This is a genomic window from Streptomyces sp. NPDC104309 (assembly GCF_055584025.1).
On record NZ_JBVJMV010000045.1, the window covers coordinates 1 to 57,671 of the forward strand.

The following is a 57,671-nucleotide window of genomic DNA, read 5'->3' on the forward strand; positions in this document are numbered from 1 at the left end:
AAGGGGCAGATCTTCGTGAAGGGCGAGGTCATCAAGACCGTGCCGGAGTCGAAGATCGTCGAGACGCTGATCGAAGAAGCCCTGAAGATCGCCGAACAGATGGAGAAGGACGGCGTCGCCTCGGGCGAGCCCGAGGTCTCCATCAGCTGAACCACGATGTGCCCCACCGCGCCCCGCCGGACGAACACCGTCCGGCGGGGCGCGGTCGTGAGCGACCTCACGGTGCCCCGCAAACGCTCTTCCCGGGCATGGGCGGCGCCACCGAGCCTCTTTGGGTACAGTGCGGAAATCAGCAGACCGCATGGTGAGGCCCCCTCGTGTTGACGCAGACCACCACCCGGGTCCTCGAACCCAGCGACCTCGGCGCCGCTCTCGCCATTCTGGAGAGCGAACCCGTCGCCAACGCGTTCGTGACGTCCCGGGTCCAGATCGCAGGTCTCGACCCATGGCGCCTCGGCGGCGAGATGTGGGGCTGGTACGCCGACGGCAGGCTGCGCTCACTGTGCTACTCCGGCGCCAACCTCGTACCGATCTGCGCCACCCCGGAGGCGGTCCGGGCCTTCGCCGACCGCGCCCGCCGGGCCGGCCGCCGCTGCTCCTCGATCGTCGGCCCCGCGGAGCCCACCGCCCAGCTGTGGCGGCTGCTCGAACCCGGCTGGGGCCCCGCTCGCGAGGTCCGGGCCCATCAGCCGCTCATGGTCACCGAGAGCCCGTCCGCCGACGTCACTCCCGACCCCCTGGTCCGCCGGATCCGCAAGGACGAGATGGACGTTCTGATGCCGGCCTGCGTGGCGATGTTCACCGAGGAGGTCGGCATCTCCCCGCTCGCGGGCGACGGCGGACTCCTCTACCAGGCACGCGTCGCCGAACTCGTCGGCGCCGGCCGCTCCTTCGCCCGGATCGAGGACGGCCGGGTCGTCTTCAAGGCGGAGATCGGCGCGGCCACTTCGCAGGCCTGCCAGATCCAGGGCGTCTGGGTCGCCCCCGAACACCGCGGCCGGGGGCTCTCCGAAACCGGTATGGCGGCCGTCCTGCGCTACGCACTGGCCGACGTCGCACCCGTCGTCAGCCTCTACGTGAACGACTACAACACCCCCGCGCGCAAGGCGTACGCCAGGGTCGGCTTCCGTGAGACCGGCGTGTTCATGAGCGTGCTGTTCTGACCGGTCGACGACCGGCTCCACCACCCCGTACCGCCCGCCCCGTCCGGGCCAGTAGGGTCGGCCCATGGCAGCACTTCCCGGGGGCGGTCCCCGCACTCCCAGCGTCCGGATCGGACCGATCGATCTCGCCGCACGCGTGGACGAGGCGCTCGCCGTGCAGGCCGTCGCCTTCGGCCTGGCCCCGGAGGAGATCGAGGTACGACGCCACATCGTTCTCAGACACCTCGAACACCCCCATGCCCGCGCGCTGGGCGCCACCACCCCCGGCGGCCGGCTCGTCGGCTTCGTCTACGGCATGCCGAACGAACGCCACCAGTGGTGGTCCACCGTCGTCGAGCCCTACCTCCGCGCCACCGGCTCCGCGCACTGGCTCGACGACTCGTTCGTCATCACCGAGCTGCACGTGCTCCCGGAATTCCAGAACCGGGGCATCGGCCGCGCGCTGATCACCACCATCACGGACGCCGCCGACCAGCCCCGGTCCATCCTCTCCGCCATCGACACGGAGAGCCCGGCACGGGGTCTGTATCGCAGTCTCGGATACCAGGACCTGGCCCGGCAGGTGCTCTTCCCCAGCGCTCCCAAGCCGTACGCGGTGATGGGAGCCCCGCTTCCGCTGCGCCGCCAGGGCTAGGCCCTGTCCTGCCGATCTTCGCGGGCCCGGGGCGTCGCCCCGAGCTCCCGGCAAACCTTTCCGGCCACAGCACCAGGTCTCTCGTCCGGCGAAAGAACCAGGGGGCCGGAACCAATCGATTTCCGCCCACCGGTGCCGCCCGGCTAACCTCACGCTCATCACCCTTCCGAGCAGGAGTTCATCATGGCCCAGGTCCAGCGCATGTCCCGATTGATGATCAAGACACTGCGCGACGACCCGGCGGACGCCGAGACGCTCAACCACAAGCTGCTCGTCCGGGCCGGTTACGTACGTCGCACGGCGGCCGGAATCTGGACCTGGCTGCCGCTGGGAAAGAAGGTCCTGGAGAACATCACCCGCGTCGTGCGCGAGGAGATGGACGCCATCGGTGGCCAGGAAGTACTGCTGCCCGCGCTGCTCCCGAAGGAGTCGTACGACGCCAGCGGTCGCTACGACGAGTACGGCGATCTGCTCTTCAAGCTCAAGGACCGCAAGGGCGCGGAGTACCTCCTCGGCCCGACCCACGAAGAGATCTTCACCCAGGTCGTCAAGGATCAGATCACGTCCTACAAGGACCTGCCCGTGATCCTGTACCAGATCCAGACCAAGTACCGGGACGAGGCCCGCCCGCGCGCCGGAGTGCTGCGCGGCCGTGAGTTCCAGATGAAGGACTCGTACTCCTTCGACACCACGGACGAGGGGCTCGTCGAGGCGTACCAGCTGCACCGCGCCGCCTACATCCGGATCTTCGAGCGGCTCGGCCTCGACCACCGCATCGTCTCCGCCGTCTCCGGCGCGATGGGCGGCTCGGCCTCCGAGGAGTTCCTGGCCCCCGCCCCGGCCGGTGAGGACACCTTCGTCGACTGCCCCGCCTGCGACTACGCCGCCAACACCGAGGCCGTGACCTTCAAGGCCACTGCCGTGGACGGCTCGGCCCACGGCTCCGTCGAGGAGCTGGACACCCCCGACACCCCGACCATCGAGACGCTCGCCGCGCACCTGGGCGTCCCCGCCTCCGCGACGCTGAAGAACCTGCTGGTCAAGGTCGACGGCGAGATCGTCGCCGTGGGCGTGCCCGGCGACCGTGAGGTCGACCTCGGCAAGCTGGGCGAGCACCTCGCGCCCGCCGTCGTCGAGCTGGTCACCGCGGAGGACTTCGAGGGCCGCCCCGACCTGGTCCGCGGCTACGTCGGCCCGCAGGGCCTGGAGAAGGTCCGTTACATCGCCGACCCGCGCATCGCCGTCGGCACCGCCTGGATCACCGGTGCGAACAAGCCCGGCACCCACGCGAAGAACGTCGTCGCCGGGCGTGACTTCGAGGTCGACGACTACCTCGACGTCGTCGTCGTCCAGGAGGGCGACCCGTGCCCCAAGTGCGGCACCGGCCTCAAGCTGGACCGCGCCATCGAGATCGGCCACATCTTCCAGCTGGGCCGCAAGTTCGCGGACGCCTTCCAGCTCGACGTGCTCGGCCAGAACGGCAAGCCGGTCCGGGTCACCATGGGCTCGTACGGCATCGGCGTCTCCCGCGCCGTCGCCGCGCTCGCCGAGCAGACCGCCGACGAGCAGGGGCTGTGCTGGCCCCGCGAGATCGCCCCGGCCGACGTCCATGTCGTCGCGGCGGGCAAGGCCCTCCAGACGGAGCTGGCGCTCGATGTCGCCGAGAAGCTCGCCGCCGCCGGTGTGCGGGTCATGGTCGACGACCGTGCGGGTGTCTCGCCCGGTGTGAAGTTCACCGACGCCGAGCTGATCGGCGTCCCGAAGATCCTGGTCGCGGGCCGCCGCTCGGCCGAAGGCGTCCTGGAGCTCAAGGACCGCCGTACGGGCGAGCGCGAGGAGATCACGGTCGACGAGGCGATCGCCCGCCTCGCCGTCCAGGGCTGACACCGGACGGACGAAGCCGCAGGCCCCCGCGCACCGCGCGGGGGCCTGCGGCTTGCCGTGCCCGCTACAGCCAGCTGGCGAACTCCAGCGTCAGCTCGCCCTCCTGGCGACGGCCGACCGCCAGCGCCCGGGTGCCCGACTCCACCGCACGGAACAGCGTCCAGCCGTGCAGCCGTTCCCGGTCCACGTCCAGCGAATCGGCGAGCTTCTTGATCCGGCGCCGTGCCGTCACTGCGCCGCCGGGGGAGGCGATCAGGTCCTCGACCCGGTCACGCACCAGGCGCGCCAGATCGTAGGCCCGCTCGCCGACCAGCGGCTCCGGCCCGACCGTCAGCCAGGGCGCCCGCTCGCCCGCGAGCACCTTGCTCTGGCGGAAGTTGCCGTGCAGCAGCAGGAGTTCGGAGGAGTCGGCGACCAGCTCCGCACGCGCCGCGAGCGCCGCGGAGACCAGTGGCTCCAGGCCCGGGTCCGCCGCGGCGAAGGCCCGCATCGGCTCCGTACGGCGCGCGGTCCGCTCGGTGACCGTCTCGAACCCGTGGCCGGCCGGGGGCTCGACCCACAGCCGGCGCACCGTCCCCGCCGCCTCCAGCAGCGCCTTCGCCTCCGGCAGTGAGCGCAGTGACACCTCGGGGTGCAGCCGTTCGAGCAGCAGCGCACCGGGGCCGGTGCCGACGAGCCGCACCGCGCCCCAGCCGTTCCAGTGCTCCAGCGCCGCCTGCTCCAGCTCGGGCGCGGCTCCGGACGGAGCGATCTTCAGCGCCGCCGGGGTGCCGTCGGAGCACGTCACCAACAGGACCAGACTGCTGCGGCCCCCGGGGGCGGCCACCCGGTCCACGGTCAGCTCCTGCCCGGTCGAGGCCAGCGCTTCCTCGGTCAGTGCGGGAAGGCGCGCGAGCCAGTCGGCGGCCGAATCCCCGTACGACTCGCCCAGCGCTCGCACCAGACGCTGCGGCGGTTCGAAACCCATACGTGCTTTGTTCCCTTTCAGAGCTTCTTCAGTGCGTCGCGCCGGTCCCGTTCCTCACACCGGCCCCGTCCTTCGTGCCGGACCCGGCCTTCGCGCCGGACCCGTCGGCGGTCCGCTCGGCGAGCCCGGGAAAGGGTACGCCGCTGCCCCGCCAGCGGACCGCGCGCACCGCGGCCTCCCGCAGCGCGTCCGCGGCCTCCCGCCGGAGCGGCCCTTCGGCGGCCCGTACGAGATCGGAGTAGACGTCCGACACCCGGTCCTCCAGCAGGGTGGCCAGCCGCACCGCCGCGGCCGGGTCCGGCACCGCGAACGGCAGAGCGTACGCGGCCTGCGCGGCCACCGGTTCACCGCCCAGGTCACGCACGGTCCGCTGCAGCGCGTCGCGCCGGGCGCGGTGCGCGTGGTAAGCCGCCGTGGCCTCGGCCCGGCGGCCGTCGGCGACCCGGCCGCCGACGACCCCGTACCCGTACACCGCCGCGTGTTCGGCGGCCAGGGCCGCCTGCGCCGCCTTCCGTGTCCCGGCGTTCATGACGAGGTCTCCTTGGCCAGTTCGGTCAGCAGATAGGCGTGTGCCGCGCCCGCCGCCGCGATCGACGCCAGCAGCCGGGCCAGCTCCGGCGGGGCCTTCAGCAGCGTCGCCGTGTGGGCGTCCGAGGCGCGGCGCTCCGCCCCGGCCAGCTCCTTGACGGCGGCCCTGGCGTCGGTGGCGGGGGTGCGCGAGAACACCGGCGTACCGTCGCCGTCGGGCGCCAGCGCCTGGGCGTGGGCCCGTACGGCGTCCCGCAGCGGCGAGAGCCCGGCGGCGGTGGCCGGGTGGGCCCTGACCACCTGCTCGTACCGGGCGAGCAGGTCCCTGCTGGTACGGGCGGCAGTCGCCCGGAGCGTCCGCTCCGCCCGTGCGGCCGAGGCCTGCTCGGCCGGGGTCGCCCCGTCGGGCCGGGCCGATCCCTCCCGCTGCCCGGACCCGTCACCGCAGCCGGCCAGCACCGCCCCCATGGCGATCGCCCCCGTCGCGGTGAACGCACCTCTGCGCGTCGTCCCCGTGCGCCGCACTTGTTCTCCTTCGGGCTTGGACCTGTCTTGACTGGATCTGTCCTGAAGTGATCACCGCAGGCGAGCGTACCCGCGGTCGCGGAGCACGCGGACGGCAACACCCCTCGGGACCGGATACCCTTTGACCTGACACGCGAGATCCCCACAACAGCACACGCGGCCGAGGAGTCACCCGGATGAGCACCACCCAGAGCGAGAGGCTGCGCGGACTGCTCGAACCGCTCGTCAGCGCCGAGCAGCTGGATCTCGAAGAGATCGAGGTGTCCCGGGCCGGCCGCCGCCGGGTGCTGCGGATCGTCGTGGACTCCGATGAGGGCGTGGAACTGGACGCCTGTGCCCGGCTGAGCCGCGCGCTCTCCGAGAAGCTGGACGAGACCGACGCGATGGGCGACGACGAGTACGTCCTCGAAGTCAGCTCGCCCGGTGCCGACCGTCCGCTGACGGAGCACCGCCACTACGTACGTGCCACGGGCCGCCTGGCCAAGCTGCAGCTGCGCGAGGGCGCTGAGCTGGTGGCCCGCATCCTCGCCGTGGACGAAGAGGGGCTCGACCTCGAAGTCCCGGGCGTCAAGGGCCGCAAGCCCACGTCCCGCCGGGTCGCCTTCGACGAGATCGCCAAGGCGCGCGTGGAGATCGAATTCAGCCGCAAGGACAAGAAGGAAGAGGAGGCGTAGCCGTGGACATCGATGTGAAGCTCTTGAAGGGCTTGGCACAGGACAAGGAGATCCCCTTCGACGTGCTCGTCGAGGCGATCGAGTCGGCCCTCCTCATCGCCTACCACCGTACGGACGGAAGCCACCGCCGCGCGCGCGTGAAGCTCGACGAGCGCGGCCATGTGACGGTGTGGGCGAAGGAGGACCCGGCCGACCTCGAACCGGGCCAGGAGCCCAAGGAGTTCGACGACACCCCGTCCGGCTTCGGCCGGATCGCCGCGACCACCGCCAAGCAGGTCATCCTGCAGCGGCTGCGCGACGCCGAGGACGACCGGACCTTCGGGGAGTACGCGGGCCACGAGGGCGATGTCGTCACCGGCGTCGTCCAGCAGGGCAAGGACCCGAAGAACGTCCTGGTCGACATCGGCAAGCTCGAAGCGATCCTGCCGGTGCAGGAGCAGGTGCCGGGCGAGGAGTACACCCACGGTCTGCGCCTGCGCACCTACGTCGTACGCGTGGCCAAGGGGGTCCGCGGTCCGTCCGTGACGCTGTCGCGGACCCACCCCAACCTGGTCAAGAAGCTCTTCGCGCTGGAGGTCCCGGAGATCGCGGACGGTTCCGTCGAGATCTGCGCGATCGCCCGCGAGGCCGGTCACCGCACCAAGATCGCGGTCCGTTCGACCCGTTCCGGGCTGAACGCCAAGGGTGCCTGCATCGGCCCGATGGGCGGCCGGGTGCGCAACGTCATGGCCGAACTGCACGGCGAGAAGATCGACATCGTGGACTGGTCGGACGACCCGGCCGAGATGGTCGCCAACGCCCTGTCGCCCGCGCGGGTGAGCCAGGTCGAGGTCGTGGACCTCGGCGCACGGTCCGCCCGGGTCACCGTCCCGGACTACCAGCTGTCGCTGGCGATCGGCAAGGAGGGGCAGAACGCCCGCCTAGCCGCCCGCCTCACCGGCTGGCGCATCGACATCCGTCCGGACACCGAGACCGACGCCGAGCGCGATGTCGCCGACCGTGAGCGGGCCGAGCGGGCCCGCGAGCGTTCCGAGCGCGGCTGACCCGGCGCGGGCCGGCCGGCCCGCGCCGGGACCACCGGACACCGTTGGGAACGGCCGTCCGGGGCGGTGGCGCGGGCCGCAGGGAATACATCTGAGCGGCACGCCGCTGAGAAAACGACAACATCCGTTCGATTTTTGCCCCAAAGGGGTGAGGTCGGTGCGGGGAGGTAGACTTAGCCGTGTCTGGCCGGACGCACGCCCGCGCTTGCCCTGAGCGAACCTGTGTGGGATGCCGGGAGCGGGCGGCCAAGAGCGAGCTGCTGCGCATCGTCGCGGACGGGGACGCCTGCGTTCCCGATCCTCGCGGTACGCTGCCCGGCCGGGGTGCCTATGTACACCCCGTCCCCGTCTGTCTGGACCTGGCGGTTCGCCGCCGGGCATTCCCTCGGGCCTTCAAGGCCAAGGGGCCGTTCGACCCCGCCGCAGTGCAGCGGTTCGTCGAGCGGGTGACACCGTAAGAAACGAACGGCACGGGACCCCGTGCGGTCAGGTACCTCGCGAGTTGGAAGTAGGTCGAGATTGCGATGAGCACTCGATGAGTACGCGATGAGTACGCCCATGAAGTAGCGACGGTCCGGCGGTAACCCGGACCTAAAAGGAGCGAAGTGGCTAAGGTCCGGGTATACGAACTCGCCAAGGAGTTCGGCGTCGAGAGCAAGGTCGTCATGGCCAAGCTCCAAGAGCTCGGTGAATTCGTCCGTTCGGCGTCCTCGACGATCGAGGCGCCGGTTGTACGCAAGTTGACTGACGCACTGCAGGGGCCCGGCGGCAACGCCGGCAAGTCCGCTGCGAAGCCTGGCGCGCCCCGCAAGGCGGCGCCCGTGAAGCCCGCAGCGCCCTCCCCGGCCGCTGCGGCACGTCCCGCTGCCCCGAAGCCCGGTGCCCCGGCCCCCAAGCCGGCCCCCGCCGCAGCGGCGAGCAGCACCCCCGAGGCGCCTTCCGCGCCGTCCGCCGGACCGCGGCCGGGCCCGAAGCCCGCGCCCAAGCCCGCTCCGGTGACTCCGGTCCCCGCTGCCGAGTTCTCGGCTCCGGCTCCGGCCCAGCCCGCTGCCCCGCAGCAGCAGGCCCCGCGTCCCACCGGTGCCACCCCCGGCCCGCGTCCCGCCCGTCCGGCTCCGTCCGGCGGTCAGCGTGACGGCGGTCGCGGTGGCGAGCGCGGCGAGCGTGGCGACCGTCCCGCGCGTCCCGCGGGTCAGGGCGCCCCGCGCCCCGGCGCCCGTCCGGCCGGTCCCCGTCCGGGCAACAACCCCTTCACCTCCGGTGGCTCGACGGGCATGGCCCGTCCGCAGGCGCCCCGTCCCGGCGGCGCCCCGCGTCCCGGTGGCGGTCAGGACCGTCCGGGCGCCCCGCGTCCGCAGGGCGGCCCCGGTGGCGCCCCGCGTCCCCAGGGTCAGGGCGGTGCCCGTCCCACTCCGGGCGGCATGCCCCGTCCGCAGGCTCCCCGTCCGGGCGGTGCCCCCAGTGGTAACCGTCCGAACCCGGGCATGATGCCGCAGCGTCCCGCCGCGGGTCCGCGTCCCGGTGGTGGCCCCGGCGGTGGCCGCGGTCCCGGCGGTGGCGGCGGCGGTCGTCCCGGTGGCGGCGCCGGTCGTCCCGGTGGTGGCGGCTTCGCAGGCCGTCCGGCCGGTCCCGGTGGCGGTGGCGGCGGTTTCGCCGGTCGTCCCGGTGGCGGTGGCGGCGGTGGCGGTGCGGGTCGTCCCGGCGGTGGCGGTGGCTTCGGCGGCCGTCCCGGCTTCGGTGGACGTCCCGGCGGCCCCGGTGGCCGTGGTGGCACACAGGGTGCGTTCGGTCGTCCCGGCGGTCCCGCGCGTCGTGGCCGCAAGTCGAAGCGGCAGAGGCGCCAGGAGTACGAGGCCATGCAGGCCCCGTCGGTGGGCGGCGTCATGCTGCCTCGCGGCAACGGACAGTCCGTCCGTCTGTCGCGCGGTGCCTCCCTCACCGACTTCGCGGAGAAGATCAACGCCAACCCGGCGTCGCTCGTCGCCGTGATGATGAACCTCGGCGAGATGGTCACGGCGACGCAGTCGGTCTCCGACGACACGCTGAAGCTGCTCGCCGATGAGATGAACTACGTCCTGGAGATCGTCAGCCCGGAGGAGGAGGACCGCGAGCTTCTGGAGTCCTTCGACATCGAGTTCGGCGAGGACGAGGGCGGCGAAGAGGCGCTCATCCCGCGTCCGCCGGTCGTGACCGTCATGGGTCACGTCGACCACGGCAAGACGCGTCTTCTGGACGCCATCCGCAAGACGAACGTCGTCGCGGGCGAGGCCGGCGGCATCACCCAGCACATCGGTGCCTACCAGGTCTCCTCCGAGGTCAACGGCGAGGACCGCCGGATCACCTTCATCGACACCCCGGGTCACGAGGCGTTCACCGCCATGCGTGCCCGTGGTGCGAAGTCCACCGACATCGCGATCCTCGTGGTGGCGGCGAACGACGGTGTGATGCCCCAGACGATCGAGGCGCTGAACCACGCCAAGGCGGCCGACGTGCCGATCGTGGTCGCGGTCAACAAGATCGACGTCGAGGGCGCGGACCCGACCAAGGTGCGCGGTCAGCTCACCGAGTTCGGTCTGGTGGCCGAGGAGTACGGCGGCGACACGATGTTCGTCGACATCTCCGCCAAGCAGGGCCTCAACATCGAGGCTCTCCTGGAGGCCGTCGTCCTCACCGCCGACGCCTCGCTCGACCTGCGGGCCAACCCGGAGCAGGACGCGCAGGGCATCGCGATCGAGTCCCACCTCGACCGCGGCCGCGGTGCCGTTTCGACCGTCCTGGTCCAGCGCGGCACGCTGCGCATCGGTGACACGATGGTGGTCGGCGACGCGTACGGCCGTGTCCGGGCGATGCTCGACGACAACGGCAACAACGTCGAGGAAGCGGGTCCGTCGACCCCCGTCCTCGTGCTGGGTCTCACCAACGTCCCGGGTGCCGGCGACAACTTCCTGGTGGTCGACGAGGACCGTACGGCCCGTCAGATCGCCGAGAAGCGTGCCGCCCGTGAGCGCAACGCCAACTTCGCCCGCAAGGGTGTCCGGTTCTCCCTGGAGAACCTGGACGAGGCGCTCAAGGCCGGTCTGGTCCAGGAGCTCAACCTCATCATCAAGGGCGACGCGTCCGGTTCGGTGGAGGCTCTCGAGTCCTCGCTGCTCCAGCTCGACGTCGGCGACGAGGTCGACATCCGGGTCCTGCACCGCGGTGTGGGTGCGGTCACCGAGTCGGACATCGACCTGGCGACCGGCTCCGACGCCATCGTCATCGGCTTCAACGTCCGGGCTGCCGGGCGTGCCCAGCAGATGGCGGAGCGCGAGGGTGTCGACGTCCGCTACTACTCGGTGATCTACCAGGCCATCGAGGAGATCGAGGCGGCCCTCAAGGGCATGCTCAAGCCGGAGTACGAAGAGGTCGAGCTCGGTACGGCGGAGATCCGCGAGATCTTCCGCTCGTCCAAGCTGGGCAACATCGCCGGTGTGCTGGTCCGCTCCGGCGAGGTCAAGCGCAACACCAAGGCGCGCCTGCTGCGCGATGGCAAGGTCATCGCGGAGAACCTCAACATCTCCGGTCTGCGCCGCTTCAAGGACGACGTCACCGAGATCCGCGAAGGCTTCGAGGGTGGTATCAACCTCGGAAACTTCAACGACATCAAGATCGACGACGTCATCGCGACGTACGAGATGCGCGAGAAGCCGCGAGGCTGATCCGCGGGGATTTCCGGGGGAGACCCCGGACCTCTCTTCAAGAGTCGGGGCCGGTCGGCGGGTCATATTTCCGTCGATCGGCCCCGGTCGTTCCGTGTACGGTTCTTGTGTCCCTGCCAAGCACTGGCAGGGCGCGAACCCGAACCGGCGGGACATCCGGACATACATGTATGTGGGGACACTGTCCTTCGATCTGCTTCTCGGCGACGTACGGTCGTTGAAGGAGAAACGCTCCGTCGTCCGCCCGATCGTCGCCGAGCTCCAGCGCAAATTCGCGGTGAGCGCGGCGGAGGTGGGCGATCAGGATCTCCATCGCAGGGCCGAGATCGGCCTTGCCATGGTCTCCGGGGACACCGGACACCTCACAGACGTTCTGGACCGGTGCGAGCGGTTGGTGGCCGCCCGGCCGGAAGTGGAGCTGCTGTCCGTACGACGGCGGCTGCACAGCGACGAAGACGATTGAGCAAGGCTGAGAAGGAGACGGACCAGTGGCCGACAACGCGCGGGCGAAAAAGCTGGCGGACCTCATCCAGGAGGTGGTCGCCGAGAAACTGCAGCGCGGTATCAAGGACCCGCGTCTGGGTACGCACGTGACGATCACGGACACCCGGGTCACCGGTGACCTGCGGGAGGCCACGGTCTTCTACACGGTCTACGGCGACGACGAGGAGCGGGCGAGCGCGGCGGCCGGCCTGGAGAGCGCCAAGGGCATCCTGCGTTCGGCGGTCGGAGCGGCGGCGGGGACGAAGTTCACCCCCACGCTGGCCTTCGTGGCCGACGCCCTTCCGGAGAACGCCAAGGCGATCGAGGACCTCCTCGACCGGGCGCGGGCCTCGGACGCGCGGGTGCGCGAGGCATCCTCGGGCGCCACGTACGCCGGTGGCGCGGACCCGTACCGCAAGGCGGATGACGAGAACGACGAGGACACCGCCTCCGAATGACAGCGCAGAACAGGACACCCGGTCAGGGGCGCGGGAGCGCGGCGACCTCTGACAAGGGTGGTGGTGGGCGCCGGGAGGACGGCCTGGTCATCGTCGACAAGCCGTCCGGCTTCACTTCGCACGACGTCGTCGCCAAGATGCGCGGCATCGCCAGGACCCGCCGCGTCGGCCACGCCGGCACGCTGGACCCGATGGCGACGGGCGTTCTGGTGCTCGGTGTCGAGAAGGCCACCAAGCTGCTGGGCCACCTCGCGCTGACCGAGAAGGAGTACCTCGGCACGATCCGGCTCGGCCAGAACACCGTCACCGATGACGCGGAGGGCGAGATCACCTCGTCCACCGACGCCTCCGGTGTGACCCGTGAGGGCATCGACGCCGGGGTCGCGGCCCTGACCGGACCGATCATGCAGGTGCCGTCCAAGGTCAGCGCCATCAAGATCGACGGCAAGCGGTCCTACGCGAGGGTGCGCGGCGGCGAGGAGTTCGAGATCCCGGCCAGGCCGGTGACGATCTCGTCCTTCCATGTCTACGACGTCCGCCAGGAGGTCGCCGAGGACGGCACGCCGGTCGTCGATCTGGTCGTCTCCGTCGTCTGCTCCTCCGGCACGTACATCCGCGCGATCGCCCGCGACCTCGGCGCCGGGCTCGGCGTCGGCGGCCATCTGACGGCGCTGCGGCGCACCCGGGTCGGGCCGTACGGTCTCGACATGGCGCGGACGCTCGACCAGCATCAGCAGGAGCTGACCGTGATGCCGGTGGCCGAGGCCGCCGCCTCGGCGTTCCCCCGCTGGGACGTGGACGAGAAGCGCGCCAAGCTGCTGCTGAACGGGGTGCGGCTGGACATGCCCGCCTTCCCGCCGGGACCGGTCGGGGTCTTCGGGCCGGACGGACGCTTCCTGGTTCTCGTCGAGGAGCAGAAGGGCAAGGCCAAGAGCCTCGCCGTCTTCGCCTGACGGGCGGCTCGGGGCCGGAAGACCCCATCGTGGAGCGGGCGGAGCCCCCGCGCCCGCTCCACGGTCCCCCCAACGATTCCTGTCCACCGGGCGCCATGAATTCACCCCGATGAGCAGGCGCTCGGAGTGAATCAGGGGAGCGTTCAGGGGCGCTTTTACTCCGAGTGGTACACGTGCCGATGGCCGCCGCCCTAACGTCGGACCATGGGAAGCGGGGACCGGGCAACGCTGGTACGTATCTGCGATCAGGCCGGCCGGCCACGGGGGACCGGGTTCGTCGCGGACGACCGGGGCACGGTGGTGACCAGTCATGAAGCGGTCGACGGGCTCACGCGGCTCGTCCTGCACGGAACGGGCGGCCGCGGCTGCACCGTCGGGGCCGCCGATGTCACCGCGCTGCCCGAACAGGACCTCGCCCTGCTGCGCACCGGGGAGCCCTTGGCGCTCGGCGTCGAGCCGACGCCGATCGCGTCGCGGGACCGGATCGACGCCGGTACGTATGTGACGATCGCCGCCCACGGCTGGCGCGAGGCGCGGGTGCTCGGCACCGCCCCGGTGACGTACACCGCGAACGGCCGTGCCCTCCGGATCGGTGCCGCGCTGGAGCTGGCGCTGGGCACGGACGGTTCGGACGCGCTGCGGCTCGGCGGCACCGCCGTGGGCGGGCCCGTCCTCGACCCGGACAGCGGCGCGGTCCTCGCCGTGCTGGGTGCCGCGCTGCGTGCCGGGCATCACGCCGCCGGTTTCGCGGTGCCGCTCGGGAGCGCGAACGCCGACGGCCCGCTGGGCGCGTTGCTGCGGCGCAACGCGACGTGCGTGCCCGGATACGGACGCGATCTGAATCTCGCGGGCGCTCTGCACCTCACCGCGACCTCGCTCGGCTCGGCGGGCGGTCCGGCCGCCTGTTCCGATCCGGTCGAACGCCCGGAAGTGATCGCGGAGTTGACGGCCTTCTCGACGCCCGGCCGCCCCTCGTCCGTGCCGCCCCCTCCCGCCGTGGTCCTCGGTCTCGTCGGAGCGCCGGGCACCGGCCGCACCACCGAACTGGCCGCGCTCGCCGCCCGCCGGGCCCGCGGCTCCGTGCCCGCGCCCACGCTCTGGCTCCGCGGTGCCGATCTGCTGGCCGACGACTCCTCGGTCGCCGACGCGATCGCCCGCACGCTCCGGCGGTCCTGCCGGATCGTCACCGCCGCCGGGGCGAGGGGCGACATGACGACCGTCACCCCCGAGGGGGTGGCCCGGTTGGCCGCGGAGTCCGGGAGCACGTTGCTCGTCCTGCTGGACGGCCCCGAGGAGATGCCGCCCGTACTGGCCCAGGGGGCGGCCCGGTGGACCGCGGGCACCGTCGACTGGCTGCGGGGCAACGGGGCGCGGCTCGTGATGGCCTGCACGCCCGAGCACTGGGAGACGGCCGGTGCGCTCTGCCCGGCCGGTGCGCTGCACCGCCCCGCCAGGCCGGCCGGACGACTGCCGTCCGCGGTCCGGCTCGGCGAGCTCACCGCGCGCCAGGCCGAACGGGCCCGGGAGCGGTACGCCATTCCGTCCGGTGCGCTCGCCCCCGGCCATGACCGGCACCCGCTCACCCTGCGCCTGCTCGCGGAGGTCCGCGAGGCGCTGCCCGCGGACGTCGCGGGGCGGCCCGACGCCGAGGACGTCTTCGGTGCTCACCTGGATCTGATGTGTCTGCGGGTCGCGGTCCGCATCGCGGCGCTGTCGGGCCCGGTGCCCGGGGGCACCGCGGTCCGCCGGCTCGCCGCGCGAGTGGCCGGGCAGGTACACGAGGCGGCTCGGCGCTGCCTGGGCCCCGGACAGGGGGAGCTGGACCGGGTGGCGTTCGAGGCGGTGTTCCCCTGGCGTACGGGCTGGGCGTCGGCCGTCCTCGCCGAAGGCCTGCTCGTGCCGGCGGGCGCGGGTTACCGCTTCGCGCACGAGGAGCTGGGGGACTGGGTGCAGGGAGCCCACCTGGACCTGGACGCGGCACTGTACGCGCTGGTCCACCGGTGGCAGGCGGCGGAGGGCGGGGCAGGGGCGGTGGAGGCCCGTGTTCCGCAGCCGCGGAGGCCGCGTACCGGGCGCGGCCGGGGGCCTGGGCAGGACGTCGTGGCGGCGCTTCGGGGGCCGAAGGGGCCCCCGGCGGAGCTCAGCCGCGTCCCCGCGCCGGACACCGCCGGGGAGGCCGCACCGGCGACCGTACCGCGCGCCCTGCCCGTACCGCGCCATCGGACCGGCCCGGTCATCCAGGCCCTGCTGCTCCTGGGCCGCAGGCAGGGGCCCGCTGCGCTGGCACACCGGCTGACCGGCCTCGTCGACGCCCTCGACCGGCCGGCGCCGGGATCGCCCGCCGGGGCCCGCGACGACGCCCGCTGGTGGGCGGTCCACCTGCTCTCGGAGACCCTGCTCCGGGTGCCCGACCTCCGGACCCAGCTCGGGGTGCTGCGGCTGCTGGCCGACCGCGTCGTCGCAAGCGCCGCGGCGGGAAAGCCGGTGGGCGCGGGGCCGTACGCGGAGTTCGGTCCGTGGTTCTGGCGCCGCCTGAGGCTGCCTGAAGCGGACCGGATCGATCTGTTCCGGCGTCTCGTCCCCGCCGACGGCCCGCACCGGGGCGGCCCGCGCGATGACGAGGACCACAGCTGTGACCCGCATCCCGACGGCGACGGCGGCGAGCGCTTCCTGGATGCCGTCGCGCGGCGGCTCGCCGCCCAGCCCCGGACCGTGCAGCCGCTGCTCTGCGACTGGTTCACCGACGAGCGACCGCTGCCCGCCGAGGAGGGGGAGGGGGCCGCGATGCGCCCGACCGTGGCCGCGGCCGCTCAGGCGCTGCTCTACGCCCGTCGGGACCTGGCCGTCGACGACCTGACCGAAGCACTCGTCTCGACCGCCCACCCCCGCGCGGAGGAGCTGCTGGCCGCGCTGGCCGAGGACGAGCCCGCCGCGCTGTGCCGCGCCGTCGACCGCTGGGCCCGCGACGAGGACAGGCCCGGCCGCCGGGCCGCCGCCGCCTCGTACGCCCCGCTCACCGCCGTGCATGCGACGCGCGACACCGACCGCGAGCTGCTGCGCGGGGCCGCCCTCGCCCTGCTGGCCCGCCCGGCCGACGCCCCCCTGCACGGGACCGCGCTCACCCTCCTCGTACAGGATCCACGGACTCGGGACCGCCATCTCCCGCAGGCGCTGCGGGCCTTCGTCGCGGGCGAGCCGCAGCTGTCCGCGCAGGCGCTGGCCGTCGCGCTGCCCTCCCATCCGGAGCCGGTGCTCGCCGCGTTGCGGGAGCGGCTGACCCGGCCCGGCGACGGGGCGGGCGAGGCACTGTGCGCGCTCGCCGGGATCGACGCGCCCGCGCTGGCCCTGCACGCCGCCGGGCTCGTGCGGGCGTACATCGACAGCCACCCGGACGACGCCGTGCACGCCGCCTCGTACATCGACCGGAGGCTGGAGCACGGACCCGCCGCCCGCGCCCTGCTGCTGCCCCTGGTGACCGGACTGCTGCGGGACCGGCCGGTGCCGCCGCCGGTGCGCGGCGCGCTCGCCGGGGTGCTCGCCGCGCCGGGCAGCCCCGCCTCCGCACAGCTGAGGGGCGAGCTGCTGGAGGTCCTGCTGGACTTCGAGCAGGAGGCCCACCGCGATCCGGCCGTGCTCGACGCGCTGCTGCGGGCCGCCGCGACCGGCTCCGGCGCCCGCGCGCAGGCGCGTACCCGTGCGCTGGTCCACCGCACCGGGATGCTCCTGGTCCGCACGCCCGAGGGCGCGGTCCGCTTCGACGGCCGGCTGGTCGAGCTGGCTCGTGACGTCCCCGGATTCGCCGCCCTGGTGACCGGGTGGCTGGCCGACGCCCCGCAGGAGTGGGCGGCGCTCGTCGGCCCCAGCGCACGGCGGACGGTGGAGGCCCTGGCGAGCCCCAAGACGATGCCGATGCGGGCCGCGGGGCGTGAGCATGGCAGTCTTAGACCTGCGTAACAGGCAATCTCACGTACACAGGTTCGGGCGAGGAGCGGTCACAGTGCAGCGCTGGCGTGGCTTGGAGGACATCCCCCAGGACTGGGGACGCAGCGTCGTCACCATCGGCTCCTATGACGGGGTGCACCGCGGGCACCAGCTGATCATCGGGCGGGCCGTGGAGCGGGCCCGCGAGCTGGGCGTGCCGTCGGTCGTGGTGACCTTCGACCCGCATCCCAGCGAGGTCGTGCGGCCCGGCAGCCACCCGCCGCTGCTCGCCCCGCACCACCGGCGCGCCGAACTGATGGCGGAGCTGGGGGTGGACGCGGTGCTGATCCTGCCGTTCACCACGGAGTTCTCGAAGCTGGCACCGGCCGACTTCATCGTGAAGGTGCTCGTCGACAAGCTGCACGCGCAGCTGGTCATCGAGGGCCCCAACTTCCGTTTCGGCCACAAAGCGGCCGGGAACGTGCGGCTGCTCACCGAGTTCGGCGAGACCTACGACTACCGCGTCGAGGTCATCGACCTGTACGTGAGCGGTGAGGCGGGCGGTGGCCAGCCGTTCTCCTCCACGCTCACTCGGCGGCTGGTCGCCGAGGGCGATGTCGCGGGCGCCGCCGAGATCCTCGGCCGGCCGCACCGGGTCGAGGGCATCGTGGTCCGCGGCGCGCAGCGCGGCCGTGACATGGGCTTCCCCACGGCCAACGTGGAGACCCTGCCGCACACCGCCATCCCCGCCGACGGCGTCTACGCGGGCTGGCTCAATGTGGACGGCGAGGCGATGCCCGCCGCGATCTCGGTCGGCACGAACCCGCAGTTCGACGGCACGGAGCGGACGGTGGAGGCGTACGCGATCGACCGCGTCGGCCTCGACCTGTACGGGCTCCACGTCTCGGTGGACTTCCTCGCGTACGTGCGCGGGATGCTGAAGTTCGACTCGATCGACGAGCTGCTCGTGGCGATGGCCGCCGATGTGAAGCGGTGCAGCGAGCTGGTCTCCGCGTACGAGCGCGGCTGACCTCTTCGCCGTACGCGACCGGGCCGGGACCGTCGAGGACGGTCCCGGCCCGGTCGCGCGAAGCGTCAGCTGTCCAGCTCCTCCAGCATGCGCCCCTTGATCTCCACGGCGAACCACGCGATCACCGCACCAACCACCGCGAGGCGGCCCAGCTGGGTGAAGACCATCGCGAGGCTGCTGCCCGAACCGGTGATCGCGCCCACCACGACCGGGCCGAGGATGACTCCGAGCCGGTTCCACCCGCAGGGACCCGTGGTCACCATCCGGCTGCTGAGGCATCGCCCCGGGGTGAGGCCGCACCGGGCCGGTCCGGAGCCTGACGGAACTCCCTCGCGGCCGCCGGGCAGGCCGTGCCCCGACCCGCCCGGCGGACGGGCCCCGGGGCCGTGGTACGGCCGGTCTGGCGGATCGGGCCGGTCGGGCGGATCGGGCTGGGTCGGGCGGATCGGTCCGGGGAGGCGGGCTCCCCGGCACCGCGCTACGCCCGCGCCTTCGCCGCCGCGGTCGCCCAGTGGCACGCCACCTGGGTCTGCCCGCCGCCCGCGAGCACCGGCAGATCCTTTGTACGGCACGCGTCCGCGACGCCCGCCCGCTCCGCCTCGCCCGAGGCCAGTACCTGGCAGCGGACGTGGAACCGGCACCCGGACGGCACCCGGGACGGGTCCGGCGGCTCGCCGGTCAGAATCACCGGATCGTCCCCGGACTCCGGCAGCACCGACAACAGCGCCTGCGTGTAAGGGTGTCGCGGAGAGGTGAGGATCTGCTCCACCTCGCCCGTCTCCACGATCCGCCCGAGGTACATCACCGCGACCCGGTCGGCGATGTTCCACGCCAGGCCGAGGTCGTGCGTGACCACCAGTGCGGACAGGCCCAGCTCATCCCGCAGCCGCAGCAGCAGGGCCAGGATCTCGCCGCGCACCGAAGCGTCCAGCGAGGCCACCGGCTCGTCGGCCACGATGAGTTCGGGCTCCAGCACGAGCGCGCCCGCGATGACGACCCGCTGGCGCTGACCGCCCGACAGCTCGTGCGGATAGCGCAGGAAGAACCGCTCCGGAGGGCGCAGTCCCGCCCGCGACAGCGCCTCGGCCACCGCGACCCGCTCGTCGCCCGCGTACCCGTGGATCCGCAGGCCCTCCGCGACGGCGTCGTACACCGTGTGCCGCGGATTGAGTGAACCGCTGGGGTCCTGGAGCACCAACTGGACCCGCTTGCGGTACGCCTTCAGCGCACGGCTTGCATAGTCGAGCGGCTGCCCGTCGAAGGTGACCCGCCCGGACGTCGGCGGGACCAGGCCCAGCAGCGAACGCGCCAGCGTCGTCTTGCCGCAGCCCGACTCGCCGACCAACGCGACGATCTCGCCGGGCCGGATGTCCAGGTCGACGCTGTCCACGGCCCGCGCCGGGTCGGCTCCGCGGCGGCCGGGGAAGGTGACCTTCAGGTCCTCGGCGCTGAGCAGGGGAGTGGTGGTGGTCATGATGTGCTCCTTGCTTCCTCGGCACCCGGCAGGGCCGGGGCCGCGGTGGACCCCGGCTCCACCAGCACACAGGCCGCCCGCCGCTCCGGCCCCGCTTCCCGCAGCACCTGGTCCTGCGTCGTGCAGGAGTCCAGGGCCACCGGACAGCGCGGGTGGAACGTACAGCCGCCGGGCAGCGCCGACGGGTCCGGCGGGTCGCCGGGCAGCCCGCGGGGCGCGAACCGGGAGGCCGGGTCGCCGATGCGCGGAAACGCGCCGGACAGGGCCTTGCCGTACGGATGGTGCGCGTTCTCGTAGACCTCGGACGCCGGGCCCTCCTCCACGACCCGGCCCGCGTACATCACCGCGAGCCGGTCACAGGTGTCCGAGAGCACCGCGAGGTCATGGCTGATCATGATCAGACCGAGGTCCTGTTCGGACACCAACTGCTCGATCAGCCGCAGGATCTGGGCCTGGATCATCACATCGAGAGCCGTGGTCGGCTCGTCCGCGATGACCAGTCCGGGATCGCAGGCGAGCGCCATCGCGATCATCACGCGCTGACGCTGCCCGCCGGAGAGCTCGTGCGGATAGGCGCTCGCGCGGGCGGCCGGCAGCCCCACCTGTTCCAGGAGCTCGCCGACCTTCTTCGCCGCCCCCGCCTGCGTCGCCTTCCGGTGCAGCAGGATCGGCTCGGCGATCTGGTCCCCGATGCGGTGCACCGCGTTCAGCGAGTGCATCGCGCCCTGGAACACGATCGACGCCCCCGCCCAGCGCACCGCCCTGACCTGGCCCCACTTCATGGTGAGGACGTCCTCGCCGTTCAGCAGGATCTCGCCGGAGACCTTCGTCCCGGCGGGCAGCAGTCGCAGCAGGGCGAGCGCCAGCGTCGACTTCCCGCAGCCCGACTCACCGGCGATGCCGAGCTTCTGCCCCGCGTCGACGGCGAGGTTCACGCCGCGGACCGCCTGCGCCCCACCGGGGTACGTCACCGTGAGGTCCCGCACGTCGAGAAGCGGCGACTTGTGGATGCTCGTCGTGCTCAACGGGCCACCCCCAGCTTGGGATTGAGGACGGACTCGATGGCGCGCCCGCACAGCGTGAACGCCAGGGCCACCAGGGCGATGGCGATGCCGGGAGGCGCCAGGTACCACCAGTCGCCCGCGCTCACCGCGCCCGCCTCGCGGGCGTCCTGGAGCATGCCGCCCCAGGAGGTGGTGGTCGGGTCGCTCAGGCCGAGGAACGCCAGAGTGGCCTCGGTAAGGATCGCGCTGGAGATCGCCAGCGTGGTCTGCGCGAGGACCAGCGGCATCACGTTCGGCAGGACGTGCCGGATCATGACGTGTCCGTGGCCGCCGCCCAGGGCGCGGGCCCGCTCGATGTACGGGCGGGACTCCACGGCAAGGGTCTGGGCACGGACCAGCCGGGCCGTGGTCGGCCAGGTCGTGACGCCGATCGCGATGATGACCGTCCACATCGAGCGGTCCATCACGGTGGCGAGGGCGATCGCGAGGACCAGGGTCGGCATCACCAGGAACCAGTCGGTGATCCGCATCAGGACCGTCGAGTACCAGCCGTGGAAGTGCCCCGCGACGATGCCGACGACCGTGCCGATGGCGACGCACAGGAACGCGGCGAGCAGGCCCACCGTCAATGAGACACGGGTGCCCCACACCAGCAGGGCCAGCACGCTGCGTCCGAACTGATCCGTGCCGAGCGGGAATTCACCGCTCGGAGACTCCAGCGCCCCGCCGGGCGCGTCGGTGACGCTCTGCGAGTCGGCGCCGACGAGCTGCGGCGCGAACAGGGCGATCAGCGTGATCAGGGCGAGGGCGCCCAGACCCCACAATCCGCTCCTGTACTTGCGGTACTCCCGCCAGAACCGGGCGGCGGACTGCCGCCTGCGGGCGCGGGCGAGCGCGCGCGGATTCCCGGCCGGTTCGGCCTTCGTGGGCGTGGGCATGGATTCGGTCGTCATCGGCCCACCCGGGGATCGAGCAGCGGATAGAGCACGTCGGCAAGGGTGTTCGCCAGGATCACAGCGGTGGCGAAGACGAAGAACAGCCCTTGCACGAGGGGAAGATCGGGCACGCTGAGCGCCTGGTAGAAGAGACCGCCGAGGCCGGGCCAGGAGAACACCGTCTCGACCAGGATCTGCCCGGCGACCACATGCCCCAGGTTCACGAACATCAGCGTGAACGTCGGCAGCATGGCGTTCGGCACGGCGTGCTTGCGGCGTACGACATCGTCCCGCAACCCCTTCGCGCGGGCCGTCGTCAGATAGTCGCTGCCCATCTCGTCCAGCAGCGAGGAGCGCATCACCAGCAGCGTCTGGGCGTACCCGACCGCGACCAGCGTGATCACCGGGAGGACCAGATGATGCGCCACATCGAGGATGTACGCGAATCCGCTCTCGCCGCCCGATTGCATTCCGCCGGTCGGGAACATCCCGGGGATCGGTCCAATGCCCACCGAGAAGACGATGATCAGGAGCAGGCCCAGCCAGAACGACGGCACCGAGTAGAGCGTCAGCGCGAAGGCGGTGTTGAAGCGGTCGCTCGTGGAGCCGTTGCGCCACGCGGTACGGGTGCCGAGCCAGATGCCGAGCGCGGTGTACAGGACGTACGACGTGCCGGTGAGGAGCAGGGTCGCGGGGAGCGCCTCGGTGATCTTGTCGATGACGGGCGCGTGGAACTGGAACGAAGTGCCGAAGTCGCCCGTGAGGGCGTCGCCGACGTAGCTGGTGAACTGCCGCCACATCGGCTGGTCGAGGCCGAACTGATGACGCAGCGACTGGAGCTGTTCCGCGGAGACGGGACGGCCGCCCGTCATCTGCTTCACCGGGTCGCTGGGAATGAGCCGGAAGAGGAAGAAGCTGGTGACCAGGACCGCGAACAGGGAGACGGCCGCTCCCACGATCTTGGCCGCCACGTACTGGAGGTAGGCCTTGGTGTTACGCGCCCGTGGGCCGCGGGCGGCCGACGGCCCGGCCTGAGCCGGACCTTCAGTGCCCGCGTCCGCGACCTGCACGAGCGCCGGAGTGCTTTCAGCTGTCATGGGGAACTCTCGTTACTCGTGCTGCACTTAGAGGGAACCGGCGGGGCTGCGCGCCGCCCCGGCCGGCCCCTCTCAACCCTTCCGTGTGATTACTCGCGGTCGTCCGCGGTGGTACGACGGCGCTTTGCGATGAACAGCCCGCCACCGGCGAGCACCACGACCACCACGATGATGCCTACGACGACTCCGGTGGAGCCGGATCCGCCGGAGCTGTCCGAACTGCTGCTGCCCGCCGGAACGGCCGACCACCAGCTCCAGTACCCGTCCTGGCCGTAGATGTTGCCTGCCGCCTCGGGCATGGTCTTGATCGACTTGATCTGGTCGGTGCGGTAGGCCTCGACCGCGTTCGGGTACGCGATGATGTTCATGTACCCCGAGTCGTACATCCACGACTGCATCTGCTTGACGATGTCCGCACGCTTGGCCGGGTCGTACTCGGCGAGTTGCTTCTTGTAGAGCTCGTCGTACGTCTTGTCGCAGATGAAGTTGTCGGTGGTGGCGCTGTCCTTGGCCTTGACGGGCAGCGCGCCGCAGGTGTGGATGCCGAGGACGAAGTCCGGGTCCGGATTGACCGACCAGCCGTCGAAGGCGAGGTCGTACTCACCGGCGTACCACGGCACGGAGACGTCGTCGAGACAGTCGACCTTGAGCCCGATGCCGAGCTTGCCCCACCACTCCTTGAGGTACTTCCCTATCGCCTTGTCGTTCGGGTCCGTGGCGTGGCAGAGGATGCGCAGGTCGAGCGGCTTGCCGTCCTTGCCGACGCGCTGGTCGCCCTTGAGCCGGTAGCCCGCCTCGTCGAGGAGCTTGGCGGCCTTGGCCGGGTCGTACGCGAGGCTCTGGTCGGCTGAGGGCTGCCAGAAGTACGTGGAGAAGCGCGGCGGGATGTAGCCCTGGCCCTCGACGGCGTGGCCCTGGAAGACCTTGTCGATGACGGTCTTGCGGTCGATGGACAGGAAGAGGGCCTGGCGCACCTTCTGGTCGAGAAGGGCCTTGTTGCCGTCGCCGAACTTCTTGCCGTCCTTGGTCTGCGCGCCCGGGTTGGCGGCCAGCGCGAAGAAGCGGCGGCCCGGACCCTCGTTGACCTTGACGTTCTTCTCGCCCTTGAGGGAGGCGGCCTGGGCGGGCGTCAGGGCGGGGGAGCCGGCGACGAAGGAGACCTCGCCCTTGCGCAGCGCGGCGACCGCGGCGTCCTGGTCCTTGTACGTCTTGAAGACCAGCTCGTCGAACTTCGGCTTACCGCGCCAGAAGTCCTTGTTGGCCTTGAGCTTCACATACTGGTCGACCTTGTAGTCCGTCAGGATGAACGGCCCGTTGCCGACGATCGGGAACTTCGTGTCGTTGTTGAACTTGGAGAAGTCACCGACCTTCTCCCAGACGTGCTTCGGGACTATCGGCACGTCGAGCGCGGCCATGGTGGCCTGCGGCTCCTTGAGCTCGATGACCAGCTGCGTCGGGCTCGGAGCCGTCACCTTCTTGAAGTTCGCGACGAAGTTGCCGTTGGCCTGCGCGGCGCCCTCGTCGGTCATCATCTTGTTGAACGTCCATGCCGCGTCCTCGGCGGTGGCCTGCTGGCCGTCCGACCACTTGGAGTCGGACCGGATGGTGTACGTCCAGGTCAACTTGTCCGCGGACGGCTCCCACTTGGTGGCGAGGGCGGGGACCGCGTGGTTGTCCTTGGGGTCGTAGTTCGTCAGGAAGTCGTACATGAGCCGGCTGACGCTCGTGCTCATCAGCTTCTGAGCGAGGAACGGGCTCAGGGAATCGACGCTCTGAGCGACGGCGACGGTCAGCGTCGACTTGCCGCTGTCGGCGGCCTGCGCCTGCTGCGGCGCGGCACCCAGGGGCACGCCGACGACGGAACCGGCGGTCAGTGCCAGAGCGGCGGCGCCGGAGGCCAGCAGGACACGCAGACGAGAGCGTGGCTGGGCGGAGGGTGGTGGAACTCTTTCGACCATGGTCAGGGACCTCGCGTCATGACTCGCACGGAGAAGGCGGGTTGATCTGTGGTTCGCCAGCTGGTGAAGCGAAGGTTTATCAGCGGTTGTCGAGCCGCGTCAACGGTCATCGAAACGGCGTGTGGTCTGCGGGAATGCGCGGAGGGCCCGCACCGTGGAGACGATGCGGGCCCTCATTGGTTCAGACCTCTGTTGCCTTACTGCTGAGGCGCTGGCGGCGGCTGCTGCCAGCCCACGGGCGGTACGGGACCCTGCAGTTCGGGCGGGACCGGCTGACCGGGCTGACCAGGCAGGCCGGGCTGCTGCTGGTGAGGCGGCTGGGGGCCGGCCGGGTCCGCCGCGGACGGGGCCTGGGAGGGCAACGACTGCTGCCAGCCGTTCTGTTGCACTCCGGGGCCGAGGTGCGGCGGATAGGGCTGCTGGGGCTGCGGGCCGCCGTACGGCGGCTGTTGCTGCGGCGGGTAGGGCTGCTGCGGCGGCTGAGGGGCGTACTGCTGCTGGCCGGGCATCGGCGGGGCGTACTGCGGAGGCGGGTTGGAGCCGCTCGACGTCCACAGTCCCTGCTGCTGCTGGGCGCGCGCGAAGTCCTCGGCGACCATGGCGGAGAGATTGAAGTACGCCTCGCGGGTCTTGGGGCGCATCATGTCGAGGTCGACCTCGGCACCGGCCGACAGGTGCTCGTCGAACGGGACGACGACCACGCCGCGGCAGCGTGTCTCGAAGTGCTGCACGATGTCATCGACCTTGATCATCTTTCCTGTCTCGCGGACGCCCGAGATGACGGTGATGGAGCGCTGCACAAGCTCCGCGTACCCGTGCGCCGACAGCCAGTCCAGAGTGGTGGACGCACTGGACGCACCGTCGACCGACGGCGTCGAGATGATGATCAACTGGTCGGCGAGGTCCAGCACTCCGCGCATCGCGCTGTAGAGCAGACCGGTGCCCGAGTCGGTGAGGATGATCGGGTACTGCCTGCCCAGCACATCGATCGCGCGCCGGTAGTCCTCGTCGTTGAACGTCGTGGAGACCGCAGGGTCCACGTCATTGGCGATGATCTCCAGACCGGAGGGCGCCTGTGAGGTGAAGCGGCGGATGTCCATGTACGAGTTGAGGTACGGGATCGCCTGGACCAGGTCACGGATGGTGGCTCCGGTCTCCCGGCGCACCCGGCGGCCGAGCGTGCCCGCGTCCGGGTTGGCGTCGATGGCGAGGATCTTGTCCTGCCGCTCGGTGGCCAGGGTCGAGCCGAGGGCGGTGGTCGTCGTGGTCTTGCCGACGCCGCCCTTGAGGCTGATGACGGCGATCCGGTAGCAGGACAGCACGGGCGTACGGATCAGTTCGAGCTTGCGCTGCCGCTCGGCCTCCTCCTTCTTGCCGCCCAGCTTGAAGCGGGCCGCGCCGGACGGCGTACGGCTGCTCTTCGCCTTCTGCTTGCCCCGGACGAGCCGGTCGGAGGAGAGCTCCACCGCCGCCGTGTAGCCGAGCGGGGCGCCGGGCACGGAACGCTCGCGCTGGTCGTGGGTGACCGGCGTCGGCCAGGCCGCCCCGGTGCGCGGGTCGACGGGCTGTCCCTGTGCCTGGGGCTGCTGCGGCGGCTGGGGGTGGGCCGCCTGCTGATGCGCGGGCTGCTGCGGGGAAACCTGCGCGGGCAGATGGGGCGGGCCCTGGACCGGCTGCTGCGGCGCCTGGGGGACCTGCGGCGGCAGGGGTACGCCCTGTTGCACGGGCCAGTGAGGCGCCTGAGGCTGCTGGGACGGCTGAGGTGCGTGGGGCTGCTGGGGTACCTGAGGCGGCTGGGGCGCGTGCGGCGGCTGCGGGAAGCCGTAACCACCCTGCGCCGGTCCCTGCTGCGCCGGGGGTGCGGATTGCTGCGGGAATCCACGGCCACCGTGCGGCGGCTGTGGTGCCTGAGGCGGCTGCGGGAAGCCGTAACCACCCTGTGCCGGTCCCTGCTGCGCCGGGGGCGCGGGTTGCTGCGGGAATCCATGGCCACCGTGCGGCGGCTGTGGTGCCTGAGGCGGCTGGGGCGCCCCGGCGTTCGGGAATCCGTAGCCGCCGGGCCCCTGGCCGGCCGGAGTCGGAGCGGGCCACTGTGGCGCCGACTGGGGGGCGCTGGGCTGCGGCGCGGCAGGCTGGAAGGAGGGCGGCAGCGGCGGCAGACCACCCTGCGGCGGCGCCGGGGCCCAGGGGGCCGGCGCGGCGGGCGCCGGGGTGTCCTGCGGTACGTCCTGGGGCACCGCGTCCGCGACGGCGTCCGAGGGCGCGGAGCCCCCGGGACCGTCGGCGGCACCGCCCGTGATGTCGGCCGGAGCCTCGGCGGCCGGCGCGGCATCGGCACCGGAATCCGTGACGGCGGCGGCGCCGTCCGGTTCATCGGCGTCCGCGTCCGCCGCCTGTGTGGAGCCGGAGCCCGAGTCGGAGTCGGAGTCGGAGCCCGAGTCGGAGCCCGAGTCGGAGCCCGAGTCGGAGTCGGAATTGGAGGCTTCGCTCTCGTCCGTACGGTCAGCACCGGCACCGGCACCGACTCCCGCGGCCTCCGAACCCGAGCCGTCCCTGTCCGTGCTCCTCGACGCCTCCTCGCGCTCCGCGATCTCCCGCTTCAGCGAGGCCGGCGAGATGCGCATGGTCGCGCCGCTCTCCACGTCGCCGCCGCCGAACGGGTCCGTCATTCCGTCGGCAGTCCCCGCTGCGGTCCCCTCCGCAGGAGCAGGAGCGGAGTCCCCTGCGGCGGATTGAGCAGGCGCAGGAGCAGATGCGGGTGCAGACGCGGCAGCAGGTGCGGGTGCAGCAGGCACGGGCGCGGGCGGCGCCGGAGCCCAGTTGGGGTCGAAGCCGCCCCCGGTCGGCGGCGGGGGCACGGACAACGGTGCCCCGTTGGGCGGCGGAGGCGGCGCCAGGTGCGACCCGGCACCGCCCGACGAGTCCCCCGGCGCGTTCTGCGTGTACCAGGCGGGCGGGGTGTAGTCGATGGTGAACTCACCCGTCATCTCGGCGGGCTCCGCGTCGGACGACTCGTCGACGGGCTTGTTCCAGCCCTCGCGGATCTCGTCCCGATCGCCGTTCACTTTGCCTCCTGGTGTGGTCGAGCACCCTTGTGCCGTAGTGGGTGGGGGCGACCGTTTTTTCCGTCTTCCTGACCGCCCGGCTCTCCCCCTGGGACACGCATCGCCTGCCCGCAGGTTCTTCTGCCGCGCCCGGACCCACCCTAATCGTCATGGGGCCCGCTCCGGCAGGCCGTATTGCACGGCAGGAACTGTCCAGTAGGTCACGCACCGCCCTCAAGTACCCCGAGTACGGCAGAGCACACAGACCGAAGCGGTCAATTCGATACATATCCAGGCGTGATGAAAGGGTGGCCGCCGTGTCCGGACAGCCACCCTTGCACCTGACCCTTGCTTACGTGAGGTCGAACTCACCGTCCCGTGCGCCCAGTACGAAGGCGCGCCACTCGGCCTCCGTGTACCGCAACACGGTCTCTGGGTCCAGCGACGAGCGCATGGCGACGGCACCGCCCGGCAGATGCGCGATCTCGACCCGTTCCTCGACGTTCTCCGTCCCCGGTGCGCTCAGCCACGCCACTTCCGAGATGTCGAGAGCGTAGAGCTCTTCCTTTTCCTGCTGGGTGCCCATGTCGGCGTCCCTTCGATCGAACCGTGTCGTTCCCCGGTCATCCTCCCTGGAAGCGGCAGGCCCGGGGTTGCGAACGGAACAGTATTCAGTCCATCCGGCGAGCAGTGCCCAGCAGGCCGGTCTCGACATCCGTCGCACTGGTCATCACCCAGTGGCGCTCACGGCCCGCCACCCAGAGCGTGACACCGTCCGCCAGGGTGGGCAGAGCCTCGCTCTCGGCCCGAGCGAGCCCCAGGATCCGGCCGATCTGGTCCGCCTCGGCGGGCGAGACCCGTTGGATGCCCACGAGCGTCGACGCCCGCATCAACCGGGGTGCCACGGGGCTCAGATAGGGCAGCAGCGTCAATACCGACTGCCAGGGCGAGGACACCACCCGGCCGCGGGGCGGGCGCATGCCACAGTCCCGCACCACCACCACCGGGCTGCCCACGGTCGCTCCGGTCGGCGGAACCCGCCCCACGTCATGGAGGGAGACGCACTCGAGACCGGCTCCCGCGGCCTGCGCCAGAGTGGTCCACGCCTGGGTGCGCCCGGTCTCGACCGCCACCCGTGCCCCCGTAGCCGCCGCACGCAACGCGAGCACCTGTGCTGTCCACAGGCCGCCGATCAACAGGACGTCGTACGGTGCCGGGCGGTGGAACCCGATCATCTGCGGACGCCCCTCGGCATCGGTGCCGATGATCACACCGTCGTCCCCGACCGGCAACGACAGCGCGCCCAGGTGCTCCGCGGCCAGAGTGTGCCCCGCGTGGCGAGGACCGCGCAGTCCCCGCCTCGGCTCGGTGCGATTCGTCACTGTGCGCCTCCCAGCGGGAGCGTCGCCAGCACGCCGGGCAGCTGCTCGCGGTCCAGCCGCACCAGACCGACCTTGGCGTGCCGTGCGGCTTGCTCCAATGTCCTTCGTACCCCGACAAGTTCGGTATCGGATCCGCCCGTGATCCGTACGTGTCCGGACACGGACACATCGCCCTGGCGCGAACCGCGTCGCACCGTCAGGCTGAAGGTCGTCGCATACGCGGGGACCGAGGTCAACAGTGCGACGAGGCGCGGGAGAGGAGTCGCCGCCCGGCCCAACTCGGGCCAGCGGTCCACCGCGTAGGCGGTGTGCCAACGATCGTCGCACCGCCAGACCCTTGACGTCTCCGTCGTCCGCCGCTGCGGCGCGACATCCGGGCGTCCGGCGCGGGCCGACAGAATGGGATTGGCACACGCCGATGTCGCCACGGCGGAGTGCAGCTCCTCCTGGTCCAGTACCACGGCCCGGAATCCGGCGCCGGTGATCCGGCTCGCCACATGGTCCGCGACCCGAACCAGACAGCGCTGAGCCCCGCCGATTCCGCCCCCGCGCGCCTCGACCGCCTCCCGGCACAGTTCCGGATCCAGCTTCACAGCCACCCAGGTCATCCGCAGTGCGGGCGCCCCGGTCTGCTCCTGGAGAGGGGCGTAGGAGAGCCGTGCCGCCGACTGCTGCGGCAGATGCTGTGCCGGTGCGGGGCGTACCTGCTGCACGAGCTGCGCGGACTCCAGCACGATGTCGTCCACCGAGAGGGCATCGCCCAGGAGGGACAGCGGGAGCGCCCGCGCACCGCGCGCCTGGCGGAGCGATTCACCGCTGGCCTCGACCCGCACGACAGCGGTCAGGAACGTGCCGTCCCCGACCATGCCCACCGTGCGACGGTCCCGGTCGACATAGATGTACGGAGCGAACCCCGGCACACTTTCCGCGACCGGCGCCAGCTGCGGCTCCGCATCCGCGGCGGACGCCACGGCCGTTCGCCTGCGACCGCGGAGGGAGAGTGCCGTCGACAGCCAGTCCTGTGCGGCGCGGCCCCGGCGACGTACCACCGAGAGAAGTACCAGCAGACAGGCGACCGCGACTGCGGGCACCAGCCAGGGACCGCCGAGCGCGACACCCACCGCGACGACCGCCAGGGCGGCCTCGACGAGCACCATCCGCCGAAGTACGGGACCTAGGACACCGGACCGCGAGATCGACCGCAGAGTCGTCGCCGCAGGAGCGTTCGCCGACGGGGCGGGTGCTGCGCTGGCCGGTTCGTTGCCGCGTTGCCGTCGGGAAGGGCCGGACGTTCGATGGGTAGACCGCCCCGTGCGCTCGCGCGTTGCTGCACCCATCGCCGCGTTGCCCCCTCGTATCCGTATGTGCCGTTTTTTCACGGGTGTTGACCGGGCGATCACCCTACCCGAGCAGTGACGGTCAAGCGCCAACAGGCATAGCAGGGGGCTCAGTCGGCGACAGTCGCCCGTGGCGTGTGTGGGAACCTGGTCGCCCACTGGGGAAAAGGGGCAGCGGACAGATGGCATCACGGCGGGACGAACTCAACGCCTACACCTTCGCGAAGCGGAGGTTGATCGCGCAGTTCCTGCAACCCAACCCGACCGGCTCGGAGGAGGGTGCGCCGAGCCCCCTGCGCGCGGTGGTGCCCGGTGCGATCGTCGGCGTCGTCATCCTCGCGGCGTTCGGAGCCTGGGGGATGTTCAAGCCCGTAGCACCCCAGAAATGGGACACCCCCTACGAGAACGTCATCATCGCCAGCAAATCCACCACGCGCTATGTGGTGTTGAAAACCGATGGCAAGACGCAGCTCCACCCCGTGCTGAACATGTCCAGCGCCAAGCTCCTCCTTGCCCCGGACAAGGGCAAGGTCATCAACGTCGACGAATCGGTCCTCGACAACGGCGAGATCCCGCACGGTGCCACCCTTGGCATCCCGTACGCCCCCGACCGGCTGCCGGACAAGGACGAAGCCGGCTCGAAGAAGCGGTGGGCCGTCTGCGAGCGGCCCGGCGAAGGCGGAAGGGCCATCCAGAAGGCGGCGTTCGTCTTCGCGGAGCGCGAGCAGAAGAAGGCCGAGGGCGCGGGCCGGCTGCACGGCGGTGAGCTGATGTACGTCGAGGGACCGGGGCCGGACAGGACCCGCTACATCGTGGACGCCGCGGGCAAGGCGTACCAGGTGAAGAAGGACGAACTGCTGCTTCGCACCCTGGTCGGCGACGGCCGCGCCCCCCAGCGGGTCTCCGCCGCGTGGCTGGACACCCTGCACACCGGAGACGCGGTCGACTTCCCGACCGTCCCCGGAACCCCCGGCGGTGACGCGGGCATCCCGGGGAAGCTGCCGCCCGGGGCGAACAAGGTGGGCACGGTCCTCGCGGCGACATCCGGCACCAGGACCCAGCAGTACGTGGTCCTGCCCGGCCGGGTCGCCCCCGTATCAAACTTCGTCGCGAAGCTGCTGCTCAGCAGCAGTGATCTGGTCAGCCTCGGCCAGGACGGCAAGGAGAGGCATGTCAGTGCCGGGGCGTTCGAGCCCGGCAAGGCCTTCGGGCAGGACATGGACTGGCCCACGAGCAAGCCGAAGCCCGTCAACTCCGCGAGCGCCAGGGCCGGCAGCCGCAACACTGTGTGCAACGTCCTGCGCGGCGTCGCCACGAAGAACGGGGCCAGCACACTCAGCACATGGGCGGGCACGAGCTTCCCTGCGACGCTCCCCACCGGCTCCAGCAGCGCCTACGTCACCCCCGGATCCGGACTGCTCTTCCGGCAGTTCAAGGGGTCCAGCGCCGACTCCGGCCCCCTCTTCCTGGTCACCGACACCGGTCTGCGCTATGCCATGCAGTCCAATGGCGACAGCGTGCAGGACGACTCCGGCATCGGCGAATCAGGCACGAAGGAGGAGAGGGCGCAGCGGCAGCAGGAGGCGCAACAAGCGCAGAACCGGCTCGGATACAAGGACGTCGTGCCCGCGCCCATCCCGGCCGCGTGGTCCTCGTTCCTGCCCACGGGACCACGCCTGTCGACCGGCGCGGCCCGCCAGCCGCAGGGTTCCTGAGGAGAGCATCCACATGACGACGCACTCCTCTCGGTACCGGCGTCCGCTGACAGCCGCAGCCGCCACCGCCGTCCTCTTCGTCACGCTGCCGGTACTGCCCGCCGCCGCGGACGACTCCACCCAGTGCACCTTCCCCTCGAAGAAGTACGCGGGCCGCCCCTGGGCCTTGCAGCGCGTCCTGATGGATGAGCTGTGGAAGCAGTCCACCGGCAAGGGGGTACGGGTGGCGGTCATCGACACCGGCGTCGATGTCAAGAACCCTCAGCTCAGGAAGGCCGTGGACACCGCAAGCGGCCACAATTTCCTGCGGAAGAACCTCAAGGACGAGAACGGCAACAAGATCGAGCGCGGCAAGGAGAACGGCACCACCGACAAGGTCGGTCACGGCACCAAGGTCGCCGGAATCATCGCCGCGCGAGAGGTGAAGGGCACCGGCTTCACCGGTCTGGCTCCGGACGCGACGATCATTCCGATCCAGCAGAACGACGCCGAGGGCCACGGAACGGCCGAAACGCTGGCCGCCTCCATCAGCTACGCAGCCGACGTCGCCCACGCGGACGTCATCAACATCTCCCAGGACACGGCCAACGCGGTGAGGCCCACGGACGCTCTGCAGCAGGCGGTGGACGCCGCCCTGGCCAAGGAGATCGTGATCGTCGCCTCCGCCGGCAACGACGGGCTCGGCGGCAACGTCAAGGAGACCTACCCGGCCTCGTACGACGGTGTCCTGGCCGTGGCCGCGTCGGACCGCAACAACGAGCGGGCGGCCTTCTCCCAGTCCGGCGAGTTCGTGGGCGTGGCCGCCCCCGGCGTGGACATGATCTCGACGGTCCCCGGCGGCGGACACTGCGCCGACAACGGCACCAGCTTCTCGGCCCCGTACGTCGCGGGAGTCGCCGCCCTCATCAAGGCCAAGCACCAGGGCTGGACGCAGAAACAGATCGTCGCCCAGATCGAGCAGACGGCGGAACGCTCGATCGCGGGACACGACCGTCTGGTGGGCTGGGGCGTCGTCGACCCGGTGCGTGCCCTGACGGAGGACGACAAGCCCATCGAACGCCCGGTGGCGAACGAAGGCATGAGCAAGGGCGAAGCGCCGACACCGGCTGAACTCCACCAGGGCGAAACGGCGGACGAACGCAACGCCCGTCTGGCGACCTACGTGGTGGTGGGCGGGGCAGTACTGGTCGCCGCGATCGCGGGTGCGGCCGTGGCCGTGCGCGATTCCCGACGGCGGTCCCGGCGCCTGGGACGAGTGGGCAATGCCTGACGAGCCCGTCAACCGGGGCAGGGGCTGCGGAAGTTACGTGATGGATAAGAGGGTTGGTCCTCTCGCAGCCAGTGGCTAGAGTTTGTGGAATGAGGTCAGACGTGTTCACGCGGGTGCGATAGCAACGAGTGGCAGTCTGAGCAAACGGGGAATCGGGGAGGGCAGGATCGTGACCGATCCAGGCGGTGGCGGGGGAGGCTCGGGCGACCTCCGGCGTGGTGTTGGCGCGCTGGAGAAGTTCAGGGGGCGTGTCGATACGCTGCTTGCGGAGCTCGAGGGTTCGCCGGCCGGTAAGTCGAAGATTGCGGCGCAGACGGTGTCGCGCGCTGCCCTGAGTGGTCAGAACGCGTGCTTCGCGGAGGCGGACGGGCTGTACGCGCAGTACAACCGCGTCCACGAGGCGCTCGTCTCGCTCTCCAAGTCTCTCGGCGACCAGATCGAATACCTGAGCCTCGGCGTGCACGCGGCGGCCGTCGGCTTCGACAACGTGGACGACGACGTGCGGCGCCGGTTCTACGAGATCCAGACCCGTCTGGTCAAGGAGAACGAGAAGGCGCAGGTGGAGAAGGCCGACAAGCCTGAGCATCGGAACGCCGACAACCAGAGTGACTCGGGGTGGGCAGCCGAATGAGTGATCCGAAGAAGCCGGAACTGACCCCCAACGAACAGCAGGCGCAGGACCAGCAACGCGTCCAGACCCAGCTGATCGTCACAGACGTCAACCGGCAGGTCCAGCACGTCATAGAGTCATTCGGCTTCGGACGTTCGGGCTCATCAGGACGGACTTCGTTCGAGGGCCACGAGCTCAACACGATGATCGACCTGATCCACAACTCCAATCCGGAGCACCTCGAAGACGCGGGTGATGCGCTCTGGAAGGCAAGGACGGCCATCAAGGTCGCCGCGGATGAGCTGGACGACTTCATCAAGGCTGTCGACTGGGAGGGCGAGTCCGGAATTGCCTTCCGTGACTGGGGCAATGGCCTGGTCGCCCACGCCCTGAAGCTGGGCGATTTCGCGGAGGCGGCCGGGACACAGATCACGGTCGCGGGCACGGGCCTCGCATCGGTGCGCAACTCCCTGCCGCCACGCGACAACCGCCTGGACCGCAAGTCCGTCGAGGACATCGAGGCCCCGAAGCGGATCGAGGGCAACCCGGAGTACGTCGCGGCGGTGAAGGTCGAGAAGAACCGCCAGGAGGCCATCAACCAGGCCAATCGACTGGCGTCGTACTACGCGGTTTCGGAGGAGAGGCTGGCGGCGCAGGAGCCGCCGCGGTTCGACAAGCAGCTTGATGTTGCGATGCCGCGGCCGCAGGGCCATATCGTAAGGACCCCTGATTCCGGCGGTTCGTCAGCAAGTCCCGAAACGTCGGGTAGTGGCACGCCACGAGGTGTATCGGAGCCCGCTGCGAAGGGCGAAGCCGGCAGCTCAGGCAATACCAGAAGCAGTGCCTCCGCCGAGGCACTTGGGGTGGCCACGCTTGTCCTGGACAAGAGCACATCAACTGAGATCGACAGTGTTACTGCTCCGCCAGCCCCGGTGACCGCTTCCGACACGTCTCCAATTCCGTCGGTTACAAATCCTACGAGCCCGAGCACAAGCTCGACTCCGCCCGTGGCGAATGGCTTTGTGAACCCGGTGACAGGCAGCTCGCGGCGGTCCACGGCATCAACTGGTTTGCCCAGAGCGATCGGGCAGCCCGGAAACAGTGGCCCCATGCGCAGTGGGCCTGCGGCGAATGGGCGCACCGGAGCTCCGGTTGGGCGTCCGGGGCCCATGGGCGGTAGCTCGGGCTCAGGCACGTCTGGGCGCCCTGGTGGGAGCGGGAGTCAGCCACCCGCTGCTGGTCGGTCCGGTGTGACTGGCGGCAGGCCCATGGCAGGAGGCCAAGCCGGTGCCTCCAGGTCTCCTGGTCCGCGTACTGGGCGGGCGAGCGGCATCGTAGGTGGGACCCCGCAGCGCACCGTTCCGGGCGCAGGTACGTCTGGGGGAGCTCGTGGTGTTCCGCGCGGAAAGGTTATCGGAGCCGGCGGAACGAACAGCGTGACTCGTCCTGGTGGGCGGGGGACTCCCAGCTCGAACGGCGTCGTGGGTACGCCTCGCGGTGCCGTCGGATCCGGGTCGGGTGCAAGGGGCTTCACTGCTGGGGGCGCGGGCCTCGTACGTGGGCCCGCAGGCCGACGAGACTCTGACGACGAGGAGCAGAACGGCGGCACCCCGCGTCCGGAATACCTGACGGAAGATAGAGAGACGTGGGAGGCCGGCCGGCGCGGAGTCGCACCGCCGGTGATCGAGTAGGTACAGGGAAGGTTCGGAAGTCAGGATGACAGCAGGAATGAGCCAGACCCGGAAGCGCCGCATGGCTCTCGGATTTCGAGGACGCCTGCTCGGCACGATGGCTGTGGCCGCTGCCTTGAGTGTGATATCCGCAGGGGCTGCTCCCTCCGCGCTCGCTGCGGATGTGCAATCGAAGCAGTGGTACCTCAGCGCGATGCAGGCGGAGGAGATGTGGAAGGTCACCACGGGCGAAGGTATCAAGGTTGCTGTCATCGACACCGGCGTCAATGCGTCCACACCTTCTCTGAAGGGACAGGTCCTGAAGGGGTTTGACGCTACAGGGGCCGACGGCGATGAGTACGACGACTATAACGGGCACGGCACAACGATGGCTGAGTTGATTGCCGGAACGGGCAAGGGTGGAGGCCTGCAGGGCCTCGCTCCGGGTGCAAAGATTATCCCGATGCGAATCACCAATACCGAGTTCCAGAACGGGCATTCGGTGAACGCCCATGACTCCGAAGACGCTATCCGGGCCGCAGCAGACAGCGATGCACAGATCATCAGCATGTCGTTTGCCAGCGACTTCCCCAAGCAGGAGGAGCGTGAAGCGGTGAAGTACGCCCAGAGTAAGGGGAAGTTGTTCTTCGCGGGCGTGGGGAATAATGCGGAGACGAGCAACAAGGATCAGTACCCTGCCGCGTACCCACAGGTCGTAGGTGTCTCCTCGGCTGACCGCGACGGCAAGGTAGCCGAGTACTCCCAAAACGGCGGCAGTGTGGATATCGCTGCTCCTGGTAGTGACATTCCGTACTGGTGTGATGAGACCTTCCAGAGGTATTGCGACGGCGATGGCACCAGCCAGGCAACCGCCATCGCATCCGCCTCCGCAGCCTTGGTGTGGTCCGCCCACCCTGACTGGACTGCGAACCAGGTCCTCAACGTTCTCTTCGACACTGCTGGCCGTGACTGGGAGAAGGGCACGCTCAGCAAGTACCTCGGCCACGGTCTGATCCGCCCCTCCATGAACATCTTGAAGGGCAAGGGAGCCCCCGGCGCCCCGGACATCAGCCCCCTCACCAAGGAAAAGACGTCCGGCTCCTCGGCCTCCCCCGCCCCGTCTGCACCAGCTTCGTCACAGCCCGAGAAGAAGGAAAAGGCTGACGACGCCGTCGTGGCAGGCTCCAGCAAGGAGAAGGACGACGGCAGTCCGCTCGGTCTGATCATCGGCGGAGCGGCAGCGGTATTCGTGCTCGGCGGCGGAGCCTTCACGCTCGTCCGTAAGCGCCGCACTGCCTGACAGGCCGTAGGTTCTTCATCCATACCCACCGGCGAGTAAAGCCGGACCGAATAAGAGCACCAGGAAGGAAGCCGAAACCATGGCTGATCAGAAGCTTTCAGAAGCCGCTCTACTCAAGCTGGAGGGTGAGCTCTCCACGCGGTTCGACTCAGTGAAGGGCCAGCTGAAGACGCTGCAGGCGACGATCGACGGCCTGGAAGGCGCTTGGAAGGGCATCGGCGCCGGTGCCTTCAACACGAAGCAGGACGAGATCAACCGGAAGATGGTCAGCATCGCCCATCGGCTCCTCAATTACCAGGAGGCCATCAAGGCGGCGCGAACCATTTCGGGCAACACCGAAGACGAAATCAAGCAGGCCCTTCAGGGTGTCGACGTCGTCAGCGGTTACTCGGGTGACGCGACGGCGGAGGCCAGGACCTCGAACCTCAACTACTTCTGATCCTGCCGCGCCCGCACCACGCACGAGGCAGTAACACCAAACCTAGATAACACGGGAGGACCGCATGCCGAGCAATCACGACGGCACGATGGTTGTCACTTACGCGAGCCTGGATCTGGCCGCCGGGGCAATCGACCGGCAGAGCAAGCAGCTCCAGGAGGACCTTGCGTCCATCAAGCGGATGATTGCCAATGTGTCCGAGCTCTGGGTGGGCGAAGCCAAGAGCGCCTATGACACCGCTCAGCAGGGCTGGGACAACGACGCCACGGCGATTCACAGCGCCCTGAGCGAGATCTCCAAGAAGGTGCGCGAGGCCGCAGCTTCCTACCACGCCGGCGACAAGCGGGCGAAGGCCAACTTCGAGTAGTCCTCGGCAGGACACAGTCAGGGTGGGCACGCACGGGAGGTGCCCACCCTGACCTGTGTCCCGACCATCGAGCCGAGCACACCACAGTGCCCCTGCCTGCAGGCAGGGGCACTGCCATCAGGCCCCGGAGCAGTAACTCCCGGTCTCGGAAGCTCAGCGGTACGGGGCCGCTCACCAGGCCGTCAAGTTCCTGTTGTCGGCGTATCGGCCCCTGCTTGGCGCGATCTGATGCCAGCGACGAGCGGTCGAGTGTGGCAGGGAGCGTGTCGCCGTCCCGCGTTTGTCCGGCGCGCTCGCTGAACAGCGAGGAGGCGCGTCCGCGTTTCAGATCACCAGCCGACACTGCCTCAATCGACAACTTCACGGGCCAGTTCTTCCGGTCTGCCCCCTCGGGTGGAGATCGTTTGCAGGTAGAGCGAAGAGCCCATGGAGCACCGTCGATTGCTCGGCGCGGACTGAAGTGTTCACTGCTCCGCCCCAGGTGGGGGCGCTGCTCCGGCGGAATGCCGGAGCAGCCCCGCCAAGTATCCTTTCGGCGTCCTGCTGTCTTGATCAACCGAAGGGGAAACCAACATGACCAAAGCCCGTATGTCCGCCGTGACTTGGAGCCTCTTGGCCGGAGTTGCCAGCGCACTGCTCGTCGGCTGCTCGGGCTCGGTCAGTGTGGGAAATTCCGATCCGAAACTGTCAGCGGACAAGCTGGCCGCCACGGTCGCCGAAAAGCTCGCCGCCACAACGAACCAGCCGAAGCCGGACGTCGCCTGCCCCGCCGACCTTGTCGGGAAGGTCGGCAACACCACCCGTTGCACGCTCACGGCCGGCGACGGCAGCACCTTGGGCGTGACGGTCAAGGTTTCATCTGTCGACGGGGCAAGATCAACTTCGACATCCAGGCCGACGCCACGGCTTCTCCGGCTGCGAACTGACAGCCGGGCCTTTCGCGCGCTCGTCGAGCGCGCGAAAGGCCCGGTCGGGCGCGGAGTTCGCCGGCAGCTTCCACACGGGCGTCGGCGTGTACTCAGGGACGCCGCAGAGGCAGTTGAGCCTCGACAGGGCGCGCTTCGGGCGTACGTGGCCCTCGACCCGGGCAATGAGCCCGTCCTTGTCGAAGCGGATCGGAGTGTCGGCGGCCTGCGGATCGGTGCGCAGGAAGTTCCCGAGCCTGTCGTCGGCGAAGTCCCCGTTGAGGCCGAACAGTTTGCGGATTGCGGCACGGGACGGTGGCCGGAGCTGTGGCTGAACAGACGGATCGGTACGTCGTCTTCATCTGCAGGCGCCTGGGTGTCGCCGGCCGGACGGTCTTCGCGTCACGACATTCGAAGCAGCAGATGGTGCACCCGTAATCGGGCCCTCAACGCTGTCCCAGGCACTGAGTCCGGACGACCCCTCACGGAACGGGGTAAGCCCCGTATCGGCCGACGGCGCCCGCGTCTCGTCCTCCGCCGAGGCCGGACGGCAGAGTGCCCCGTGCCCCGGTGAACCTTGAGTCACGGGGCAAGGGGCACTCTGCTTAGAGGTCGTCTCGTTTGGTGTGCTGCTCACATGCCGCGCTCCGGGCCGCGGGCATCGCGGGTGCGTTGGCCTGGAGCGGTAGGCAGGTACTCCAGTAGGACGGGTCCGGGGTAGAAGGTCGCACTGTCCCAGCCGGCCATCTCCTCGCCGATCAGGTAGCGGTACAGCCACTCGGCGAAGGCCATCGGGTGTCCGACCCAATCGCCTTCTTCCCCCTGTACCACCACACCGTTTGAGTACCCGTAGACCTGCGGAGCTCCGAAGACTGCGGCTCCCTGATCGGTGGCGGCGAGGGGTATGAGGCCCTCGGCGGTACCGAAGCTGAGCTGTGGGAGATCGCAGAACGTGCGTGGATCGTCGCGAGGCCCCGTGACATAGGACTCCCATGCACTCTCTGACCAGGCCTTTGATGCCGAGCGGACCTCCTCGCCTAGGTTCCACCGTTCGGACGCTGGATGGGAGAGGCAGAGGTGTCCGTTGATCTGCACGGGTGCGTAGGCGTCGACGATCTGCTTGTAGTCCGCCGGAAGCTTCCTGCCGAGTTCCTCCTCCAGGCTGAGCCAGGCCGCAGGATCGGCGAAGCGTTCCTCTCCCGGGCCGAGCATGGCGAAGACGGCCTGCAGGTAATCGGTCATAGCCTCTCGAAGATGCTTGCGAGGAAAACGTCCATGACAGCATCGACCAGATCTCCTGTCCACGGTTAGCCGGGGCCCTCGTTGTCATGGCATGGAGATGGTGCAGCAGCTGGTGCCCGACAAGTTGTGGGAGCTTTTTCTTCGTGTGGTGCCCGAGGCACCGGTGCGTCCACAAGGGGGCGGCCGTCGGACGGCTGACGATCGTGGTGTTCTGGCCGCGATTCTGTTCGCTGCCACCTCCGGCTGCACGTGGCGGCAGCTTCCGCCAGTGTTCGGGGCGTCCTGGCAGACCGCTCACCGCCGATTCACTCACTGGACCGAAGCCCGCGTTTGGGCCAAGCTCCACCGCGTGATCCTCGACAAGCTCGGTTCCAACGGCATCCTCGACTGGTCCCGATGCGCCATCGACTCAGTCAGTCTTCGGGCTGTCAAAGGGGGGATCCGACAGGACCGAATCCGACCGATCGAGGCAAAAAGGGATCCAAGATTCAACTGCTCACCGACCGAAGTGGTCTGCCTATCTCGGTCGGCATCTCCGGGGCGAATACCCATGACAGTCAAGGACTTGAGCCGCTCCTCCGGGGCATCCCACCGATTCGCTCGCGTCGCGGGCCACGCCGACGCCGGCCTGCGAAGCTCCACGGAGACAAGGGGTACGACTACCCTCACCTGCGTCGCTGGCTACGAGCACGGCACATCACGCCTCGCATCGCGCGCAAAGGCATCGAGTCCTCGGAGCGGCTCGGCCGTCACCGCTGGGTGGTTGAGCGGACTGTGGCATGGCTGAACGGCTTCCGACGCTTACATCGACGCTATGAGGTCCTGGCCGACCACTTCCTCGGGTTCGTCGGCATTGCAGCAGCCCTCATCTGCTACCGCCGAATCACCAACTGAGACGACCTCTTACTCAGGCAGCAGGTCAAGCCTGTGCGGGAATCAGGTCCAGCACGTCGCACAAGTAGTTCAATTTCTCGTCGACAGCCTGTGGAGAGAGAGTGCCTGTGTACCACGTGAACAGCTCGTTGCCGCGCAACGCAAACGGAGACTTCTTGGCTCGCGGGTCCGAGAGCATAAAAAGCACCACCGTATCACTCAAGACATCCCGGACAAACGACTCGTCCTTGGTGACGATCCGGAATTCCTCATCGAATTCCGGGACGCCGAGCTGCATCTTGGTCCTCCGATCGAGGATCGAGTCCAGCTTGCTCGGGTGATATATCTGCACAAACGGCCCCGAGCCCGGCGTCGTGACGACGAAGACTGCCTTGATGATGGGCACCCTCTGCTCCCCGACTTCGTGGGTCGCCATGGGGCTGACGTAGCGGTACTCGAAGTACACGAAGGGGTGACCGCGGAACTCTCCCTTGGTGTAGTGCCAGGCGCCCAGATTCGTGCCCTTGTCGGGGAGGGGAGTTATCCCGCAATAACGATCGATCCGCCCGTTCGTGCGCTGTGTGTATGTCCAACCACATTCCTGGGCAATCCGGGCAAGCTGCGAATACTCCTCCCTGGTCCGCGCATCCTTCTTGCGGCTGCGCCTGCCCATGATGAAGACGAGGGCGAACATTCCCGCAATGAAGGTGAAGAGGAGTACCTTCACCAGAATCCCTACGAGTAGCTCCATGACCCATGATTATGGCGGACGTCGAGCGACGGCCTGAACTGAGCCTGGATCCACGACCCCTTGACCTGAGCTGACCCCGAGGTGGTGGTCAGGCCGCTGACCCTGATCGCGGGGGCGGTGCTGTGGCGGACGCTGTGGTCCGTCGGCTCCCTATCTCTGGCATGCGGGGCACCTTACCCAGAGTTCTTGTCTGTCGGATCAGAACCCTCGTGAGCCCTACCGCTCACCAGGACAGTCCCTCCTTTGTGGGTAACTCGCCCGTGAAATTCCCCCTGGACAAGGGCAGCGCAACCATCCGTTGTACAGGTTCGGAGGGGAACTTCGGGTGTGGCCGTAGCGACTCCGGGTCCCTCTTTCCGAACCAGCGGGCTGAGCAGTCGGCACATATCTGCCTGTCGGCTGGGGTGCTTCCCCATAACGGCCCCTGCCCACGGCTGTCTCTCCGAGATCGGGCCGTGGGCGTGGGTGTCAGGCCGTGCAGTCGAGTGCCTTCTTCACCTTCGGTACGACGTCGAGGGCGAAGGACTCGATGTTCTCGCGCCGCCGGGTGACGTCGCCGGTGGACTTGAGACTGACCTCGACGTACACGATGACGTACTTGGCGTCGGGCGCCGCGCACTTCGCGCTGACCATGGCGTTGAAGTCACCCACCGCGCTCAGCCCGTTGAACGGCAGGTTCGCCATCTTCGCCCGGTTCTTGAAGCGAAACTCCTCCGACGGGTCCATCGGGTCGTAGAGCTTGTCGACCTTTTCGAGCCGGAGGTTGACCACGAGCCATTCGTCGACCCAGATGGCGCAGTTACCCACGCCCGTGGCCACGGGCTTGCCCAGGACCTTGAACTCCTTCCCGTCCACCAGGAACGGGTCGAGCGCCTTTACGCTGACCGGGACGCCGCACGCCGCCTTCGGAACGGTGTACTCGCGTCCCCCGCCGCATGCGCCGAGTGACAGTGCGAGGCAGCAGGCCACAGCCGAGGCGGTGAGGCGCCGTGATGTCTTCCCGGTCATTGGACGCCCGCCACTCCTTCGGCCTTCTTGTTGCCGTCGTTGGCGGCTTCCCCGATCTGTTTGTAGATGCCGTGGTTCTTCGAGTAGCCCTCGTGGGTCGGATCCTCGGCCCACTCCGTGTTCTCCTTGTACCAGATGTCCGCGATATTCTGGAGCTCCTGGGTACGTCGGGTGTACGTCTCCTGGTGGTCTGCGGTCGCCTGACTGCTGATCTTGTTCTGCTCGTCCTCCAGCATTTTGGACGTGACCACGTCCACGATGCGTTGGGCGGCGTCACCCGCCGGATGCCACGGTGTGACGAGGCCGCCGATGACGTGATACTTCCCGGCCTTCTCCCACGAGGCGTCGGCGAGCTTCTGGCCCTTCTCGTCGTTGGTGGCTTGGTAGCGGGCCTCCTCCAGGAAGCCGACGGTGCGGCCGGCGCGGTCCAGGCTGTCTTCCGGGTGCGCCTTCTCCGTGTAGATATCGGCCACGACCGCTCCGTGCATCTGCCTGACGAGCTCGCCGTAAGCGTCCCTGTTCCGCGAGACCTGTTTGCTGACCTCCATCAGCTGCCCCGAGTCCAGCTCGTGCCGTGACACCGGATCACTCATCGCCTGGTGCACCCAGTCGCCGTGGTTGCCCAGGGCCAGCGCCATGTCGTCGCGCAGCTCGGACGGGAAGTCGTTGCCCATGCTGGAGAGGATTCCGAGGGAGCGCTTCATGGCCTCCCGCTGCTCCAGCGAGTGCGGCAGGAACTCCGCGTCGGGGTCCTTCGGGTCGGACACGCCCGACACCGCCGCGAACATGGCCTTGCCGGCCGCGTCCTTGGCCTCGTTCGGACCGTCGTCCAGTGGGGAGTCGTCGAAGTACGGGCGGTCCTTCAGCACCCACTGCGCGTTGTCCTGCGGCTCCTTCGCGTTGAAGAAGTCCGTCGAGGCGTCCGGACTGTTGGAGAGTGCCGTGAGGAAGCCGGTCATCGGGTCGCGGCCGAACTCCTCGTCGCCGATGAAGTTCAGCTTCGGCTTCGGCGGCTGGTTCCAGAAGTGGTCCGGCAGCCTCATCTGCTTCTCCTTGGCGACCAGTTCGTTGCCGTACTTGTTGAGGAACTGGTCGTCGTAGTCGCCTGTGCGCATCAGGTTGCTCATGATCTGGAAGCCCCAGATGTCACCCTGGCGGGTGCTGTACCGCTCGCCCGAGAGCTTCAGCATGTCGTTCTCCCACTGCCGCATGGCAGGGCTGTCCGACTGGGTGGCGCCGCCCAGGACGTGGCCCAAGTTCTTCTGGAACTCGCCGAGCTGGTTGAGCTGCGTGCGGGTCAGGTCATTCGGGCTGTCCGGGCTCGAAAGGTCCGCCCAGAACTCCAACGTCGCCTTCGGGCCCAGCTGCGTGGCGAACTTCTCCTGGAACAACGGGTCGTTCTTGTACGAGCTGAGCAGACTGTTCAGCCTCTGGAACTCCTCGGGCGACATCTCGTCGCCCTTGTCCTTGATCAGTTTGGCGGCTTCCTCCGCCTTGCGCAGGGCGTCGATCGCGGTGTCACGGTCGTTGTAAGAGGCACCGGAGAAGCCGACCTCAGCCTGGTCGACGATGGCGCGCAGGACGGTTGCGGCCGTCGTGTCGCTCTCCGTCGCCCGGTTCAAGATGCGCTGCACATCGTCCCGCAGGTGCTCCGCGTCCTGCGGAGAGTGGTCCGGAACCTCGTGGCCCTTGGCGGCCCGGTCCGGGTGGATGATCATCGTCACCGTGAAGCCGCCACCGCCGGTCCGGGTCACCGTGAGGTTCTTCTTGCGGCCCCGCTCCAAGGCCTGATCCAACTGCTCCTTGTAGTCCACCAGCTCGTCGCGGGTGTCGTTGAGGATGTCGTGAACAGTCTTCGCCTGGGTGTGGGCGTCGGAGAATTCCCCCGCCGTCTTGGTGATGAACTCACGAGAAACTGTGGCATTCACACCGGCCCAGTCGGCCTTGTCCGCCTTCGCCTTCAGATCGTCCCGTGCGTCCGTTTCCAGCGTTCCGAGTTTGTCCACCACGCCCTTCCAGGCAGTGATGGCCTGGCCGAGCTGGCTGAAGTTGCCCTGGCGCAGCGTTTCGAAGTCCATCAGCGCTGCGTCCTCTCCGTGAATCCGTCGTCCAGCGTCGAAATGCTGCTCACGATGCCGTAGATGTAGTACTCGTCACCGGCGTGTGCACCCTTGGTGAAATCCATGTGATTGGAAATGTGCGCGCAGGCGTCCAGCAGGGTCTTGAGCTGCTTCTCCCAGCGCTCCTGTACATGGTCGAGCGCGCCGCCCAGTGCGAAGCCCTGGGTGCTCAGGTCCTTCGCGGCCGTCTGGCTGATGGACCAGGCATCGCGTCCGTATTTGCCCAGATTGTCGAAGAGTTTGAACGCGGCGTCACCGACGGCCGCGAGGTCCTGCTGATTGACCTTCAGGTCGCCTCCGGGAGCGGGCGTGCCGCCCTCGTCCGGTACACGGTTCAGCTGCATCGCCGCAGAGCGATTCTCGACAGCCGCCGTCTTGAGCTGCTCCCACTCGTCCCAGGCCGTCAGACCCCTTTCCCCCGTGCAGGCTGTTCCGCCGAGCTGGATGAGAAGACTTCGATCCTTCACTCGAAAAATCGACCTGACAATCGAACTTGACGGGAGTTTAGCGTCCGCCCCACGCTCATTCGATCTTCATGCCGTGCCAGTTCTGCCAGCTCTGCCGGCCCCGTTGGTCCCGTGGGCCTCGATGGCCGACGGTGCGGTCGTTGACTGCGCCGCCGATGCGAGGGGAGTGCCGCACTGCTGAAGTCACCTCTGTCCAGGGGCGGCAGCCCGTGCGAGCCACCACCCCACTCCCGGCGCGGAGAGGGCGCGGAGTACGAGGCGGGCGGGAACAGCCACACCGGCCTGCCCCGCCCACCGCGCAGGCGTCGTTTCCGCTCCGCCCGCCCACCGGGTACGCGGCAGCTACCGCTGCCCGTCCATGAGCCCGGACTGCACCAGCGGATTCCCCCGCCGCCTCGTGACGAAGACCCCGCGCCCCGGAGGCATCGGGCGCGGTCGTACGTTGCCGAGGACGTCCCCCTCGACGGGGTCGCCCGAGAGCATCAGGCCCTGTGCGCCCAGCTCCATGATGCGCTGCATGAACGGCTCGTACAGGGCCCGTCCGACCCCCGCCGTGCTACGGGCGATGATGAACCGGACGCCGACGTCGCGTGAGAACGGCAGCATCTCCGTGAGCTTGGCCAGCGGGTTCCCGCTGGACGTGGAGACCAGGTCGTAGTCGTCGACGACCACGTACACCGTCGGGCCGCTCCACCAGCTGCGTTCGCGCAGTTCCTGCGCCGTGACGTCGGGCGACGGCGTACGGCGCTTCATCAGGTCGTACAGCGCGTCCATGTGGTGCTCCATGTTGTTGGACATGGGCACGTACTCCGCCAGGTGCGTCGCAGGGGTGACGTCCAGGAGCGCTCGCCGGTTGTCGATGACGAACAACTTGCAGACGTTCCCGTCGTACCTCTCGGTCAGCTGCTTGATGAGCAGCCGCAGCAGATTGGACTTGCCGGACTCGCTCTCGCCGAACACCAGGAAGAACGGGTCGCGCTCGAAGTCGAGGAAGACCGGCTCCAGGTTGTTCTCGTCGATACCGAACGCGACACCCCGCTCCGGATGCGCGTAGCCCGCGGGCAGTTCGTGCACGGGGAGTTCGCGGGGCAGCAGCCGGACCGCCGGGGCGGGCGCCGCCGTCCAGTGCCGGGCGACCTCCTGGTTCATGGCCGCGGTCGCCTCGGAGAGGTCGCTGTCGGAGTTGATGCTGTCGATCCGCGGTACCGCGGCCATGAAGTGCAGCTTCTCCGGCGTGAGACCACGACCGGGCACGCCGGCCGGCACGTTGACCGCGGCCTTGCGGTCCAGTTCGGAGTCCATGACGTCGCCGAGCCGCAGTTCGAGCCGGTTCATCAGGTGGTCCTTGAGGTTGGCCCGGACCTCCATGGAACGCGACGCCGTGACGATGAGGTGGATGCCGTATCCGAGGCCGCGCGCCGCGATGTCCACGGCCGCCGCTTCCAGGCCCTCGTAGTCCGTACGGAAGTTGCCCCAGCCGTCGATGATCAGGAAGACGTCGCCCCACGGCTGGTCCGTGACCGAGATGTCGCCGCGCGCCCGCAGCCTGCGGAAGGTGGCGATGGAGTCGATGCCCGCGCTGCGGAAGTACTCCTCGCGCCGCGCCATGATCCCGTACACCTCGGAGACCGTGCGCCGCACCCGCTCCGGGTCGAGCCGGGAGGCGATCCCGCCGACGTGCGGCAGACCGGAGACCGAGGCCATGCCGCCGCCACCGAAGTCGAGTCCGTAGAACTGGACCTCCTGGGGCGTGTGGGTGAGTGCGAAGCCAGCGATGAGTGTGCGTAGCAGAGTGGACTTGCCGGACTGCGGACCACCGGTGATCTGCATGTGGCCTGCCGCACCGGAGAAGTCCCGGTAGAGCGTGTCGCGCCGCTGCTCGTACGGCTTGTCGACCACGCCCAGCGGTACGACGAGACGGCCCGCACCCTCGAATGCGGGCTGGGTCAGCCCACGACCCTCTACCGCGGCGAGCCCCGGCAGGAGCTCGTCCAGCGACGGCGGGTTGTCCAGCGGAGGGAGCCACACCTGGTGCGCGGAGACCCCCCGGCCCTCCAGCCGACGCACGATCACATCGAGCACCGTGTCCGCCAGGGCGTCGTCCTCCGACGTACGCGCCTCGGGTACGGAGGCCCCGGTCCGCAAGCTCGGCTGGACGTACTGCACCGGTACCGGAGCCGCCGTGAACACCACCGGCCTGCGGTCCACGGGCAGGGGGCCGGAGGTTACGGCCGGCTGGGCGCCCGAGCGGTACACCCCGGAGACGTACGCGGCCTTGAACCGCACCATCTCGTCCGTGCCGTACTTCAGGTAGCCGGAACCGGGGACGTTGGGCAGGTGGTAGGCGTCGGGCACACCCAGCGCCGCCCGGGACTCGCCCGCCGAGAACGTGCGCAGGCCGATCCGGTACGACAGATAGGTCTCCAGACCGCGCAGCCGCCCCTCCTCCAAGCGCTGTGAGGCCAGCAGCAGATGGACGCCCAGCGAACGGCCGATACGCCCGATCTGCACGAACATCTCGATGAAGTCGGGCTTGGCGGTGAGCAGTTCACTGAACTCGTCGATGACCAGAACGAGTGAGGGAATGGGCTGCAGCGGGGCGCCCGCGGCACGCGCCTTCTCGTAGTCATGGATGTTGGCGTAATTGCCCGCGTCGCGCAGCATCTCCTGGCGCCGGTTGAGCTCACCGCTGATGGAGTCGCCCATCCGGTCGACCAGCGTCAGATCGTCCGCGAGGTTGGTGATCACCGCCGCGACGTGCGGCATCTGTGCCATACCGGCGAAGGTGGCACCGCCCTTGAAGTCCGCGAGGACGAAGTTGAGCGTCTCCGAGGTGTGGGTGACAGCAAGGCCGAGTACGAGCGTACGCAGCAGTTCGGACTTTCCGGAACCGGTGGCCCCGACGCACAGACCATGCGGCCCCATGCCCTCCTGCGCCGCCTCCTTGAGGTCCAGCATCACCGGGGCGCCGTCCTCACCGACGCCGATCGGGACGCGCAGCCGCTCCGCCTGGGAGCGGGCCCGCCAGGTCCTGCTGACGTCGATCGAGGCGGCGTCACCGAGGTTCAGCAGATCGGTGAACTCGAGATTGGCGAGCAGCGGCTCGTCGTCGTCCCCGCCCGAGGCCACATGCAGCGGCGCCAGTTGCCGGCCCAGCGCTTCGGCCGCCTCATGGCTGAGCAGGTCGGGAAGGCCGTCGTAGACCAGCCCGTGACCGGACTCCAACCGCAGCGAATGGGGGTGCACCACGACGGACAGGCCGCCGCGTGCCCTGTTGGCCTCACCCGGTACGACCTCGACGACAGTCACGCCCTGGAGGCCCTCGGCCGCGGCGAGCGCCGACACCGGCGATACGGACTGGCCGTCGAGCACGACGACGACATGAGGCTGGTCCATGAGCGGCTGGCCATCGGGCTGGAAGCGCGGCCGGCCTTCGAGCCGGCCCGCGAGCATTTCCTCCAACTCCGCGACGCTCGTGGTGATCAGGCGGCGCACGCCGGCGCCGTCGACGAAGTCCGGGGCCTGGACGTGCGGAAGCCACTTCGCCCATTCCCAGCGCGGGGCTGCGTCCCGGTCCGTCGCGACGGCGATGATCAGGTCCTCGGGGGAGTGCAGCGAGGCGAGCGCACCGACCATCGCACGGGCCGTGGAACGGACGGACTCCGCTTCGCCGCTGATCGTCAGGTGGTAGAAGGCGCGCAGCGAGACTGCCATGGGCAGGCCGTCCAGCGTGCTGTGGGTCGTCAGGAACTGCTGCATCGCCCCCGCGGTCAGCGGCTCCAGCTCATCGACCGGCGCGGTCTCGGGCGCGATGAGCGGCGTGGCGAGTTCCTGACTGCCCAGGCCGATGCGTACCTGCGCGAAGTCGGCGTCACCGACGCGGCGCTCCCAGACCCGGCTGCCCTCGGCGACAAGCGCCCACAACTGCTCCGGGGACGGGTGGAGATAGAACTGCGCGTCGCGCTGTTTGCGGGCTGTCTTCAGCACGGCGCGCCTGGTTTGTGTCAGATACTTCAGATAATCACGCCGCATGTCGGCGAGCTGCCCCTGGGCGCCCCGCCGGAAGCGGACCATCATCGCAACGGCCATGGCGACCGTTGATGCGATCATGATCATGCCCATGATCCGCATGATCGGGTTGGGGGTCATGAAGAAGAAGACGACGGAACCGCCCATGCCGAGCATGGGCAGCAGCTGCATCATCACCCCCTCCTGCTGACCGCGAGGCAGTTCGGGCGGAGGTTGCAACTGCACCTGCTCGTCCGGCACTTCGGAGGGCAGGGCCCGCGGTGGGCGCTTGACGACAATCTGGCTCACAGCTCACCAATTCCCTTGCCGGACAGAACTGTTCGTATCGGCGCCCCCGTGGCGACGGGCCCCATCCGCGGGAGGATCCTATCGGCGTATGGAAGGACACCAGGAGCGGTAGGGTGTCGCGACGCGTGTAAGCATTCGCTAACTACCGCAAGGAAACGGTCATTCGGGGCGCGAGCGAGGCCGACGTTCCCGGGGTTCGTTTCAGGAGAGCGATGAGGGGGAGCAGCAGGTGACTATGACGGCCCAAGCGGCGGCCACCGGACAAGGTCGGCAGGGCCCCGGAGTTCCGGCCGGCAACGGAACCGGATTCTGCCGGGTGACGGTCGTCGCGCCCGACAGCCGCGTCGACGTGGCGCTGCCCGAGGACATCCCGGTCGCCGACCTGTATCCGGAGATCCTCCGGCTGTCGGGACAGAGCCCCGCTCAGGGCGCTCCGGTCGGCTATCACCTGGTACGCCGCGACGGCACCGTCCTCGACAGTGGGCGCACCCTGGCCGGTCAGCGCATCCTCGACGGCGAACTGCTGTCCCTGCGCCCCTTCTCCGAATCGCTGCCCCCCGCGGTCTTCGACGACGTCTCCGACGCAGTCGCCTCCGCCGTCGCCCGGGACCGCACCCTCTGGGGCGACAGCCTCATGCGCGGAGCCGGGCTCTTCGGAGGGTCGCTCCTGCTGGTCCTGCTCGGTTTCGTGCTGTGGACCTCCGGCCCCCGGCACGACATGCACGGCCTGCCTGGCGTCCTCGCCGCGGTCGTCGCCGTACTCGCTCTCGCGCTCGCCTGCGTACGGGCGCGCGTGTACGACGACCGGGGATCGTCCACGGCTCTGGGGATCGGCGCGCTCGCGAACGCCGCGGTCTCCGGCGCCGGGCTGCTGCCACTCGGCGAGGGAGAGGGCATCGGCAGGCTCCAGTTCCTGCTCGCCTGCGCCGCCGTGCTGGTGGCGGCGGTGATCCTCATGATCGCCGCCCCGGGCGGGGACGGCCTCTTCGTCGCGTTCGTGTTCGCCGCCGCCATCGGTCTGCTGGTGACCTTCGTCGCGATCACGACCGGCATGGCGCCTGCTGAGACCGCGGCGGTGTGCGCGCCGCTCTCCGTGGGTGTCCTCGCCTTCCTGCCCGGTCTCTCCACCCGTTTCGCCCGCCTTCCCATCGGCTTCGAGCCACCCCGTACCACCGTCGGTGACTACGGGACGTCCGAACCGGTGGCGCAGGGCCCGGTCGACGCCGACCGCATCGCCGCCCAGGCGCGGCGCGGCCACGAACTGCTCCTCGGCCTGGTCGGCGGATGCGCGCTGGTGGCCGTGGGCGCCGCCGCCGTCCTGGGGTTCTCGGACAACATCTGGGGCCAGTTGCTGGCACTTGCCACCGGGGTCGCCATGCTGATGCGCTCCCACCTTTTCCGTTACACGGCCCAGGTCGGCTGTGTCCTGGCGGCGGGTCTCGGCGCACTCGTGCTCCTGGGCCTCGGCCTGTCCCTCAATCCGCCGACCGAAATGCTGCGCGAGGCGGTCGCGGGGGACAGAACCGCGCTCGACATCCGTACGATCTGGCTCACCGCAGCCGTTGCGGGCGCCGCCGCCCTGATCACCGCCATAGGGCTGATCGTGCCGCGCAAGGGAGTCACTCCGTTCTGGGGGCGCTTCCTGGAGATCGCCGAAGCGTGCGTGCTCCTGACGCTGATGCCCCTGTGCCTCGCCGTTTTCGATCTCTACCACTCGATCCGCGCTCTCACCAGCTGATCCCGCGGGCCCGCCCGGCCGAAGCCGAGCACAGCCGGGCAGAATCACGTCCGTCCGGCGACTGAGGACGAAGCCGTGGCCGGGCGCCCGGGGTCACCTCACCCCCGACCGAACCGGCTCCGCCGGGCTGGTACGCTGTGTGACGGCCGTTTGTGTACGCGCTCCCGGATCATCCTGGGATCTGCGCTCATCGGACCCTCGCCCCCGAGTATCGGAAGAACCCCTGCGATCAAGACCAGGGGCACTCGTGGACGCATCGAACATCAAAGAGGAGTACGCGTGCCGCTCGACGCCGCTACGAAGAAGCAGATCATGTCCGAGTTCGCCCAGAAGGAGGGCGACACCGGCTCCCCCGAGGTTCAGGTCGCGATGCTCTCCCGTCGCATCTCGGACCTGACGGAGCACCTCAAGACGCACAAGCACGACCACCACTCCCGTCGTGGTCTGCTGATCCTGGTCGGCCAGCGTCGCCGCCTTCTGCAGTACCTGGCCAAGAAGGACATCCAGCGCTTCCGCGCCCTGGTCGACCGCCTCGGCATCCGCCGCGGTGCGGCCGGCGGCGCCAAGTAATTCGCCGTGAAGGGAGCGGTTCCCACCACTGAGGGGGCCGCTCCCTTTGTTGTACGTACGATTGTGCGTACGCACGCACGTACGACGTGTGGCGGGCCCGCCCACATGGCCGGAATGCCAAGCCGGGCCGAATCTCAGTAACCTGGTCGCAGAACGACCCACGGACGAGCGAGAAGCAGACCTCCCCGCCGCCGGTCCTCGGTAGTGGCCCCCGGACTCATCGACCCGGGTGCTTCGATCGAAGACCGGCCCGCCGATGGAGGGCTTCTCCGCTACCGTCCCCCGCCACACGGGCGTGGGGGCGAGAAGACGATATGTATCGGAGAAAACGCTAGTGGAGAACGAGACCCACTACGCCGAGGCCGTTATCGACAACGGAACCTTCGGCACCCGCACCATCCGCTTCGAGACGGGCCGCCTGGCCAAGCAGGCCGCAGGCTCCGCCGTCGCGTACCTGGACGACGACACCATGGTGCTGTCGGCCACCACCGCTTCCAAGAAGCCCAAGGACCAGCTCGACTTCTTCCCCCTCACGGTGGACGTCGAGGAGCGGCAGTACGCCGCGGGCAAGATCCCCGGCTCCTTCTTCCGCCGTGAGGGCCGGCCCTCCGAGGACGCGATCCTCACCTGCCGCCTGATCGACCGCCCGCTGCGCCCCTCCTTCAAGAAGGGCCTGCGCAACGAGATCCAGATCGTCGAGACGATCATGGCGCTCAACCCCGACCACCTGTACGACGTGGTCGCGATCAACGCCGCCTCCTGCTCCACGCAGCTGGCCGGCCTGCCCTTCTCCGGTCCGGTCGGCGGCACCCGTGTCGCCCTGATCAAGGGCCAGTGGGTCGCCTTCCCGACGCACACCGAGCTTGAGGACGCCGTCTTCGACATGGTCGTCGCCGGTCGCGTCCTGGAGGACGGCGACGTCGCGATCATGATGGTCGAGGCCGAGGCCACCGAGAAGACCATCCAGCTCGTCAAGGACGGCGCCGAGGCCCCGACCGAAGAGGTCGTCGCCGCCGGTCTCGAAGCCGCGAAGCCCTTCATCAAGGTCCTCTGCAAGGCCCAGTCGGACCTCGCCGCCAAGGCCGCCAAGCCCACCGGCGACTTCCCGGTCTTCCTGGACTACCAGGACGACGTGTTCGAGGCGCTCGCCGCCGCCGTCACGTCCGAGCTGGCCCAGGCGCTCACCATCGCCGGCAAGCAGGACCGCGAGGCCGAGCTGGACCGCGTCAAGGAGATCGCCGCCGAGAAGCTCCTCCCGGCCTTCGAGGGCCGCGAGAAGGAGATCTCCGCCGCGTACCGCGCCCTGACCAAGAAGCTGGTCCGCGAGCGCGTGATCAAGGACAAGGTCCGCATCGACGGCCGTGGCGTCACGGACATCCGTACGCTCGCCGCCGAGGTCGAGGCCATCCCGCGCGTGCACGGCTCGGCGCTGTTCGAGCGTGGCGAGACCCAGATCCTGGGCGTCACCACCCTCAACATGCTCCGTATGGAGCAGCAGCTGGACACCCTCTCCCCGGTGACCCGCAAGCGCTACATGCACAACTACAACTTCCCGCCGTACTCCGTCGGCGAGACCGGCCGCGTGGGCTCGCCCAAGCGCCGCGAGATCGGCCACGGCGCGCTCGCCGAGCGCGCCATCGTGCCGGTGCTGCCGACGCGCGAGGAGTTCCCCTACGCGATCCGTCAGGTCTCCGAGGCGCTGGGCTCCAACGGCTCGACGTCCATGGGCTCGGTCTGCGCCTCCACCATGTCGCTGCTGAACGCCGGTGTGCCGCTCAAGGCCGCCGTCGCCGGTATCGCCATGGGCCTGATCTCCCAGGAGATCGACGGCAAGACCCACTACGTCGCCCTCACCGACATCCTCGGTGCGGAGGACGCCTTCGGTGACATGGACTTCAAGGTCGCCGGAACGAAGCAGTTCGTGACCGCGCTGCAGCTCGACACCAAGCTCGACGGCATCCCCGCCTCGGTCCTGGCCGCCGCGCTGAAGCAGGCCCGCGACGCCCGCCTCCACATCCTCGATGTGATGAACGAGGCCATCGACGTCCCGGACGAGATGTCCCCGAACGCCCCGCGGATCATCACCGTCAAGATCCCGGTGGACAAGATCGGTGAGGTCATCGGCCCCAAGGGCAAGATGATCAACCAGATCCAGGAGGACACCGGCGCCGACATCACGATCGAGGACGACGGCACCATCTACATCGGTGCCGCCGACGGACCGGCCGCCGAGGCCGCCCGTGCCACGATCAACTCGATCGCCAACCCGACCATGCCGGAGGTCGGCGAGCGCTACCTGGGTACGGTCGTCAAGACCACCACCTTCGGTGCGTTCGTCTCCCTCATGCCGGGCAAGGACGGCCTGCTGCACATCTCGCAGATCCGCAAGCTCGCCGGTGGCAAGCGTGTGGAGAACGTCGAGGACGTGGTCGGCGTCGGCACCAAGGTCCAGGTCGAGATCGCCGAGATCGACTCCCGCGGCAAGCTCTCCCTGATCCCGGTCATCGAGGGTGAAGAGGACGAGAAGAAGGACGACGCCGCCAAGTGACGTCCCGTAGTTCCGCGACGACGGCCCGCGCCTCCTCGAAGGCGCGGGCCGTCGCCCGTACCCAAACGCTTCTCAAGGGCAGCAACGGCATCGGTACGGTCCGCCGCACCGTCCTCCCCGGCGGCCTCCGGGTCGTCACCGAGACGCTGCCCTCCGTCCGCTCCGCCACCTTCGGGATCTGGGCCAACGTCGGCTCACGCGACGAGACCCCCACCCTGAACGGCGCGACGCACTACCTCGAACACCTCCTCTTCAAGGGCACCGCCCAGCGCAGCGCCCTCGACATCTCCGCCGCCATCGACGCGGTCGGCGGCGAGATGAACGCCTTCACGGCGAAGGAGTACACCTGCTACTACGCGCGGGTCCTCGACACCGACCTGCCGCTGGCCATCGACGTCGTCTGCGACATGCTGACCGGCTCGCTGATCACCGCCGAGGACGTCGACGCCGAGCGCGGCGTGATCCTCGAAGAGATCGCCATGACCGAGGACGACCCGGGCGACTGCGTGCACGACCTGTTCGCGCACACGCTGCTCGGCGACACCCCCCTCGGCCGCCCGGTCCTCGGCACCGTCGACACCATCAACGCGCTCGACCGCGGCCGGATCGCCCGCTTCTACAAGAAGCACTACGACCCCACCCACCTGGTCGTCGCCGCCGCGGGCAACATCGACCACGCCACGGTCGTGCGCCAGGTCCGCAAGGCCTTCGAGCGAGCGGGCGCGCTGTCCCGCACCGACGCCGTCCCGGTCGCCCCGCGCGTGGGCTCCCGCACCCTGCGCACCGCGGGCCGCGTCGAGCTGCTGAACCGCAGGACCGAGCAGGCCCACGTCGTCCTCGGTGTCCCCGGCCTGGCTCGCACCGACGACCGCCGCTGGGCGCTGGGCGTCCTCAACGCCGCCCTAGGCGGCGGCATGAGTTCGCGACTCTTCCAGGAGGTACGGGAGAAGCGCGGCCTCGCCTACAGCGTCTACTCGTACACCTCCGGCTTCGCGGACTGCGGACTCTTCGGCGTGTACGCGGGCTGCCGGCCCAGCCAGGTCCACGACGTCCTCAAGATCTGCCGCGACGAGCTCGACCGAGTGGCGTCCGAAGGACTGAGCGACGAGGAGATCGGCCGGGCCATCGGGCAGCTGTCCGGCTCCACGGTCCTCGGCCTGGAGGACACCGGCGCGCTGATGAACCGCATCGGCAAGAGCGAACTGTGCTGGGGCGACCAGATGTCGGTCGACGACATGCTGGCCCGGATGGCGCAGGTCACCCCCGATGACGTCCGCGCGGTGGCGGGCGAGGTCCTTGGACACCGCCCCTCGCTCTCCGTCATCGGCCCGCTCAAGGACAAGCAGGCCGACCGCCTCGACGAAGCGGTCTCCTAACTCCCCGTAAGGAAGCAGAGCAATGAGCAAGCTGCGCGTGGCCGTTCTCGGTGCCAAGGGCCGCATCGGGTCCGAGGCGGTACGAGCCGTCGAGGCCGCCGACGACATGGAGCTGGTGGCCGCCCTGGGCCGCGGCGACCAGCTGGAGACCCTCGCGGACTCCGGCGCCCAGGTCGTCGTCGAGCTCACCACCCCCGCGTCGGTGATGGGCAACCTCGACTTCTGTGTCCGGCACGGCATCCACGCCGTCGTCGGTACGACGGGCTGGTCCGACGAACGGCTCGCGCAGCTGAACACCTGGCTCGCCGGCTCCCCGCAAACCGGTGTGCTCATCGCGCCGAACTTCTCCATCGGCGCCGTCCTCACGATGAAGTTCGCGGAGCAGGCCGCCCGGTACTTCGAGTCCGTCGAGGTCGTCGAACTGCACCACCCGAACAAGGTCGACGCCCCCTCGGGCACCGCGACCCGCACCGCCGAACTGATCGCCGAGGCCCGGCGGAAGGCCGGCTGCGCCCCGCAGCCGGACGCCACCACCACGGCCCTGGACGGTGCCCGCGGCGCGGACGTCGACGGGGTCCCGGTCCACTCGATCCGGCTGCGGGGTCTCCTCGCCCACCAGGAAGTGCTGCTCGGCGGCGAGGGCGAGACCCTCACCATCCGCCACGACTCCCTGCACCACACCAGCTTCATGCCGGGCATCCTGCTCGGCGTACGCCGTGTGGTGACCACTCCGGGTCTCACGTTCGGCCTGGAACACTTCCTCGACCTGAACTGACTGAGCCACGCCATGCGCGCAAAGATCACCTACTTCGTCACCGCTGCCGTCCTGGTCTTCTACTTCGTCCTGGTCGGCAGCCGCGGCGTCCTGCTCATCCGGCACGGCACACTGCTGACGGTCACCTTCGGGGTCGCGGTGCTGATCCTGCCGGTGATCGGTATCTGGTTCCTCTGGAAGAACACCCAGTTCGTGGCGCGGGCCAACGCCCTGGCCGCGGAACTCGACGCGGAGGGCGGTCTGCCGGTCGACGAACTGGTCCGCACCCCGTCCGGTCGCATCGACCGCGCCTCGGCCGATGCCGTGTTCGCACGCCGCCGTGAGGAGACCGAGGACGCTCCGGACGACTGGCGCTGCTGGTTCCGGCTGGCCGTCGCCTACCAGGACGCCAGGGACACCCCCCGGGCCCGCAAGGCCATGCAGCGAGCCATCGCCCTGCACAGGAAGGCCACCCGGCCCAGCACGCCCTGATCCGGGCCTACGGGGCCGACCGGCCACCTGATCCGGGCCGATGCGTCCGGATCAGGTGGCCGGTCGGCGGTCGAGGGCTTCGTTCGAGCCCACCCGGCGACGGAGGGCGAACCGGTTGCCGAACGGCCCCGCCACCCCTCGCCTCAGTCCCGCCGATACTCGTCCCCCCACGCCTCGACCGTGTCGGCGGCACGGTCGAACGCCTCGCCCCGCGTCAGGAAATCCGCGTTGCTGTCGGTGAGCAGCGGCGGAACCGCCTCGCCTCCCCGGCGTACGACGACCAGCGCCTGGCCCTGTACGGTGCGCGGAAAACCGAGCCACTTCACCGGCTGCTGCACCGTACGGACGGCCGTGACCTGGTCCCACGGCACGGTCGTCGTCGCGAAGAAGCCCACCCGGCGCACGCCGTGCCGGCTCACCCAGGCGCCGACCCGCAGCAGCCGCAGGGCGCAGGCGATGACCACGAGGGCCAGTCCCAGGCAGACGACGGCGCCCGGTACCGCTCCGGCGAACGCGATGATCATCCCCGCGAGCAGGATGAACGAAGCGAACAGCAGCAGGAAGGCCGCGGCCGCGACCCGCCAGGGCCCGGGGCGGTACGGACGCCGCCAGTCGTCGTGGTCGTCGAACGGCAGCGCGATGTCCTCGGCGCTCGCGTCAAACGCGCGGTCGGCCGTCAGAAAGGGCAGGGGCACGACTGATCCTCACTCACAAGCACGCTCGATTGCTGTGCTCGGTGAGGCTATCGAGGAGATCGCCGACGGGACCACCCCAGGGGGTCCGCGCGCGTCAGCCCCCGTGCGAGGCCTCGGTCTGCTGGATGTGCGACGGGCCCTGGGCGGGGCTCAGGGCGGGCAGGCCGAGGATCAGCGACCCCACGAGGCCCGCGACGACCGTCAGCCCGATGAGGGAACGGCCGGCCAGCTGGGAGACGCTGGTGCGCTCCC

47 protein-coding genes and 2 pseudogenes (1 of these 49 running past the window's edge) are annotated in these 57,671 nt (G+C 69.6%); 27 read left to right on the plus strand and 22 right to left on the minus strand.

What is annotated here, in order from left to right; translation table 11 throughout:
• From ACZ68L_RS38185 to ACZ68L_RS38200, 4 genes and pseudogenes are all read left to right on the plus strand, one after another.
• Window positions 1-150, plus strand: a pseudogene (locus tag ACZ68L_RS38185) (flavodoxin-dependent (E)-4-hydroxy-3-methylbut-2-enyl-diphosphate synthase); the annotation flags it as partial.
• Window positions 151-317: 167 nt separating this feature from the next.
• The gene (locus ACZ68L_RS38190; RefSeq protein ID WP_469587071.1) at window positions 318-1,163 is read left to right on the plus strand and encodes a GNAT family N-acetyltransferase; all 846 of its coding nucleotides are present in this window, start codon (window positions 318-320) and stop codon (window positions 1,161-1,163) included.
• A gap of 64 nt (window positions 1,164-1,227) precedes the next feature.
• The gene (locus tag ACZ68L_RS38195; protein ID WP_469587073.1) at window positions 1,228-1,797 is read left to right on the plus strand and encodes a GNAT family N-acetyltransferase; all 570 of its coding nucleotides are present in this window, start codon (window positions 1,228-1,230) and stop codon (window positions 1,795-1,797) included.
• 183 nt (window positions 1,798-1,980) lie between these two features.
• Window positions 1,981-3,681, plus strand: coding sequence for a proline--tRNA ligase (locus ACZ68L_RS38200; protein WP_469587076.1), 1,701 nt, complete (start codon window positions 1,981-1,983; stop codon window positions 3,679-3,681).
• A gap of 64 nt (window positions 3,682-3,745) precedes the next feature.
• Here ACZ68L_RS38200 and ACZ68L_RS38205 read toward each other — a convergent pair whose 3' ends face one another.
• The 3 genes from ACZ68L_RS38205 to ACZ68L_RS38215 are packed head-to-tail and all read right to left on the minus strand — an operon-like array spanning window position 3,746 to window position 5,701.
• Entirely contained in the window at window positions 3,746-4,648 is a 903-nt protein-coding gene (locus ACZ68L_RS38205; protein WP_469587078.1) for an aminoglycoside phosphotransferase family protein, read from the minus strand.
• A 28-nt stretch (window positions 4,649-4,676) separates the two neighbouring features.
• Complete coding sequence (locus tag ACZ68L_RS38210; RefSeq protein WP_469587081.1) at window positions 4,677-5,177, minus strand: ferritin-like domain-containing protein; 501 nt, start codon at window positions 5,175-5,177, stop codon at window positions 4,677-4,679.
• Entirely contained in the window at window positions 5,174-5,701 is a 528-nt protein-coding gene (locus ACZ68L_RS38215; RefSeq protein ID WP_469587082.1) for a hypothetical protein, read from the minus strand. Before ACZ68L_RS38215 ends, ACZ68L_RS38210 begins: the two co-directional genes overlap by 4 nt.
• A 176-nt stretch (window positions 5,702-5,877) precedes the next feature.
• Between ACZ68L_RS38215 and rimP the strand changes: the two genes are divergently transcribed.
• The 9 genes from rimP to ACZ68L_RS38260 all read left to right on the plus strand — a co-directional run bounded on the left by rimP (window position 5,878) and on the right by ACZ68L_RS38260 (window position 17,961).
• Entirely contained in the window at window positions 5,878-6,375 is a 498-nt protein-coding gene (gene rimP / locus ACZ68L_RS38220) for a ribosome maturation factor RimP (protein ID WP_469587084.1), read from the plus strand.
• Window positions 6,376-6,377: 2 nt separating this feature from the next.
• Window positions 6,378-7,418 (plus strand): transcription termination factor NusA, encoded by a 1,041-nt coding sequence (nusA, locus tag ACZ68L_RS38225; RefSeq protein ID WP_351086206.1) that lies wholly within the window; start codon window positions 6,378-6,380, stop codon window positions 7,416-7,418.
• A 179-nt stretch (window positions 7,419-7,597) separates the two neighbouring features.
• On the plus strand, window positions 7,598-7,876 hold the full coding sequence (locus ACZ68L_RS38230; RefSeq protein ID WP_404258432.1) for a YlxR family protein: 279 nt from the start codon (window positions 7,598-7,600) through the stop codon (window positions 7,874-7,876).
• Window positions 7,877-8,023: 147 nt separating this feature from the next.
• The gene (gene infB / locus ACZ68L_RS38235; RefSeq protein ID WP_469587089.1) at window positions 8,024-11,116 is read left to right on the plus strand and encodes a translation initiation factor IF-2; all 3,093 of its coding nucleotides are present in this window, start codon (window positions 8,024-8,026) and stop codon (window positions 11,114-11,116) included.
• A 166-nt stretch (window positions 11,117-11,282) separates the two neighbouring features.
• The gene (locus ACZ68L_RS38240; RefSeq protein WP_469587091.1) at window positions 11,283-11,579 is read left to right on the plus strand and encodes a DUF503 domain-containing protein; all 297 of its coding nucleotides are present in this window, start codon (window positions 11,283-11,285) and stop codon (window positions 11,577-11,579) included.
• Between the two features lie 25 nt (window positions 11,580-11,604).
• The gene (gene rbfA / locus ACZ68L_RS38245; RefSeq protein ID WP_361456037.1) at window positions 11,605-12,057 is read left to right on the plus strand and encodes a 30S ribosome-binding factor RbfA; all 453 of its coding nucleotides are present in this window, start codon (window positions 11,605-11,607) and stop codon (window positions 12,055-12,057) included.
• Complete coding sequence (gene truB / locus ACZ68L_RS38250; protein ID WP_469587095.1) at window positions 12,054-13,010, plus strand: tRNA pseudouridine(55) synthase TruB; 957 nt, start codon at window positions 12,054-12,056, stop codon at window positions 13,008-13,010. Before rbfA ends, truB begins: the two co-directional genes overlap by 4 nt.
• 204 nt (window positions 13,011-13,214) lie before the next feature.
• The gene (locus ACZ68L_RS38255) at window positions 13,215-16,964 is read left to right on the plus strand and encodes a trypsin-like peptidase domain-containing protein (protein ID WP_469587097.1); all 3,750 of its coding nucleotides are present in this window, start codon (window positions 13,215-13,217) and stop codon (window positions 16,962-16,964) included.
• Window positions 16,965-17,007: 43 nt separating this feature from the next.
• Window positions 17,008-17,961 (plus strand): bifunctional riboflavin kinase/FAD synthetase, encoded by a 954-nt coding sequence (locus ACZ68L_RS38260; protein WP_469587100.1) that lies wholly within the window; start codon window positions 17,008-17,010, stop codon window positions 17,959-17,961.
• Between the two features lie 65 nt (window positions 17,962-18,026).
• Here ACZ68L_RS38260 and ACZ68L_RS38265 read toward each other — a convergent pair whose 3' ends face one another.
• The 10 genes from ACZ68L_RS38265 to eccE form a co-directional block, all read right to left on the minus strand.
• Window positions 18,027-18,224, minus strand: coding sequence for a hypothetical protein (locus ACZ68L_RS38265; protein WP_469587105.1), 198 nt, complete (start codon window positions 18,222-18,224; stop codon window positions 18,027-18,029).
• Between the two features lie 215 nt (window positions 18,225-18,439).
• Entirely contained in the window at window positions 18,440-19,435 is a 996-nt protein-coding gene (locus ACZ68L_RS38270) for an oligopeptide/dipeptide ABC transporter ATP-binding protein (RefSeq protein WP_469587108.1), read from the minus strand.
• Window positions 19,432-20,460 carry an ABC transporter ATP-binding protein gene (locus tag ACZ68L_RS38275; RefSeq protein WP_469587111.1) on the minus strand — a complete coding sequence of 343 codons (1,029 nt, stop codon included), beginning with the start codon at window positions 20,458-20,460 and terminating at the stop codon, window positions 19,432-19,434. Before ACZ68L_RS38275 ends, ACZ68L_RS38270 begins: the two co-directional genes overlap by 4 nt.
• A complete protein-coding gene (locus ACZ68L_RS38280; protein WP_469587113.1) occupies window positions 20,457-21,377 on the minus strand; it encodes an ABC transporter permease in 921 nt (306 codons plus the stop codon). The genes ACZ68L_RS38275 and ACZ68L_RS38280 overlap by 4 nt, the downstream gene beginning before the upstream one ends.
• Window positions 21,378-21,388: 11 nt before the next feature.
• Window positions 21,389-22,471: an ABC transporter permease gene (locus ACZ68L_RS38285; protein ID WP_469587116.1), complete on the minus strand. Its 1,083-nt coding sequence runs from the start codon at window positions 22,469-22,471 to the stop codon at window positions 21,389-21,391.
• Window positions 22,472-22,560: 89 nt separating this feature from the next.
• Complete coding sequence (locus tag ACZ68L_RS38290) at window positions 22,561-24,429, minus strand: ABC transporter substrate-binding protein (RefSeq protein WP_469587119.1); 1,869 nt, start codon at window positions 24,427-24,429, stop codon at window positions 22,561-22,563.
• 197 nt (window positions 24,430-24,626) lie between these two features.
• Window positions 24,627-27,494: an SCO5717 family growth-regulating ATPase gene (locus tag ACZ68L_RS38295; RefSeq protein ID WP_469587122.1), complete on the minus strand. Its 2,868-nt coding sequence runs from the start codon at window positions 27,492-27,494 to the stop codon at window positions 24,627-24,629.
• 331 nt (window positions 27,495-27,825) lie between these two features.
• Window positions 27,826-28,059, minus strand: a complete 234-nt coding sequence (locus ACZ68L_RS38300) for a DUF397 domain-containing protein (RefSeq protein WP_469587125.1) — start codon at window positions 28,057-28,059, stop codon at window positions 27,826-27,828.
• An 85-nt stretch (window positions 28,060-28,144) separates the two neighbouring features.
• Window positions 28,145-28,855, minus strand: coding sequence for a hypothetical protein (locus ACZ68L_RS38305; RefSeq protein ID WP_384456851.1), 711 nt, complete (start codon window positions 28,853-28,855; stop codon window positions 28,145-28,147).
• The gene (gene eccE, locus ACZ68L_RS38310) at window positions 28,852-30,192 is read right to left on the minus strand and encodes a type VII secretion protein EccE (protein WP_469587128.1); all 1,341 of its coding nucleotides are present in this window, start codon (window positions 30,190-30,192) and stop codon (window positions 28,852-28,854) included. The genes ACZ68L_RS38305 and eccE overlap by 4 nt, the downstream gene beginning before the upstream one ends.
• 182 nt (window positions 30,193-30,374) lie before the next feature.
• Here eccE and eccB point away from each other — a divergent pair, with 182 nt between their 5' ends.
• From eccB to ACZ68L_RS38325, 3 genes are all read left to right on the plus strand, one after another.
• Window positions 30,375-31,907 carry a type VII secretion protein EccB gene (gene eccB, locus ACZ68L_RS38315; protein ID WP_469587130.1) on the plus strand — a complete coding sequence of 511 codons (1,533 nt, stop codon included), beginning with the start codon at window positions 30,375-30,377 and terminating at the stop codon, window positions 31,905-31,907.
• 13 nt (window positions 31,908-31,920) lie between these two features.
• On the plus strand, window positions 31,921-33,177 hold the full coding sequence (gene mycP / locus ACZ68L_RS38320; protein WP_469587133.1) for a type VII secretion-associated serine protease mycosin: 1,257 nt from the start codon (window positions 31,921-31,923) through the stop codon (window positions 33,175-33,177).
• Between the two features lie 169 nt (window positions 33,178-33,346).
• The gene (locus ACZ68L_RS38325; RefSeq protein ID WP_469587134.1) at window positions 33,347-33,808 is read left to right on the plus strand and encodes a hypothetical protein; all 462 of its coding nucleotides are present in this window, start codon (window positions 33,347-33,349) and stop codon (window positions 33,806-33,808) included.
• 143 nt (window positions 33,809-33,951) lie between these two features.
• On the opposite strand, the gene ACZ68L_RS38330 is transcribed toward ACZ68L_RS38325, so the two are convergent.
• Entirely contained in the window at window positions 33,952-34,500 is a 549-nt protein-coding gene (locus ACZ68L_RS38330) for a hypothetical protein (protein WP_469587135.1), read from the minus strand.
• Between the two features lie 1,003 nt (window positions 34,501-35,503).
• Between ACZ68L_RS38330 and ACZ68L_RS38335 the strand changes: the two genes are divergently transcribed.
• The 4 genes and pseudogenes from ACZ68L_RS38335 to ACZ68L_RS38350 all read left to right on the plus strand — a co-directional run bounded on the left by ACZ68L_RS38335 (window position 35,504) and on the right by ACZ68L_RS38350 (window position 38,489).
• On the plus strand, window positions 35,504-36,757 hold the full coding sequence (locus ACZ68L_RS38335) for a S8 family serine peptidase (RefSeq protein ID WP_469587138.1): 1,254 nt from the start codon (window positions 35,504-35,506) through the stop codon (window positions 36,755-36,757).
• A 79-nt stretch (window positions 36,758-36,836) separates the two neighbouring features.
• The gene (locus ACZ68L_RS38340; protein ID WP_469587141.1) at window positions 36,837-37,196 is read left to right on the plus strand and encodes a WXG100 family type VII secretion target; all 360 of its coding nucleotides are present in this window, start codon (window positions 36,837-36,839) and stop codon (window positions 37,194-37,196) included.
• A 64-nt stretch (window positions 37,197-37,260) separates the two neighbouring features.
• On the plus strand, window positions 37,261-37,563 hold the full coding sequence (locus ACZ68L_RS38345; RefSeq protein WP_469587143.1) for a WXG100 family type VII secretion target: 303 nt from the start codon (window positions 37,261-37,263) through the stop codon (window positions 37,561-37,563).
• A 573-nt stretch (window positions 37,564-38,136) separates the two neighbouring features.
• Window positions 38,137-38,489, plus strand: a pseudogene (locus ACZ68L_RS38350) (DUF4333 domain-containing protein).
• 612 nt (window positions 38,490-39,101) lie between these two features.
• On the opposite strand, the gene ACZ68L_RS38355 reads toward ACZ68L_RS38350, so the two are convergent.
• Window positions 39,102-39,710, minus strand: a complete 609-nt coding sequence (locus ACZ68L_RS38355) for a hypothetical protein (protein ID WP_469587146.1) — start codon at window positions 39,708-39,710, stop codon at window positions 39,102-39,104.
• Window positions 39,711-39,807: 97 nt separating this feature from the next.
• On the opposite strand from ACZ68L_RS38355, the gene ACZ68L_RS38360 reads away from it, so the two are divergent.
• A protein-coding gene (locus ACZ68L_RS38360; RefSeq protein ID WP_469587148.1) for an IS5 family transposase occupies window positions 39,808-40,604 on the plus strand; the annotation gives its coding sequence in 2 pieces (ribosomal slippage) (window positions 39,808-40,153 and window positions 40,153-40,604; 798 coding nt in all).
• 25 nt (window positions 40,605-40,629) lie between these two features.
• Here ACZ68L_RS38360 and ACZ68L_RS38365 read toward each other — a convergent pair.
• The 5 genes from ACZ68L_RS38365 to eccCa all read right to left on the minus strand — a co-directional run bounded on the left by ACZ68L_RS38365 (window position 40,630) and on the right by eccCa (window position 49,246).
• A complete protein-coding gene (locus tag ACZ68L_RS38365; protein WP_469587151.1) occupies window positions 40,630-41,334 on the minus strand; it encodes a hypothetical protein in 705 nt (234 codons plus the stop codon).
• Window positions 41,335-41,802: 468 nt separating this feature from the next.
• The gene (locus tag ACZ68L_RS38370) at window positions 41,803-42,342 is read right to left on the minus strand and encodes a hypothetical protein (RefSeq protein ID WP_469587153.1); all 540 of its coding nucleotides are present in this window, start codon (window positions 42,340-42,342) and stop codon (window positions 41,803-41,805) included.
• Window positions 42,339-44,420, minus strand: a complete 2,082-nt coding sequence (locus ACZ68L_RS38375) for a hypothetical protein (protein ID WP_469587156.1) — start codon at window positions 44,418-44,420, stop codon at window positions 42,339-42,341. The genes ACZ68L_RS38370 and ACZ68L_RS38375 overlap by 4 nt, the downstream gene beginning before the upstream one ends.
• The gene (locus tag ACZ68L_RS38380) at window positions 44,420-44,806 is read right to left on the minus strand and encodes a hypothetical protein (RefSeq protein ID WP_469587182.1); all 387 of its coding nucleotides are present in this window, start codon (window positions 44,804-44,806) and stop codon (window positions 44,420-44,422) included. The genes ACZ68L_RS38375 and ACZ68L_RS38380 overlap by 1 nt, the downstream gene beginning before the upstream one ends.
• Window positions 44,807-45,271: 465 nt before the next feature.
• Window positions 45,272-49,246, minus strand: coding sequence for a type VII secretion protein EccCa (eccCa, locus tag ACZ68L_RS38385; protein ID WP_469587159.1), 3,975 nt, complete (start codon window positions 49,244-49,246; stop codon window positions 45,272-45,274).
• A gap of 235 nt (window positions 49,247-49,481) precedes the next feature.
• On the opposite strand from eccCa, the gene eccD reads away from it, so the two are divergent.
• From eccD to ACZ68L_RS38415, 6 genes are all read left to right on the plus strand, one after another.
• Window positions 49,482-50,984 (plus strand): type VII secretion integral membrane protein EccD, encoded by a 1,503-nt coding sequence (gene eccD / locus ACZ68L_RS38390; protein WP_469587185.1) that lies wholly within the window; start codon window positions 49,482-49,484, stop codon window positions 50,982-50,984.
• 279 nt (window positions 50,985-51,263) lie between these two features.
• On the plus strand, window positions 51,264-51,554 hold the full coding sequence (gene rpsO / locus ACZ68L_RS38395) for a 30S ribosomal protein S15 (RefSeq protein ID WP_003965855.1): 291 nt from the start codon (window positions 51,264-51,266) through the stop codon (window positions 51,552-51,554).
• A 334-nt stretch (window positions 51,555-51,888) separates the two neighbouring features.
• A complete protein-coding gene (locus ACZ68L_RS38400) occupies window positions 51,889-54,102 on the plus strand; it encodes a polyribonucleotide nucleotidyltransferase (RefSeq protein ID WP_351084673.1) in 2,214 nt (737 codons plus the stop codon).
• Window positions 54,099-55,478, plus strand: coding sequence for a M16 family metallopeptidase (locus tag ACZ68L_RS38405; RefSeq protein ID WP_469587164.1), 1,380 nt, complete (start codon window positions 54,099-54,101; stop codon window positions 55,476-55,478). The genes ACZ68L_RS38400 and ACZ68L_RS38405 overlap by 4 nt, the downstream gene beginning before the upstream one ends.
• Window positions 55,479-55,500: 22 nt before the next feature.
• Entirely contained in the window at window positions 55,501-56,253 is a 753-nt protein-coding gene (gene dapB / locus ACZ68L_RS38410; RefSeq protein ID WP_469587166.1) for a 4-hydroxy-tetrahydrodipicolinate reductase, read from the plus strand.
• Window positions 56,254-56,265: 12 nt separating this feature from the next.
• On the plus strand, window positions 56,266-56,724 hold the full coding sequence (locus ACZ68L_RS38415; RefSeq protein ID WP_469587169.1) for a hypothetical protein: 459 nt from the start codon (window positions 56,266-56,268) through the stop codon (window positions 56,722-56,724).
• A 143-nt stretch (window positions 56,725-56,867) separates the two neighbouring features.
• On the opposite strand, the gene ACZ68L_RS38420 is transcribed toward ACZ68L_RS38415, so the two are convergent.
• Both ACZ68L_RS38420 and ACZ68L_RS38425 read right to left on the minus strand, forming a co-directional pair.
• Entirely contained in the window at window positions 56,868-57,419 is a 552-nt protein-coding gene (locus ACZ68L_RS38420) for a hypothetical protein (protein ID WP_469587171.1), read from the minus strand.
• Window positions 57,420-57,513: 94 nt separating this feature from the next.
• A protein-coding gene (locus tag ACZ68L_RS38425) for a hypothetical protein (protein WP_469587173.1) crosses the window boundary here: on the minus strand, window positions 57,514-57,671 show its 3' portion. It continues 82 nt past the right edge of the window; only the last 158 of its 240 coding nucleotides appear in the window; its start codon lies beyond the right edge, outside the window; the stop codon is at window positions 57,514-57,516.

Bases quoted from the DNA above. Each gene is read 5' to 3' on its own strand.
- ACZ68L_RS38195 (WP_469587073.1), top strand. From the start codon at position 1,228: ATGGCAGCACTTCCCGGGGGCGGTCCCCGCACTCCCAGCGTCCGGATC.
- ACZ68L_RS38200 (WP_469587076.1), top strand. From the start codon at position 1,981: ATGGCCCAGGTCCAGCGCATGTCCCGATTGATGATCAAGACACTGCGC.
- ACZ68L_RS38205 (WP_469587078.1), bottom strand. From the start codon at position 4,648: ATGGGTTTCGAACCGCCGCAGCGTCTGGTGCGAGCGCTGGGCGAGTCG.
- ACZ68L_RS38210 (WP_469587081.1), bottom strand. From the start codon at position 5,177: ATGAACGCCGGGACACGGAAGGCGGCGCAGGCGGCCCTGGCCGCCGAA.
- rimP (WP_469587084.1), top strand. From the start codon at position 5,878: ATGAGCACCACCCAGAGCGAGAGGCTGCGCGGACTGCTCGAACCGCTC.
- ACZ68L_RS38240 (WP_469587091.1), top strand. From the start codon at position 11,283: ATGTATGTGGGGACACTGTCCTTCGATCTGCTTCTCGGCGACGTACGG.
- truB (WP_469587095.1), top strand. From the start codon at position 12,054: ATGACAGCGCAGAACAGGACACCCGGTCAGGGGCGCGGGAGCGCGGCG.
- ACZ68L_RS38255 (WP_469587097.1), top strand. From the start codon at position 13,215: ATGGGAAGCGGGGACCGGGCAACGCTGGTACGTATCTGCGATCAGGCC.
- ACZ68L_RS38265 (WP_469587105.1), bottom strand. From the start codon at position 18,224: ATGGTGACCACGGGTCCCTGCGGGTGGAACCGGCTCGGAGTCATCCTC.
- ACZ68L_RS38270 (WP_469587108.1), bottom strand. From the start codon at position 19,435: ATGACCACCACCACTCCCCTGCTCAGCGCCGAGGACCTGAAGGTCACC.
- ACZ68L_RS38280 (WP_469587113.1), bottom strand. From the start codon at position 21,377: ATGCCCACGCCCACGAAGGCCGAACCGGCCGGGAATCCGCGCGCGCTC.
- ACZ68L_RS38285 (WP_469587116.1), bottom strand. From the start codon at position 22,471: ATGACAGCTGAAAGCACTCCGGCGCTCGTGCAGGTCGCGGACGCGGGC.
- ACZ68L_RS38290 (WP_469587119.1), bottom strand. From the start codon at position 24,429: ATGGTCGAAAGAGTTCCACCACCCTCCGCCCAGCCACGCTCTCGTCTG.
- ACZ68L_RS38300 (WP_469587125.1), bottom strand. From the start codon at position 28,059: ATGGGCACCCAGCAGGAAAAGGAAGAGCTCTACGCTCTCGACATCTCG.
- eccE (WP_469587128.1), bottom strand. From the start codon at position 30,192: ATGGGTGCAGCAACGCGCGAGCGCACGGGGCGGTCTACCCATCGAACG.
- eccB (WP_469587130.1), top strand. From the start codon at position 30,375: ATGGCATCACGGCGGGACGAACTCAACGCCTACACCTTCGCGAAGCGG.
- mycP (WP_469587133.1), top strand. From the start codon at position 31,921: ATGACGACGCACTCCTCTCGGTACCGGCGTCCGCTGACAGCCGCAGCC.
- ACZ68L_RS38330 (WP_469587135.1), bottom strand. From the start codon at position 34,500: ATGGCCCTGCGGCCGCGGCATCGCAACATCAAGCTGCTTGTCGAACCG.
- ACZ68L_RS38335 (WP_469587138.1), top strand. From the start codon at position 35,504: ATGACAGCAGGAATGAGCCAGACCCGGAAGCGCCGCATGGCTCTCGGA.
- ACZ68L_RS38340 (WP_469587141.1), top strand. From the start codon at position 36,837: ATGGCTGATCAGAAGCTTTCAGAAGCCGCTCTACTCAAGCTGGAGGGT.
- ACZ68L_RS38345 (WP_469587143.1), top strand. From the start codon at position 37,261: ATGCCGAGCAATCACGACGGCACGATGGTTGTCACTTACGCGAGCCTG.
- ACZ68L_RS38355 (WP_469587146.1), bottom strand. From the start codon at position 39,710: ATGACCGATTACCTGCAGGCCGTCTTCGCCATGCTCGGCCCGGGAGAG.
- ACZ68L_RS38365 (WP_469587151.1), bottom strand. From the start codon at position 41,334: ATGGAGCTACTCGTAGGGATTCTGGTGAAGGTACTCCTCTTCACCTTC.
- ACZ68L_RS38370 (WP_469587153.1), bottom strand. From the start codon at position 42,342: ATGACCGGGAAGACATCACGGCGCCTCACCGCCTCGGCTGTGGCCTGC.
- ACZ68L_RS38375 (WP_469587156.1), bottom strand. From the start codon at position 44,420: ATGGACTTCGAAACGCTGCGCCAGGGCAACTTCAGCCAGCTCGGCCAG.
- ACZ68L_RS38380 (WP_469587182.1), bottom strand. From the start codon at position 44,806: ATGCAGCTGAACCGTGTACCGGACGAGGGCGGCACGCCCGCTCCCGGA.
- eccD (WP_469587185.1), top strand. From the start codon at position 49,482: ATGACGGCCCAAGCGGCGGCCACCGGACAAGGTCGGCAGGGCCCCGGA.
- dapB (WP_469587166.1), top strand. From the start codon at position 55,501: ATGAGCAAGCTGCGCGTGGCCGTTCTCGGTGCCAAGGGCCGCATCGGG.
- ACZ68L_RS38415 (WP_469587169.1), top strand. From the start codon at position 56,266: ATGCGCGCAAAGATCACCTACTTCGTCACCGCTGCCGTCCTGGTCTTC.